Raw genomic sequence first — 56,679 nt, 5'->3', positions numbered from 1 at the left:
TCGCCACCAACCCCGACGCGACCGGTCCGTCGCGCGAGGGTTCGCTGCCCGCGACCGGTTCGGTCGCCGCACTCATCACCAAGGCGACGGGCAAGGAGCCGTACTACGTGGGCAAGCCCAACGCGTTGATGATGCGTTCGGCTCTACGCGCCATCGGCGGGCACTCCGAGAACACGCTGATGATCGGCGACCGGATGGACACCGACGTGCTGTCCGGCCTGGAAGCCGGATTGCAGACCATTCTGGTGTTGACCGGCATTTCGACCGTACAGTCCGTCGAGCAGTACCCGTACCGTCCGACGAAAGTGCTCGATTCCGTCGCAGACCTGGTGGGCCGCACACAGAACCCGTTCTGATGAAACTCCGATTCGTTCTGTCTCGGCAGGATCATCATGTCGTCGGCTTGGGAGTGCAGCAACAGTTTCCGGACGTCGCCGACGCAGTCGCGGCGGTACAGCAAGGCCGAAACGTCGTCGGGGTATTGCCTTTCGACATGTCCGACGCCACCGCGCTGATCGAGCCGGCGGAGTTCTACCGACGCGCCGGTGCGTGGGCGGTACCGGATGCTCAGCCGCCGCTGCCGTCCGTCACCGTCGTACGCCAGATCCCCGAACCGGGCGTCCACGTCGAACGGGTACGTGAGGTCGTGCGGCGTGTGAAAGCCGGTGTCGCCGAGAAGATCGTGCTCGCACGAGCGATCGAATTGGCCGCAGAGTCGCCCATCGATCCGTCAGCGGTGTTGAGCGCGTTGGTGACTCGCGATCCGATGGGAAACGGCTTTTTCGCAGACCTCTCGCCCACAGACGAGCCCGGCAGACATCTCGTCGGCGCAAGCCCCGAACTGCTGGTGCGCAAACGCGGGAACGTCGTCAGCTGCCATCCCTTCGCCGGGACGGCCGCGCGCTCCACCGACCCCGACGAGGACGCGCGTATCTCGGCGGCACTGGCGGCCAGCGCGAAGGACCAGGCCGAGCATCGCTTCGTCGTCGACGAGATCAAGGCAGCACTGGCGCCGTTCTGCGAGACACTGGACGTACCCGCGACACCTCAGCTGAGCAGCACTCCGCAGCTGTGGCACCTGTCCACGCCGATCGTCGGTACGTTGGCCGACCCGTCGACGTCGGCCCTCGACCTCGCATTGGCGCTGCATCCCACCGCTGCCGTCGCCGGTGTTCCCCGCGCCGCCGCCATGCGAGCGATCACCGAGATCGAGGGATCCCGCGGCTTCTACGCCGGTGCGCTCGGATGGACCGACGGCAGCGGGGACGGTGAATGGATGGTCGCGATCCGGTGCATCGAACTCACCGCGGACGGCCTGTCCGGTACCGCCACAGCCGGCGGCGGCATCGTCGCCGACTCGGACCCCGACGCCGAGCTGGACGAAACCACGGCAAAGTTCAGAACGGTACTCAGCGTCTTCGAGAACTGACCCAGCTACTTCAACGCCTGGTCCAGATCCCCGATCAGGTCCTCGGTGTCTTCGAGACCGATGGAGATCCGCACGACGCCATCGGTGATGCCCACTGCGGCACGACCTTCCGGCCCCATCGCGCGGTGTGTGGTGGTGGCCGGGTGGGTGATGAGCGTCTTGGAATCGCCGAGGTTGTTCGAGATGTCCACGATCTTCAGGCCGTCGAGCAACTCGAAAGCACGCTGCTTGCCTGCGCCCTCGGGGGCATCGAGCTCGAACGTGACGACCGTGCCGCCGCCCGACATCTGCGACGTCGCCAGCTCGTACTGCGGATGTGATGGCAGGAACGGGTATTTGACCCACCGCACCGCCGAATGCCCTTCGAGGAACTCGGCGATCTGCAGCGCGGAGTTCACCGAATGCCGCACACGCACCGGCATTGTCTCGAGCCCCTTGAGCAAGGTCCAGGCGTTGAACGGGCTCAGGGCAGGTCCGGTGTGCCGCATCAACGTCTGTACCGGACCGTCGATGTACTCTTTCGATCCCAGGATCGCGCCGCCGAGCACCCGGCCCTGGCCGTCGATGTGCTTGGTACCGGAATACACCACCACGTCGGCACCGAGTTCGAGACTGCGCTGCAGCAGAGGCGTCGCGAACACGTTGTCCAACACCACCGTTGCGCCGGCGGCGTGCGCCATCTCGGACACCCGCCTGACATCGACGAGCGACTGCATCGGATTGGACGGGGTCTCGAAGAACACCGCGGTCGTCGGCACCGACAGCGCCTGCTCCCACTGCTCGAGGTCCTCGCCGTCGACGAAGACGGTCTCGACGCCCCAGCGCGGCAGAATCTCGTTGCACACCACGAAGCAGGAACCGAAAAGGCTACGCGCAGCGACCAATCGATCGCCGGCCTTCAACAGTGCGCCGAGCGCGGTGAACACTGCCGACATTCCACTCGACGTGCCGAAGCACGCCTCGGCACCCTCGATCAGCCGCAACCGCTCCTCGAACATCTTGACCGTCGGGTTGCCGTAGCGCGAGTACACGAAATGATCGATGTCACCGGTGAACGCCCGCTCGGCGGCACCGGCACTCTCGTAGACGAAACCCGAGGTGAGATACAGCGCTTCGGCGTTTTCATCGAAGCCCGATCGCATCAGACCGCCGCGAACTCCCAGCGTTCCCTGACCCACACCGTCGGGTAGCGGCTTCTGAAAACCCCCGCCTCTGGGAATGTTCGTCACGACTGCCTCCAGGGCAACCCGACCGCACGCCACCCCACGGCACCGCGGTGGCCGTCAGCATCGGTGGCACCTTCGAAACCGTCGAGCACGTTGTAGGACGGGCCGATTCCCGCAGCCGTGGCGGCCTCGGCCGCACCGATGGATCGCTGACCGGAGCGGCACAGGAACACCACCGGCCGATCGCCGTCCACGCCTGCGGCTTTCAGCTCGTCGACGAAGCCGGTGTTGCGAGCGCCGTCGGGGTAGCTCACCCACTCGATCAGGTGGGTCGGGCGATCGATGCCGGAGGTGTCGGGTACGCCGACGTACTGCCACTCGGCGTGCGTGCGGACGTCGACGAGAACGGCATCGGGGTTGCTCTGCAACAACTCCCACGCCGCCTGCGGGGTTATGTCACCTGCGTAGGTCACTGGATCAGCCTTCCGTCACTTGCTGTTACGACACACATACCGAGATCAGACATTGCACACCAACCAGGTGTCGTTCACCCGCACGAACTTCCATTTGTCGTCGGTCTGCGCTCCGGATTTCTCTTCCTTCAGCGGTACCGTGACGACGCCGCGGTCGCCGTTGACCTCGTACCCCGTGGGCACTCCGTCGATCGACGTCTCGCCGTTGCGTTCCACGTCGCCTGCGCGGTCGGTGCGGTACTGGGCGTCGTCGCCGGGAATCAGGCGCTCGACCTGATCGGCGCACGTGTTCGCACGCAGCAGATCCGCGTCACCGGTGTTCTGTGCTTCGAGGAAACCGTCGACGGCGTCGGTGAGCAACTGCGCCTGTGTCACGTTGTCCTCCGCGGGGGCGAACTTGGACGCCGCGAAGATGCCGACGAGCAGCACGACGACGATGCCCGCAGCGATGATGAAAGGCCACGCGGTGGGCGGACGCTGCTCACCGGAGTCGGCAGCCGCCTGGGATGCGTTGTTGCGCGCTTCCTCACGACTGTCGACCCACTGCTGCCTACGTTCACTCCACGACGCCATGTAGGCAATCTTCCTCGATCCGACGTGCCCGGAACTACCGGGGTCCGACGGGAATGTCGCCGCGCAACGTGATGCGGTGCATCTTGCGGTGCTCGGTGCCGTAATCGCGGTTGGCGTAGTGCGAGGTGCTGCGGTTGTCCCACAGCACCAGATCTCCCAGACGCCAACGGTGGCGCACGATGTGCTCGGGCTTGGTGAGGTGCGCGTACAGCAGATCCAGGATTCCGCGGCTCTCCGCCTCCGAGACGCCCACGATGTGGGCGGTGAAACCCGGATTGACGAACAGCCCCTTGCGGCCGGTTTCCGGATGCACCCGCACGACGGGATGTTCGACGGGGACCAGCGCGGTCACTTCCTTGCCGTCCCACACGTTGCCCTTACCGCCGCGCTTCTGCGCGAGGTAGTAGCCGAACTCACGGTTACCGTCGTGAATTGCGGTGAGCCCGTCGATCATTCGGCGAACCGGCGCGGACAGGGACTCGTAGGCGAGTTGACTGTCGGCCCAGTTGGTGTCGCCGCCGTGCGGAGGCAGTACGACGGGCCGCAGGATAGACCCCATCGGTGGGCGCTCCATGAATGTCACGTCGGTGTGCCACACGTCGGCGAAACCGTTGTCCTGGCTGTCGAGGGCATAGACCTCGGGGGCGACGTGACCACTGTCGTGCACGGGGTGCCCGGCGGTGAGGTCACCGAGTCGGCGGCCGAACTCGATGTGGCCTGCGTCGTCGATCGACTGACCTCGGAGCACGAGAACCTTGTGCTCGACGAGAGCTCGGCGGACGGCGTGGATCTGCGCATCGGAGGCCGACGCGACATCGAGACCGATGACTTCGGCACCGAACGACGGGCCGAGCTTGTCGAGAGTGAGCGAAACTGTCTGTTCCAGAGTGGTCATGTGTCCTCGAATCCGAGAGACAGCGGTGCGCCTACTGGTCGCGGCACGGCCGTCGAGGGAGGGATCCCGTCCCGACGACGTCGGGGAACAGGGATTGGGCGTCGGGTCAGGTCACCGACAACACATGTTGGTGCAGGTGCGACAGAAGTCGACGGTGAACCGTCGGACCAGGTATGTCGTCTGCACGGGTCAATTCCTACCGGAACCCGGGGAATACGGCAAGTTGCCCACTGCCCCAGCTCAGGTTGTCCTTAATTTATGCTGGGGTGTCCGCACTTCCCTCGAAGAAGGTAGCTCGCTGCACATGACTGATCAGACTCGTCCACTCCGCGTCGCCATCGTCGGTGCCGGACCGGCAGGCATCTACGCCGCCGACGCGCTCATGAAGTCCGACCACAATGTCAGCGGACCGGGCGTGAGCATCGACCTCTTCGAGCGGATGCCGGCCCCGTTCGGGCTCATTCGCTACGGCGTTGCCCCTGACCACCCACGCATCAAGGGCATCATCACCGCCCTGCACAAGGTGCTCGACAAGCCTCAGGTTCGCCTGCTCGGCAACATCGACTACGGCACCGACATCAACCTCGACGACCTGCGTCGCTTCTACGACGCCGTCATCTTCTCCACCGGAGCCAACGCGGACCGCGCACTGAACATCCCCGGCATCGACCTCGACGGCAGCTACGGTGCCGCCGACTTCGTCTCCTGGTACGACGGCCACCCCGACGTCCCCCGCACCTGGCCCCTCGAGGCCGAGAAGGTCGCCGTCCTCGGCGTCGGCAACGTCGCCCTCGACGTCGCACGCGTTCTCGCCAAGACCGGCGACGAACTGCTCCCCACCGAAATCCCCGCCAACGTCTACGAAGGCCTCAAGGCCAACAAGGCACTCGAGGTGCACGTCTTCGGACGTCGCGGCCCGGCTCAGGCCAAGTTCACCCCGCTCGAACTGCGCGAGCTCGACCACTCGCCCAACATCGAGGTCATCGTCGCCCCCGAGGACATCGACTACGACGAAGGCTCCGAGCAGGCTCGCCGCAGCTCCAAGCAGATCGACATGGTCGCCAACACCCTGCAGGACTGGGCCATCCGCGACGTCGGCGCTCGCCCGCACAAGCTGTTCCTGCACTTCTTCGAGTCCCCGCACGAGGTACTCGGCGAGGACGGCAAGGTCGTCGGTCTGCGTACCGAACGCACCGAACTCGACGGCACCGGCAACGTCCGCGGCACCGGAAAGTACAACGACTGGGACGTCCAGGCCGTCTACCGCGCCGTGGGCTACCTCAGCCAGAACATCAGCCAGCTCCCGTTCGACGAGCAGGCAGGCACCATCCCCAACGAGGCCGGACGCGTCGTCGAATCGCCGCACTCCACCACGCCCGTTCCCGCCACGTACGTCACCGGCTGGATCAAGCGCGGACCCGTCGGCCTCATCGGTCACACCAAGGGCGACGCCAACGAAACAGTCGCGAACCTGCTCGAGGATGCGCCGAGCTTCGCCGGTGCGGCCGAGCCGGACCTCGAGGCCGTCACCTCGTTCCTCGAAGGCAAGCAGGTTCCGTTCACCACCTGGGACGGCTGGTACCGCCTCGACGCCCACGAACGCTCCCTCGGCGAAGAAGAAGGCCGCGAGCGCGTCAAGGTCGTCGAGCGTGAGGACATGCTGAAGGCCTCCGAGCCCGACAAGGCATAGAGCGGCTGGCGCCGCATGTGAGTGGAAACGCGTAGCAGGCTACGAGTTTCCACTCACATGCGCGAAGCGCTCTACACCCGAACCGCCAGCAACTTTCCCTCGGTTTCGATCTTGCGCTGATGCTCGTTGAAATCCGGTGCAGCACAGACGAACAGCGTGCGACCGTCGGATCCGCCGAGTCCGCACGCAAACACTCCGAGATCGAAGTCGAGCTGCTCGAGAACCTCTCCGCCCGGCGCGACGTGCAACACGCGCTGACCGAGTGCGTCGGCGATCCACATCGTGCCGTCGGTGTCGATGCAACAGCCGTCGGCGGCCACCTTCACCTCACTCATGGCCGTTGCCATGTCCGTCGACGACGGCAGTTCACCGAACGTCGCCCAGTCACGCCGCTCCCCCAGCGATCCGTCCTCGGCGATATCGAACGCACTGACCCGGTTCCCGACCGTCTCGTCGACGAGCAGTTCACCGGAATCGGTGAACGCCATTCCGTTGGGGAAGTACAGGTCCGAGGCCACGACGTGCGCGGACCCGTCGGGATCGACGCGAATCAGATCGGCCGTCTCGACGGGAGCGAAATTCATCAGGTCGAATCCGAAGTTGCCGATGTACGCGCGTCCCTGCGCATCGACGAGCATGTCGTTGAGGTTCGCCGTGACGTACGTCGACAGATCGGCATGGACGGTCAGCGACCCGTCGTGCTCGCGCAGTAGCAGTTTGTAATCGCGCATCGAGACGATCAACAGCCGCCCGTCGGGTAACCAGCCCAGGCCCGACGGCTGATTGGGCACCTCGGCCTCGACTCGCACGTCGGAACCGTCCTCGAGGGCGGATACGACGCGATGGCTGTAGAAGTCCGATACCCAGATCCTCCCGTCGTGCCAGCGTGGACATTCGAAATACGTGTATCCGTCGAGAACGACGGTGGTCTCCGGTTTCATGTTTCGCATTCAAACACCGAGCCAGGTGGCCGCGACGGCGAATCGGCGAGCTGGCATGCTGGGACCCGTGTTCGACGCCCACCTACACATCATCGACCCTCGATTTCCGCTGATCGAGAACCAGGGATACACGCCGGATCCGTACACCGTCTCGAACTATCTCTACGACGTCGACGGGCTCGGGATCACCGGCGGTGCCGTGGTCACCGCATCGTTCCAGGGCACCGATCAGAGCTATCTGCTGGCCGCACTGGAGACGCTCGGACGCGGTTGGGTGGGGGTGGCCCAGCTCGATCCGGGGTGCACCGACGAAGAAATCGTCGCCCTCGACGAGGCTGGCGTGCGGGCGATGCGATTCAACCTCAAACGCGGTGAGACCGACGTCGAGATGCTCACCACGCAGGCCCGACGAGTGCACGAACTGGTGGGCTGGCACGCCGAGCTGTACGTCGACGCGTCGTTGCTGCTCTCGCTCGAGCCGATCCTCGCGAAACTACCGGCGGTGAGCATCGACCATCTGGGACTGTCGACGCAGGGACTTCCCTATCTGTTGAACCTCGTCGACCGCGGAGTACGCGTCAAGGCAACGGGATTCGGCCGCGTGGACCTCGACATCGTCGACACCCTTCAGCAGATCCACCGTGTGAACCCGGAGGCACTGCTGTTCGGCACCGATCTGCCCGGTACGCGAGCCCCACGGCCGTTCTCCGAGACCGACATCGACATCATCTCCGGGGCCGTCGGCGGCGACCTCCCCGCTGTGCTCGACGGTAACGCGCGGGCCTGGTATCGGGTCCCCTAGATCAGTACTGCTCCCCCGAGCCACACGGCCGAGGCGAGCAACGCGCCGAACAGTTCCACCAGAATCGACAGACCAGCCGCCTTCGTGGCGTGCACGGTCGATCGCCAGGCCTCGGAATGGTTGCGGTGCCTGGGTAGTTCGGCCACGTAGACGCCTGCGATGAAACCGATGAACAGGCCCACCACGGGAATGACGAAGAAGCCGACGATGCCGAGCAGGCCGCCGACGATCAGCGACCGCATCGGCACGCCGGCCTCGCGCATCCGGCGGCCCGGCCAGGTGTATTTCACGACGCCGCTCAGAACCAGCAGCACCGTCGCGATGCCGAACACCGTCCACGCGGCGGTGCCGCCGGTAACCCACGCCCACACCGCAACAGCCGCGAAGATCAAGATGGTGCCCGGCAGGACGGGCACGACGATGCCGACGAGGCCGACCAGAATCACCAGGCCGACCAGTATTTCTCCGAGAGCGCTCATGGTGGTCAAGTGTGCACGCCGATCGCCGGTAAGTTGACGCCTGTGCCCCGAACCGCGACTTTCGAACGTCCCGTTTCCGGCGGCGACGCCCTGCTGTCCATCGGCAGCCTGCTCATCGGGGCCATCGCTGTGGTGGCCGCGGTCGTGCTTCTCGTCGGTGTGTTCGACCTGAATTGGGTACTCGGCTACGCCATTCCGCTGGCGACGGCGGTGTTCGCAGTTGCCTTGTGGCAGTCGCTGAGTCGCCGCGGCTGGACGTGGAAGGATCTGCAGCTCACGTCGGGTCCACGCTCACTGTGGCACCTGCTGTGGGAAGTGCCCGTCGCGTGGATCGCCGCCATGAGCGTCGGCATTGCACTCGCCGGCGCTGTCGACATAGCTCCCGCCTCGGATGCCGGCGGAAGCGCGTCGACTCTCGACGCACTCGACGTGGGTGTGGTCGCCGGAACCCTCACCATCGCCTGCACTGTGCTGATCGCACCGGTACTCGAGGAAGTCCTCTTCCGTCGGGTGATCTTCGGGTGGTTCGACACCCGAACACGATGGCAGATCGCGGTTCTCGGATCCGCGGTGTGTTTCGGGGCCGTCCACGTGCTGCCCGCCATCGCGCTGATCATGGTCTGCATAGGCTCTGCTGCGGCCCTGCTGGTTCGACTGCACCGATCGTTGATTCCGGGCATCGCACTGCACACGATGAACAACGCCCTTGCTACCGCGGCGGTGGTGGCCTCAATCTAGACGGTCGGTCGAACCTTGCCTGCTGCCTCGCGGGCCCGAGCGCGAGCGGTCTCGATGTCCGACGCCGTCGACACCGCAACACCCATTCGCCGCCGGACGAAGCTGGCGGGCTTGCCGAACAGTCGAAGGTCGGTTTCGGGAACCGCGAGGGCATCGGCGACGCCTTCGAACGAGATTCCGTCCGCATCGACACCGCCGTAGATGACCGCCGACGCTCCCGGCGAGAGCAGCGTCGTGTCGATCGGTAGACCGAGAACGGCGCGGGCGTGCAGCTCGAACTCCGAGAACCGTTGCGTACGAAGCGTTACCAGGCCGGTATCGTGTGGCCGGGGGCTGACCTCGGAGAAGTACACGTTGTCGCCCTGCACGAACAGCTCCACGCCGAACAGTCCCCGACCACCGAGCGCCGTCGTGATTCTCTCGGCCACTTCGCGTGCCGACGCGAGTGCCGCGTCGGACATCGGTTGCGGCTGCCAGGATTCGATGTAGTCGCCCGACTCCTGCAGATGACCGATCGGCTCGCAGAACGAAGTCCCGTTTGTCGCGCGCACGGTGAGAAGTGTTATCTCGTAATCGAAATCGACGAATCCCTCGACGATGACGCGGCCGAGGTCGACTCGACCGCCCTTCAACGCGTAGTCCCACGCCGTCTCGACGTCGGCTTCGGTTCGTACCACCGACTGCCCCTTACCGGACGAGGACATCACCGGCTTGATGACAGCGGGGAAGCCGATGTGGGACAACGCTTGTCGGACCTCGTCCAACGAATCGGCGAACGCGTACGGCGAGGTCGGCAGACCGAGCTCCTCGGCCGCGAGCCGCCTGATTCCTTCGCGATTCATCGTCAATTGTGTTGCACGCGCGGTCGGAATGACCACGGAGCGTCCTTTGGACTCCACCTCGGCGAGCGCATCGGTGGCAATGGCTTCGATCTCCGGGACGACGAAGTCCGGCTGCTGGGCGTCGATCAGGGCCAGCAGCTCTTCGGGGTTGCTCATGTCGATCGTGTACGCGTGATGCGCCACCTGGTGCCCCGGGGCGTTGTCGTAACGGTCGACGGCAATCACCTCGACACCGAGGCGCTGGAACGCGATGATGACCTCTTTGCCCAGCTCACCTGCTCCGAGGAGCATGACCCGGGTGGCACCGGGGGTCAGTGGAGTACCGATGCGGACGGGATCTGGGGCAGTCACAGCCTTATTATCCACACCCACATCACTTGGACGCCCTAGTACACGTTAGTCTCCATTCACTATCGCAGCTGACGAGTCGGAACGAGGCAACAAACGTGGCTAACACTGGTGGACCGCTCGCAGGGCTCCGCGTCGTCGAACTCGCAGGGATCGGACCCGGCCCGCACGCCGCACTGCTGCTGGCCGACCTCGGCGCAGACGTCGTCCGCGTCCAGCGCGCCGGACAGGTCTCTCCACACGACCACCAGCTGCGCAGCCGCACCATCGTCGAAGCGAACCTCAAGGATCCCGCCGACATCGAGAAGGTCCTCGGCCTGATCGAACGCGCCGACGTCCTGATCGAAGGCTTTCGCCCCGGCGTCACCGAACGACTCGGACTCGGCCCCGACGACGCCCTCGCCCGAAACCCGCGCCTGGTCTACGGCCGCATGACGGGCTGGGGGCAGGAAGGCCCCTGGGCGCAGACCGCCGGCCACGACATCAACTACATCTCCGTCACAGGCGTCCTCAACGCTATCGGCCGCGACGGCGAACGACCGGTGCCACCGATGAACATGGTCGGCGACTTCGGCGGCGGATCGATGTTCCTCGTCTTCGGCATCATGGCGGCGCTCTACGAACGACAGAATTCGGGACAGGGACAGGTCGTCGACGCAGCCATGGTCGACGGCACCGCGGCACTGTCGCACATGATCTGGGCCTGGCGAGGCGTCGGAGCATGGAGCGACGACCGCGGCGTCAACCTGCTCGACACGGGCGCGCCGTTCTACGACACGTACGAGACGTCGGACGGCAAGTACATGGCGGTCGGGTCCCTCGAACCGCAGTTCTACGCCCAGCTCGTGACCGGTCTCGGTCTGTCCGATGCAGACCTACCGTCACAGATGGACAAGTCGCGCTGGCCGGAACTGCGCGAGACGTTCACCGCGACATTCCTGACCAAGACCCGCGACGAATGGGCCGCAATCTTCGACGGCACCGACGCCTGCGTCTCCCCCGTCCTCACCTTCGCCGAGGCTCCGAACCACCCACACATGAAGGACCGAGACTCGCTCATCGACATCGGTGGCGTGACGCAGCACCGTCCGGCACCGCGGTTCTCCCGCACCGAAAACGGCGTCCCGACGCCACCGCCCGCCACGGCGACCGACATCGCATCCGTCTGGGCGTAATTCTTTGCGCCGAACTCGAAGTTATGGACGCTTTACGGCTGATTCTCGTCCATAACTTCGAGCTCGCGGTCAGAACACCAGGGCCGGCTGTTCGGATTCGACGCTCGGTGCCAAGGCTCGGTACGCCGCGGCAGTGGCCGCAACCGCAGCCCGAAGCTCCTGCGGCTCACGGGTGTACGGCAGCCGAAGGTAACGCTCGAATGCACCCTCGACTCCGAACCGTGGACCTGCGGCCAATACTGCCCCGAACGCAGGCGCAGTAGCGGCGAGCGCACTCGACACCGGAGCGGGGAGCTGAAGCCACAGCGACATCCCGCCCTCCGAGCGCCGGTATTTCCACTCCGGAACATGTTCGGCCAGAGCATCTTCGAGCACATCTCGACGCTCCCGCAGTTGGGATCGACGGACCTCCAGCGCGGGTTCGGCGTCCTGCAGCAGGAACGACGACGCCAGTTGATCGACGATCGAGGTACCGAGGTCGTGTGCTGCTCGCGAGCCGGCGAGCTGCGACACGAGCGATGGATGCGCTCTGATCCATCCGATGCGCAGACCGCCCCAGAACGACTTCGACGCCGACCCGATCGTCACGATGTCCGATCCCGACACCCGCCCGAACGACGCGACCGGTTGCGGTGGTGGCGCATCGAGCCACAGGTCCACCATGGTTTCGTCGACGATGAGCGTCATTCGGGTGTCTCGGGTGATGCGCGCGAGCTCGGCGCGCCCCTCCGCGTCGAGCACCTGCCCGGTGGGGTTGTGGAAGTCGGGAATCAAGTACGCCACCTTCGCGGCGGTTTGCCTTGCCGCACTGCGGATCCCGTCGAGATCCCAATCTCCTTCGACGGGACGGACCGGCACCGGCACCGGCCGGGCACCGACACGCCTGATGGCCTCGAGTGCATTGGGATACGTCGGGTGATCGATCAGGACGCGATCACCGGGCGCGGTCAACGTGCCCAGTAGCAACCGAACTGCTTGCTGCGCACCCGAAGTCACCATGATCTGATCGGCGGTGGTGAACAACCCACGTTCGACGAAGCGCTGCGCGATGGCCTCCCGCAACACTGCGAGTCCGATGGGCTCCATACCGTGAGTGGGCAGATACGTCGGAAGTGCTTGCAGCGCAGACTCGTACGCTGCCGTCATGGTTCCGTCGGCCGCCGACATGGCCGCATGACTCATGTCCACCACCGGACCCGACGGCGACGTCGACTGAATCAACATGCCGTTAGGGGTCGGCGCAGCAGGCAACGCCACGGTGCTGCGCGATCCCTGCTTGCTGATGAGATAGCCCTCGTCGCGCAGCACCGAATACGACGAGGTGATCGTGGTGCGACTCAGGTCGAGAGCAGCCGACAGATCGCGTTCACTCGGCAACCCGACACCCAACGGGATGCGGCCGTCGTGAATGAGCAGTCGAACCCCGTCTGCGAGAGCCCTGTACGTGGGACGGGAGGCCTTGCGCCTGCCGGATCCATCGGCCGACGCGTCGCCGCGCCAGCTTCCGAGATCTCGTGCCAGTGACGTTGCATTGAGCACTCTGGAGGCCATACAGCCCATATTCACCCACTGGCATCGAACTTTCAAGTCCATTGGGCGTTCGACTGGACTGCCTGTCGACGTCCGGTGGATACTCGATCCATGCCGAGCAGCACCCTCTTCGACACGGCCATCGGGCGATGCGGTCTTGCCTGGAGCGCGGACGGCGTGATGGCCGTGGCACTACCCGAGCCGTCGGACGAGGCGATGCTCGATTACCTGGCCGGCTTCGCCGCAACCAGAGGTCCGGTCGACGCTCTCGCCGCGGACGCGATCGACCGAATCGTCGCGCTACTCGCCGGCCGAACCGTGGACATGAGCCCGATCCCGTTGGTGCTCCAGGTGTCGGCGTTCGACGCCTCGGTCTACACCGCGTGCAGCGCGATCCCCAGGGGCGCGACGCTGACGTACGGAGACATCGCGCGTCGACTCGGGGTGCCGGGCGCGGCCCAGGCGGTGGGCGGGGCACTGGGCCGAAACCCGGTACCGATAATCGTTCCGTGTCATCGCGTGCTGGGCGCGGGCCGAGAGGTAGGCGGCTTCTCCGCTCCCGGCGGGGCGAATACGAAACAACGAATTCTCGGCATCGAAGGCGTCACCGGATTCGACGAGCCGACGCTGTTCTGAATTCATCGGTAATCGCTAAAGATACTTCTCGACCAGATAAATAGACTAAAAACAGGACTGAAGTTGGCTTTGTCAGCCAATTATGCCGACCGAAGACATCGAGGCGTCGACAACGGAAACCGTCGCGGCGTCGGGACCCGGACTGACATCAGAATCCTCTTCTCTACCGCCGATGGTGAATGCGCCCGTATCCGGAAGCCAGCCGATCGCTCCGCGCTGAAACAGGTTGTAGCGTCCGGAACCGGTGGGCGTCGGGCGCTCGTTGCTGATCGGATAGCCAAGTGCGCCATAGGGTCCGCCGTGCGAGAGGTACCACTCCAGAATGGGTCCGTGTACTTCGTGCGCACCACCCTCGGGGAGGGCGAACACCATCGCGTGGGTGAACTCCAACATGCCGCCCCCTTGCGGACCGAGCATGAATTCGCCAGTCTGCGCCCCGATCCACGAGTGTTCGTAAGCAAACCGATCGAATTGGTAGCTGAAAACTTCCAAGCCATTGTAATTTTCAGTCATCGACCGGCCCTCCGTCGCTTTACTTGGCCTCGATTATCCACCCGATTCGTAGACGCGCACTTCGATTCCGAGATATATGTGGCGTCTCCGCTATTGCAGAAGGGCGAGAATCTCGGCGGGGACGTCATCCGTCGCTGCGGGGTCGACCACCGTTCGAGACCACGCGCAGTCGACATCGACTCGCGCCTTCGGCCGGTCTACGTACACGCCGAACGAGGCGCGCCTCCTACGATCGCTCCAAATCGCGGGTAAGCAGGTCCTCCGCAATGGACCTCCGGTCATACGCGATCATCGAGACCTTGCTGTCGCGTCTGACCGACGGACCTTTCGCGCACATGCCCTCGGCATCATGAGGCGCGGACTCGGCGTAGGTACAGCGGAGCGATCAGCACCACCTGCAACCCGCCGCCGGAACCGTGGTAAGAGGCCGGCACACGAAGCCCAGCGGGATGACGTCGGTGGATCGGGGCTAAAGCAACGCGGCGATGTCCGACGGTAAGTCAGCGGTCGATTTCGTACTCGAAACAAACGTGCCATCACCTGACGGAGCCAACTGCACCGGAGCAGATTTCTCCGAGAGGATGTACAAGCTGCCGTTGGAGGACCACACTGCCCCTGTGCCGTAACGCTCACTCGACGACACTGGGTATTCGTACACGATCACCTCCGCGGGATCGGTTATTGCCAGCACACCTTGTGCGACACTCGCTGTGTACTCACCCGAGGATTTCGGCGAACCGGGTGAGACAAATGCGCTTGCTGGAGGGGCTGGCGGAAGCGCCGACGTCTCAGGGACGGCAGGTCCGGGCTCGACTGGTTCAGGGACAATCGGTGCGGGAACGACCGGTTCGGTGGGGACGGTCGGTGCCGACGTCGTCGTCATTGGTGGCACTTCCGTAGCTTTCGGAGGCGCAACCGTCGTGGTCGGTGTCGTGGTCGCTGTCGTGGTCGATGCCGCGATCTCGGGCGCGGTCGTGTTAGCCACCGAACTATCGATCGTCGGCGACGGTATCGGCACAGCTTGCCTGCTAGCCGACGCGGTGGCGCTGCCGTTGCAATTCACACCTAGAAAAGAGGTGATTGTCTGGGTCTGTTTCCCGGGCGAGACCCACTGCCCAGCAGTCGATCGAACGTCTGCATACGAAGTTCCGCCCAACAATGCCCCGAGAAGTCCGGAAGTCACCACCGCGGTGGCGCTACCGGTCTGCGGCACCGTGAAAGCCATCGGGGCCGTGGAAGTTGTACCTGCAGCATTCCGAACTACCACCTGAAACCCGGTGACCGGAGCCACGGGACGGCCGATGGTCAAAGTCACCGATCCTGCCAACGCCCCACCGCCCGAGCACACCAGTCCTGTCGGGTTGGGTAAGGTACCAGCTGCTAGCGGCCCCGGCCGAACAGTCGCAGTGTCCGATAGAGCAGCCTCAGTCACGTCAGGATGCGCATACCCCATTCCCAGAGCGGTCGCACCAGCAGCTACAAGTGCAATCCCGGTGGACAAGGAGTGCCTGCCGCTCGGCGTACGTGGCGCACTCGGCTCCGGACGCCATGCGACATACAATAAGAATGCTGCAAGTCCAGCGCCGAGCACCCAGGCGAACGGCGTGGTGGTCCACGTTGCTACATAGCCGCCAAAAGGCACATGCGCGAAAACTCGATCGGCTTCGGTAATTGCATAACTGTCGGCATCGACGTCCGCATTTGCGTCGCCTTTGAGGAGGACCGACACAGAGTTTCCGGTAGAACCCTGAATCTTGTTAACTCGGTGCGTAATACGCGATCCATCCGTACGGTTGATGCTCACGATATCGCCGACCGTCAGCGACGACGCCGGTACGGTACGCGCCAAGGCCAAAGATCCCGTATCAATCGCGGGGCTCATCGAGCCGGAACGGAATATCAGCGGTGTGATGCCGAAGAAGACAGCGCACACAGCGAAGACGAAGCAAATAACGCCTAAGAGCGCACCGATATTGAGCGCGGATTCCTTCATCATTTGTCTCGACTTGGCCATCAAGCCCCCGTCGCAGTAAAGAGAAGGCTGACGTTCCCCGTCGAGCTCTGCGCGCTAGCAGGGGCATCCGGCGACAGTCGCAGACTTACGCACAGAACTTGAACTCCGCTTGTGGCGGCCAGGGGTGCTGCCACAGGAGCAATCTGTAGATTCGCGGGCAAAGGAGCGAGTGATGGCGTGACTGCAGTGCCGTCAGTGCACGGCGCAGTCACACTTCCGTCCTTCCTGACAGTTACATCGAAAAATGCGCCGAGACCAGTCCCGGTAACAGCGACGGAGTACGAGAAATTTGTCGACCCGACGTTGCGGACAGTGAATGCCCCTGAGGTAATCGAACCGGGAAACAACCCGGTCAGCGGTGCAGACGCGTACGTCACCGGATCGTTCGAGTTGTTGATGGTTATGTCGACAGTTCCGGTTGTGAACTGACCTGACGTCGCAACCACAGTCGACGACCACGCGGCAAGAGTGCCCACGGCGCCGAGGCCCAGAACCATCCCGAGCGACAGAAGCGCACGAACGCGAGTACTGGACAGGACGTTGAACACCGGACGGAGAAAGCTCACGACTGCAGCTTTCGCCGCGACCGGTCGATCCCTGCGCTCGCAAACTGATAGAGCGCGAATGCAACCAAGCCGCCCGCAATCACGTATACGGCGGTCGTTCGGCGCTCACCGGTAATCCAATTATTCACGTACCCCAGGTACGGAATGCTGTACCAAACACTTCCGCGGATTTGCTCGGGCTTGACCGGGCTCTCATCAGGACGCGGATTATTGTCGCCCTGCGTTGTGTAAACCCGCCTGTTTTCTGCGTCGAAACCGACGGCGACGATCCTGTGCGTTATCACTTCGGGCAGTCCGGAGGCAATTTGGTATGTGACGGGTTCGCCGATGCCCATCGACTGCACGTCGCCCGGCTTGACGACGATCAAGGTTCCAGGTGGATACGTCGGTTCCATCGATGAGGTCAGAACTGTATATGCCTGCGATCCGCTGACCTTCGGCACAACCACGGCTGCAAGGAGGATCGCCACTACACAGAACAAGAGAAGCAAGGACATAACGTTGACGATCCACCAGCGGAGCCCGGTCTTCTCGCTGGTCTGCTCAGCGGTCGTCATTACTTCTGCACCTGCTCTCCAACAATGGTGAATTCATGTCGGTACGACGACGACACTGACGTCGAGGCGGACACCAACGTCGACCGCACACACAGCACCACTGCCTGATTGGCCTGAATGGTCTGCTCCAAGATCGGCGTTCCGACGGGGACGATTGCAGGCGACGACGTGCTCGCGGAAACGCTGACTACGGACGGGCCCGACGGCGCACTGGTCGTCGTGCAAGCAGCAACAGTCGTGCCGATCCGAACGTCTACGGCGACTTGCACCGGCGTGGCCGGTGCCACCGTAGCCGGCGTCAACCCAATCCTGCTCACTCTGAACCGCAGCGGGACGTTGCCACCGTTCCTCAACACCATCGCACCCTGGCCGAATTCACCGGGTGCAATCAAAGTTTTGGCGAGGTTGTCGAACTGGAAAACCTGGGAGGTCGTAGTCGAATCTCCACCCGCAAAGAGAGTCAACGTGCCCGCTTTGACCGACCCCGCGTTCATCGTCTCTTGGTCGCGCCACAGTGCGCCGGTAGTCTGCACTGACCCAAAGGCCAGGACAGCCACCGACGCAACCGCAATACCGAGCCACATTGTCTTGACTCTCGGTCTGAGTTTCGACACGAACCGAAATGACTACGGACGTGTCTGCTGAAGATTCAGCTTGAACGTCGACAAATTGATAGTGCCGTTCTGACCGACCTGATTGGCGGTTTCCCTATCGAAGGTGACCTTCGCCGACACCGTGATCGTCTGTCCGGCCTGAGCGGAGGTGATTGTGTTGGATCCGGTCGAGTTGGTAACCACGACCGGAGCATTGACAGCAGTCAATCCGGAAGTGCCGTCGTACCTCACTGCGGTCAGCGGATCAGCCGTCAACGTCGCGGTCAGATTGTTACCGGTGGCGGTGACTACGAATGTTGCGTCGTACTGCAGGATGTCGCCGGGTACCATACGGAAGCTGGCGATCGATGGGATCGGGGTGCCAGGCGCACCCGCCGAAATGTCTCTCCATCCCGTACTGGTACCGGGAGCGATGTCGAGAATACCTGCAGTCACGGTGCCACCGTCGACGGTTTCGCTATCACTCCAGAGCGCGTAGGACCCGGCACCGCCGAGCAGGAGCACGCCAGCGGCAGCGGCAGCGAGCGCGCCCTTGGTTGCCTTGTTCATTCGTTCTACTTTCTTCGGTGGCCACACGGGGCCGAGGGGGGTGATCCGATCGGATCGTCGGCCATCCGAAGAGGCCTCCGCAATTGGTGCGATGCTCATTGTTTCGCCACGTCTACGTGGCCTGTTACCCAAGTGAGAGTAAAAGTCCAGGAGTCTTTTCAGCCGCTCGTTTCGAACTCTGCGTTTACATGTCGCGATCATCTGTAAAGCAGAGCCTCATCCGGAATCGGTTGAATCGGACAACTGCCGACGGCCGATTTCGGACGATTACCCGTCCGAATGATTGTTTCCAGCCGGTCTACGAGAGCACAGTTTGTTTCATCGACACAGACGTTCCTGGGTCTACAGGTTCGTGCGGAGACAGCAAAAAGCCCCGAGGCAGTGTGCCTCGGGGCTTTTCGGTGACGGGTTCGGCTACCGCAGGATGTCTCGTCGAACGATGGTTTCGTCGCGGCCCGGTCCCACACCGATGCACGACATGTACGCGCCCGACAGTTCCTCGAGACGCAGGACGTAGTTCTGCGCGTTGATCGGCAGTTCCTCGAATGTCCGGGCACCGGAGATGTCCTCCCACCAACCGGGCATTTCTTCGTAGATCGGCTTCGCGTGGTGGAAACCGGTCTGCGTCATCGGCATTTCGTCGTGACGGACGCCGTCGACGTCGTAGGCGACGCAGATGGGCACGGTGTCCAGGCTGGAGAGCACGTCGAGCTTGGTCAGGAAGTAGTCGGTGATGCCGTTGACGCGGGTGGCGTACCGAGCGATGACCGCGTCGAACCAGCCCGTACGTCGGGCGCGACCGGTGGTGACGCCCACCTCGCCGCCCTGCTTGGCCAGGTACTCACCGTGGTTGTCGAACAGCTCGGTCGGGAACGGACCGGATCCCACACGCGTCGTATACGCCTTGAGGATGCCGAGCACCGTGGTGATCTTGTTCGGGCCGATGCCCGAGCCGACGGACGCGCCGCCTGCCGTCGGGTTCGACGACGTCACGTACGGATAGGTGCCGTGGTCGACGTCGAGCAACGTGCCCTGCGATCCCTCGAGCAGAATCGTGTCGCCACGCTCGAGCGCGAGGTTGAGCTGCAGGCGCGTATCGGTGATGCGGTGCTTGAATCCCTCGGCCTGCTCGAGCACCTCGTCGACGACCTGCTGTGGATCCAACGCCCGGCGGTTGTAGATCTTCGAGAGCACCTGGTTCTTGAATTCCAGTGCGGCCTCGACCTTTTGGGTCAGAATCTTCTCGTCGAGCACATCCGCCGCACGCACACCGACGCGGGCGAGCTTGTCCTGGTAGCACGGGCCGATGCCGCGCCCGGTGGTGCCGATCTTCTTGGCTCCGAGGAACCGCTCGGTGACCTTGTCGATGGCCACGTGGTACGGCATGATCAGGTGCGCATCGGCGCTGAGCAGCAGATTCGACGTATCGACATCGCGCTTCTCGAGGCCGTCGAGCTCGGTGAGCAGCACACCCGGATCGACGACGACACCGTTACCGATGACGTTCTTGACGCCCGGCGTGAGAATTCCCGACGGGATCAGGTGCAGTGCGAACTTGTCTCCGTTGGGAAGAACGACGGTGTGGCCGGCGTTGTTGCCGCCTTGGTAGCGAACCACCCACTGAAGTCGTTCGCCGAACAGGTCGGTGGCTTTGCCTTTGCCTTCGTCGCCCCACTGGGCGCCGATCAGGACTATCGCCGGCATGTGCTCTCCTACGTTGCTTTGTGCAAGGACGTGCTGCAGATGTACTCGAGCGAATGCAGCAGTCACCATTCGTCGCAGGCGCGACAGTGGCCGGGGGAACAGTCTAGCCGAGGCGGTGAGCTGGCCCGCATGCCGCTACGGTCGACGCCGAACGAGGGCACTATGGTCGTGACGAGGATTCATCGGAAGATCTAGGAGCGCCGTGACACCGTTCGTTCTGCAGTGCGGCAACCCGCTGCTGCCGATCACGCTGACCGACGTCCCACTGCGCAACGCCGACGCAGTACCGACCGACGACGACTGCAGCGCGATCTTCTCCGACATCGAATCCGCCCCCGAGCCACGCATCATCGTCCTGGGCGACGATGCATCCCTCGCCGCGCTGCTGACGCGCCTGATGCGCACCGAACGGTTGCACGTCGAGGTCGCGTTCGTGCCGGAGAACGCAACCGACGCCGCGCACATCTACAAGCTGGGCACCGGGTCACGTGCCGCCAAAGTCGCCCTGACGGGTACGGCCTCGAGCACACCCCTCATCCGCGACGATGCAGGCAAGGCCGTCGTCGGGAGGGCACTGCTCGGCGGTGCCGACGGAACCGACCTCGAAGGCGAGGCGTACGTCGACGACACCCGGTTGTTCTCCGGCGTCGTGCCCGGAGTCGAGGTGGCTCCCACCCCGGACATGCCCGGCCTCCGTGCACGCGTGGTCGGCCGTCGCCGATTTCTGCCGCGCCGCTGGGTGAGCGGCCGCGCCATGCAACTCGGCTCCCCCGCCGCCGAACTGACTCGCGACGGCATCGCCGGCGGCAAGGCGGTGAAGCGGTCGACCTTCTACCGCCACCATCAGGAGTGGTTGCTGGTCCGATGACCGTTCCGGTGCGGCGCGGTCCCGTCCTGCCCAGTCCGATCTTCGTCGCGGTACTCGCCATCGCCGGAATCGGCGGTGCTCTTGCCTGGACGGCGGAAGACGTCACGTCCGTCGCCGCGCGCATCGGAGTGTTCGTACTCGTTCTCGCCGGATGGATCGCGTCGGTGTGCCTGCACGAATTCGGACACGCCTACACCGCGTTTCGAGCCGGTGATCGCGAAGTCGAGCTCCGCGGCTACCTGACCCTGAACCCGCTGAAGTACACCCACCCGCTGCTGTCCATCGTTCTCCCGGTGGTGTTCATCGCGATCGGTGGGATCGGCCTGCCGGGCGGTGCCGTGTACCTGCGTACCGGGCAGTTCTCGGCGTCGACCCAGCGGCGCATCGCACTGGCCGGCCCGTTCGCCAATGCAGTTGTGGCCGTGGCACTTCTGGTGGTCATCAGACTGTTCGGCACCGACGGCACCAGCGCCGCCTTCTGGTACGGGCTCAGCTTTCTGGCGTTCCTGCAGATCATGGCCACGATCCTCAACCTGATCCCGGTGCCCGGACTCGACGGATACGCCGCCCTCGAACCCTCGCTCTCGCCCGCCACCCGGGCATCGCTGAACCAGTTCAAGGGATACGGAATTCTCGTCCTCGTTGCGCTGCTCTTCGTGCCGGCCGTCAATGCCGCCTTCTTCGGCGCGATCTACACCCTGTTCGGATTGTCGGGGGTCCCCGAGTTCTTCGCCGGCAACGGCAACTACCTGATGCGATTCTGGACCTGACAGGTCCAGCGGGAAACACTGCACGATATCGAACGCGATCGGCGGGATTCCGTCTGTTCGGGCGGATTCCGTGCATTCTTTCCCAACACTGTCGGTGCCGGATCGCATAATGTGCGCATGACGACGTGGAACGAATTCTCGGCAGCGGCCCCGACTCTCGCGTCGGCGGTGCGGGCTCGATTCGCCGCGCACAAGCACCATGTTCTCGCGACGCTACGAGCAGACGGCTCACCGCGCGTGAGCGGAACCGAGGTGGAGTTCGTGGACACCGGGGTGCTGCGACTCGGATCGATGCTCGGTGCTGCCAAAGCGCGAGATCTTCAGCGCGACGGCCGGTTCGCACTGCACAGCAATCCCGGCCATCACTCGATGGAGGGCGGCGACGCAAAGATCAGCGGAATCGCCGCAGAAATCACGGATCCTGCTGTGCTGCAACCGATATTCGACGCGGCTCCCGGCGAACTCGTGCCGTATCACGTGTTCGATCTCGACATCGGCGAAGTGGTACTGACGTCACTGGTGGACGATCACATGCAGATCGACGTCTGGCGTCCGGGAACCGAGGTACGCACCGTCACCAGGTGAGCTCTTCCTTGCAGGTTCGGCCGTGTGCGGTCGGCTCGACCTGCACGGTGGCATGGTCGAGTCCGTAGGTCGACAGCAGCGAGCGCGCGCGATCGAGCACCATCGACGACGATCCCTCGCATTCCAGGTGCACGGTGGCCACGTCCATTCCGGTGGTCAGGGTCCACACATGCAGGTCGTGCACTCCCGTCACTCCGGGAAGGGCGCTCAGATCGCCGGTCAACGCGTCCACGTCGACATCGGCAGGACTCGCCTGAGTGAGGATGCGCAGTGCCGACCCGGCGAGCTTGATCGCACGCGGAACCACCCACAGCGAGATGAGCACGCCGACGACGATGTCGACCCAGGTCCACCCGAACACCAGCATGAGCACACCGCCCACCAACACACCGACGCTGCCGACGGCGTCGGCCAGCACCTCCATGTAGGCACCGCGAACGGCGAGAGAGTCCTTCGCATCGCCGCGGATGAGCATCATGACGACGATGTTCGCGGCAAGACCGGCCGCAGCGGTGAGGATCAAAGGAAGACCGGGGATCTCGGGCGCATCGCCGATGCGAGATATCGCCTCGTACATGATGAACGCCGCAACGCCCAGCAGCAGAACAGCATTCGCGATTGCGGTGAGCACCTCGGCACGGTGCCAACCGAATGTCCTTGCCGCTGCGGCACTTCCCTTTCGCGCAAGGACGAGAGCGATCAAGCCCATCGACATTCCGAGTACGTCGGTGAGCATGTGGCCGGCATCAGCGAGCAGACCGAGCGAGCCGATGGCCAGCGCGACGGTCAGTTCGACCACCAGGAACACCACCAGAACGCCCAACGCCACGATCATCTTGCGAACCCGAGATCTGGGCGGTCCCGCGCCGTCGGGCGAATGACCACCCACGCCGTGGCTGTGTCCGTGACCCGCGCCCATGACTCCCCCTCGTGACTGCAACGACTTCAGGCAGTCACCATATGCGTACATACGCATATATGCAATGGTGTGCTCGGGTCACAACTCCGGCGGGACATGCGGATGCTTGACCGTCGGCGGCAGAGTCGCCAGCGCTGAGATGCGCTTGAGCCCGGCGACCTGCAACAGATCGACGATGATCGACCGCAACTGAGCGAGCACCACCGTCGCCGACAACCCGGCGTTCGAGATCAGTTCCGGCTTGGCTCCGGCAGCAACCGACCGCAACACCCGCGCGGCCTCCGCCGCATCCGGTTTCTGCCCCGGATCGGCGAGAATCATTTGACGTAGGACTTCCACCGCATGCGCCAGCTTCTCCACCTCGTCGACCACCCGCGGGTCGAGAATTTCGTCGTCGCGCACCAAGGTCAACGACCGCCGTGCCAGCACCCGAATATTGCGAACAGCGTTGTCGATGGGGTCGGCTGTCGCCGCCAGGGCCGCCAACCGAGTGCGATGATTCCAGTACATCGGAGAAATGCGCGCGATCTCCCGGCCGCCCTTGAGATCGGTCCGCAGAGCATCGATTCCGGACTGCGTCGCCCGAGCCTTGCGCAACGCATCCTCGATGGGCTTCGGGTCGTTGGCCACCAACCCGTCGGCCACTTTCTGCAACACACTCGCCGCGGTGGCCAACACGTTCGCTGCATCCTTACGCGCCCGCCACACCGGATGCGTCGGAATCAACGCCACGATCGCGATGCCCACCAGACCACCGACCAACGCGTCGACCATGCGGTTGGGGCCACCCATGTTGCCAGGAGGAATGAGGGTCGCCACCAGCACCGCGGACGATCCGGCCTGCATCGCGATGATGGGGCCGCCGTCGAGGAACACCGCGGCCGACATCGCCAACACGACCACCAGCGCGATCTGCCACGGCCCACTGCCGATCAGGGAGATCAACAGATCGCCGACGCCGATGCCCACCGTCACGCCGGCCACCAGCTCGGCCGATCGGCGCAACCGCGCGCCGAGGGACACACCGAGCGAGACGACGGCCGCAATGGGCGCGAAGAACGGACGTTCGTGACCGACGAGGTCCGTGGCGACGAACCACGCGACTCCGGCCGCCAACGCGCACTGCACGATGGGCAACAACGACAACCGCAGCCGCTCGGTGCCCGCTTTCATCCGGGTTCGGCCACGCGCCCGGCTCGCGCGGGCCCGATCAGCCCAGGCCGAGCGCTTCCGCTGCTTTGGGATCACTGTCTTCGAGGAGGTCGAGGCAGCGGGCGTACTCGTCGTGCTCGCCGATGTCGCGGGCGGCTTTGGCGAGGACTGCGACGCATCGGAGGAATCCGCGGTTGGGCTCATGGCTGTACGGGACCGGCCCGAATCCCTTCCATCCGTTACGACGCAACTGGTCCAGACCTCGGTGATAACCGGTACGCGCATAGGCGTACGCGGTGATGGTGGCACCCGATTCGAGAGCGGCCTCGGCGAGATAGGCCCACGCGATCGACGCCGTCGGATGGGCCGCAGCAACCGTCTCGGGAGCCTCGTGATTCAGCAGTGCGGATTCGGCCTCGTCGTCGCCGGGCAACAGCGTTGGTTGAGGTCCGAGCAGATCACCGAAAGAAGTCATGGCGCTCATTGTGCCCCTACGTCACCCAATCGTGTCCGAACACCCCCGGCGGCGCTCACGCTGCGCTGCACACGCGGTCGATAGGCTGCCAGCTGACGAAATTTCGGACTTACAGCTTTCGAGGAATTCGGTGAACGAGGGAGAACGCATGCCGGACGAGAAGAACAATGCGACCCCCGAGGCCGACACGACCAAGATCGACCTGAACAAGAAGAAGCCGGCCGACGAATCGACGGACGCCCCCACCGAGAAGATCGCTGCACCTGAAGCCGATTCGCCGGTAGCTGCGCCTCGAAAAGCCGAGCCCCAGAAGATTGCGCCCCAGAAGATCGCGCCCAGAAAGATCGAACCGCAGAAAGCTCGGCCGCAGCAGGTCGGACCACGCCGCGTCGGACCGCCGGCTGCGGAACCGAACAAACCGAGTCACAAGAAGTGGTGGGCGGCTCTGATTGCCGCGGTGGTGGTGATCGCGGCAGTGGCCGCCGGTGCGTACCTGCTGATCGACCGCACGGGCGTCGAGGACTCACCGGAAGCGCAGATTCGCACGACGGTCGAGTCGTTCACCAGGGCGCTGGCCGCCGGAGATCTGGCCACGCTGCGCAGCACGTCCTGCGGAGACCTGGCGACGTTCTACCGCGACATCCCGGACGCGGAGTTCGCCGACGTGCATCGGGTGTCCGTGGAGCAGGGCAACATCCCCACCGTCGACAGCATCGACGCCATCCAGGTCACCGACGACACCACGGCGATCGCTCAGGTCATAGCCCACACGGACGCCAACCCGAACGACCGCTCACCGCGCACCTTCGACCTGAGCCTCGACGGCGATCAGTGGAAGGTATGCAGCTGAGTACCCATGTGAGTGGAACTTCGTAGCCCACTACGAAGTTCCACTCACATGCGGCGCAGCCGCTTATCCGGCGCTGACGCTGCGTCCGGCCGACTTCAGGTCGTTGCAGGCCTCGATCACACGGGCCGTCATTCCCGCTTCTGCCTTCTTGAGGTAGCTGCGCGGGTCGTAGGCCTTCTTGTTGCCCACCTCGCCGTCGATCTTGAGCACACCGTCGTAGTTGGAGAAGAAGTGTCCGGCGATCGGGCGGCTGAATGCGTACTGGGTATCGGTGTCGACGTTCATCTTCACCGTTCCGTACTCGAGCGCCTCTTCGATTTCGCTCTTCGCCGAGCCCGATCCGCCGTGGAAGACGAAATCGAACGGCTTCGAGCCCGATGCCAAGCCGAGCTTCTCGCTGGCCACACGCTGACCGTCGGCGAGAACGGACGGCTTGAGCTTGACGTTGCCCGGCTTGTAGACGCCGTGCACGTTGCCGAAGGTGGCCGCCAGCAGGTAGCGCGAGCCGGCGTCTCCGGCACCGAGTGCCTCGACGGTCTTGAGGAAGTCCTCGTTCGACGTGTACAGCTTGTCGTTGATCTCGGCCTCGACGCCGTCTTCCTCGCCGCCGACGACACCGATTTCGATCTCCAGGATGATCTTCGCAGCCGCAGCGCGGGCCAACAGATCCTTCGCGATCTCCAGGTTCTCGTCGATCGGCACGGCCGATCCGTCCCACATGTGCGACTGGAACAGCGGGTTCTTGCCGGCGTCGACGCGCTCCTGCGAGATCGCGAGCAGCGGACGCACGTAGGTGTCCAGCTTGTCCTTGGGGCAGTGGTCGGTGTGCAGCGCGATCGTGACGTCGTATTCGGCAGCCACGACGTGGGCGAACTCGGCGAGCGCGACAGCGCCGGTGACCATGCTCTTCACACCCAGGCCGGAGCCGAATTCTGCGCCGCCGGTCGAGAACTGGATGATGCCGTCGCTACCCGCGTCGGCGAAGCCTTTGATGGCGGCGTTGATGGACTCGGAACCCACACAGTTGATTGCCGGGAAGGCGAACTTGTGTTCCTTCGCCCGGCCCAGCATCTCGGCGTAGACCTCGGGAGTTGCGATAGGCACGGCGTCATTCCTCCATTGAAAGTTCGATTGTGTCCTGTGCAGTATGGCAACCTCCGGGCTCGGTGTCGTGCGTACCCGCTCACGTCCCTCCCGGGTGGTTGTCCGTCGAGGGGTGCCGAACAGGCCATCGAGTTCACGGTCGGCCGACACCGACTGTTCAGGAGTTGCCGGTTTCGGCCGGTAGTGTGGGCGCGGTGAGTCTTCTTGCTGCTTCGGAATCGGTGACGACGAATCTGGCCCTGTTGCCCGGTTTCCTCGATCCGGTGAACCTGCTCAATTCCTTCGGTCACTGGGTCCTGATCGGTCTGCTGCTGGTGGTGTTCATCGAGTCGGGCCTGCTGTTCCCGCTGCTGCCCGGCGACTCGTTGCTCTTCACAGCCGGCCTGATCGCGGCGTCGAAGTCCACCGAGATCGAGCCGTTCGCGTCCATCTGGACGCTGGTCATCCTGATTCCCATCGCGGCGATCCTCGGCGACCAGGTCGGTTTCCTCATCGGCACCAAGGGCGGTGCCGCCCTCTTCAAGAGCAACGACGCCCGATTCTTCAAGAAGAAGTACATCGACGAGTCGCACGTCTTCTTCGAGAAGCACGGCCCGATCACGATCATCCTGGCGAGGTTCGTACCCATCGTGCGGACGTTCGCGCCGGTCGTCGCCGGTGCGTCGCACATGAAGTACTCGCTGTTCCTGACGTACAACGTCGTCGGCGGCATCCTGTGGGGCGCGGGTGTCACGGTTCTGGGGTACCTGCTCGGACAGATCGCGTTCATCCGCGACCACGTCGACATCATCTTCCTGCTGATCGTCGCCGTGTCCGTACTGCCCATCGTGATCGAGGTCGGCAAGCGCATGATCAAGGCCCGCAAGACTCCACTCGGGGAAGCAGCCGACGCGATCGAAGCCGACGCCCCGGACTCCAAGTCCTGATCGAGAAATTCCGAAAGCGATCGAGCCCGTGTCACTGAGCGCCACCGCATTGACCGCCACCGCACTGCAGACCGTGTCCACCGAGGCCGTCGGCAGTTTCGGACCGCTGCAGTCTGCGGGTCCGCTGGTCGTGTGGGTGATCGTGATGGCATTCGTGTTCATCGAATGCGCGGTGATCATCGGCCTGTTCCTACCCGGTGACTCGATGCTGATCACTGCGGGCATCGTCATGGCGACGCACGCGTCGGGCACCGGCCACATCTGGGCTCTCTCGGTCGGTGCGATGGTCGCGGCGATAGCCGGCAACCAGGTGGGATACATGATCGGCCACCGAACCGGTTCGACGCTGGTGGCCCGCAAGAACGGCAAGTACCTCAACACCAAGAACCTGCACAAGGTAAATCTGCTGCTGGAAAAGCACGGATTCTGGGCGGTTCTCGTCGCGCGTTGGATCCCGTGGGTGCGCACGCTGTGCCCGATGGTCGCCGGGGCCGCGAAGATGGATCACCGTCGCTACACCATCGCCAGCACTCTGGGCGCGATCATCTGGGCACCGGTGCTGCTGCTCGTCGGGTTCTACTTCGGCTCGTTCATCCAACGCATCCCGTGGCTGATGCCCGCGGTGCTGATCAGCATGATCGTGCTGCTGGTCGTCGGAACGGGTCTGGGCATTTGGCAATACCGCAAGGAAATGGCGCGTCCCGAAGAGACGATCGTCGTCGACGAGGTTGTCGAGTAGTAGCCCGGAACGATTTAAAAACCGGCGGGAGTGCAGCCTGCGGAACGACCTAGAATCCGCGGGAGTGCAGCCTGCGGAACGACCTAGAATCCCCGGGAGTGCAGCCTGCGGAACGACCTAGAATCCAGCAGCGCAAACGCGGTAGGCCGCTTCCATGAGCATCCAGCCACCGAGTTGCACGGACAGGTCGCGTTCGGGCACCTCGGACGGTCGGACCGTTCCCTCGGCGAAGGTGGCGATGTGCAGGCCTTGCCCCGGGAATCGTGCTTCGCGGGTCCAGTCGGCACCGAACAGTGGGTTGTCCTCCACTTCGAGTCTGTTCTCCCATGCGGCCTCGGCCGAGGCGAGGACGATTGCAGCGGCGACCTCTCGTGCACGGTCGTCGGCGTCGGTGTCGCCGGGTAGTTCGGTGGCCACCAACGCGAGGTAGCGCGCGAGAATCGGGTTGAACAGGCCCCCGTCTCCCCCGCCGCCGCCGGTGATGACGAGGTTGCGGGTGAGGTGGTTCTCGACGGCGTCGACCAGCGCGTGGACGCGCTGCGCGTGCCTCGGCTCGCCGAGACGGAGTGCGAGTTCGGTTTCCACGCCGAGTGCGACGCCCTGGCAGTAGCTGTAGATCGCGCGTTCGACCTCGCCCGACTTGCCCGCGTCGACGACGGCGCGGGTGGAATGCATGCCGTCGAGGATCAATCCGGTGCGTGAGTCACGCAGGGTGCGGTCCATCCAGTCCGACATCTCCTGGGCGCGCCAGAGCCGACCGGTGCGGGCGAGCATGATGGCGGCTGGGCCGTTGGCAGGCGCGTTGTAGAAGTCGGATTTCTTGCGCCACGGGATGCCGCCGCCTTCGGCCGGAGCCCAGGCGTCGAACAGTTCCATCTCGATCTGCTGGATGCCGCTGCGATTTCCGACGAAGTGCTGACGCTGCGCACGTTCGAGGGCCAACCCGAGCCAGGCCATGTCGTCGTAGTAGTTGTTGGTCCAGCCGGTGAGGTTTCGGGTGCGGTGCGCGCGGGTGATCTTCGTCAGGCGTCGTCGACGTTTTGTGGTGAGTTCGCGGTCGGCGGCATCCACTGCGCAGTCGAGCAGGTGTGCCTGCCACCAGTAGTGCCAGCGCAGGAAGGCACGCTCATGCTTGACGGGCGGCCACGCGACGACTCCGAGCGCCGTACCGGGCAGCCCCCACAGCCGACGCATGTGCCGTGCGACGACGGCCCCCTCCGCAGCGTCGGCACGCTGCGACCACAACTCCTGCATGCCCGCAATCCTGCCACTACCGTTGCCGAACCGTTACATCCCGTCCTGGTAAGGCCCTTTCCTCACCATGCGGTATCGAGATCGGCGTGGCGACGAATCCACGAGTGCATCGCAATCCCGGCCGCAACACCGGCATTGATGCTGCGTGTCGACCCGAACTGCGCGATCGAGACCGTCATGGACGCGGACTCCCGCGCACTCTCGGAGACGCCGGGACCCTCCTGGCCGAACAGCAGCAGGCAGTTGCGCGGCAATTCTGCCGTTTCGATCGGCACCGAGCCCGGGGTGTTGTCGACGGCGACGACGACGAGTCCCTGGTCCTCGGCGAACGCCATCAGCACCTCCACCGAATCGTGGTGGTGAATGTGTTGGTACCGGTCGGTGACCATCGCGCCGCGACGGTTCCATCGACGCCTCCCGACGATGTGCACCGCCTGTGCAGCGAAGGCGTTGGCCGTGCGCACCACGGTGCCGATGTTCGCGTCGTTCGCGAAGTTCTCGATGGCGACGTGCAGTGAATGACGGCGAGTGTCGATGTCGGCGACTATGGCCTCGCGTCGCCAGTATCGATATGCGTCGACGACATTGCGTCGATCACCGGCGGCGAGTAGTTCGGGGTCCAGTCGCGGGTCGGCGGGCGGCGGCTCGTCGTGGGTGTCCGACCACGGGCCGACGCCGTTCGGGTTCTCACCCCATTCGGTGGGACCGGCTTCGGCCGGTTGGCCGTCGATCTCGTTCTCGCTCAATAGATTTCGTTACTGTCGGGCGCGATCCGGAATCCGTGACCGGTGGCGTCGTTCGCGCACGAGATTCCGTTCTCGGCCGAGGTACAGGTGTAGCCACCCTCGGCGATGGTCGCACCGACAGCCAGCGGCGGATCCATCGACTCGCCACCCGAGGTGTACACCACTCCCCCGGAACACATGAATGCCGCGGGACCGTCGTTGGTCACGCGAATACCGTTGCCCCAGTTGATCATGCAGTCGTCGGGCCGCGGCGGAACCGGGGTGGTCGTGCCTTGACAGCCGGCCTCGGTGCGACTCGACAGCGGCACGATGCCGCATTGAAACAGCCCGTCGGGCGAAGTGAAGTAATAGGCCCCGCCGATCGCGGCATACGTCGTCTGCGGCTCCGCGACCGTTGGGGGTGGTTCGACCGGCGGGGGCGGCGGCGCTTCCGACGTGGTCGTCACCGGCGGCGGAGTCGTGGTCGGTGCGGTCGTCGTGGTGGTCGGCACGGGGGTGGTGGTCGACGACGTAGGCGGCGCTTGCGCAGCCGACTCGCTACTGCAGCCGGTGAGTACGAGCGCCGACCCGACCCCGACAGCGACCACCCACGCCCGCACCGTTCCGAATCGCACTGTCCCGAATTGTCTTGTCCTGCTCGACCGCACCGTGCTCAGCATGAAGAAAACCCGACCCACCTTTCGACACCTACTGCTCGAAAGACAGACGATACCGGCGCAGCGCCGGCATCGTCCGGTGCGGCGTTCTAGGTGTGGCTCAGACGGCGGTTGACTTCACGGGTGAGCCACGCAGGCGAGAACCGTGAACCGAGCGAGAGCGCCTTGGAGGGCAGCCCGACCGGGAAGTGCACCTTGTGCAACCGGCGCTTCACCGGACGGGTGGCGTCGAAGATCGCGTCGGACACATCTTTGACGGTGAGCTTGATGCCCAACGAGCTCGTGGTGCCCGTCGAGATCTTCTCGGTCATCGCCGTCTGGACGAACAGCGGCCACATGGCCTTGACCGCGATGTCGTACTTGCTCCATTCGAGATCCAACGCCTCGGTGATGCCGCGCACCGCGAACTTGGATGCGCCGTACGTCACCAACTCGGGCTGACCGTAGATGGCCGAGGCCGAGCACAGGTTGACGACCTGCGCGCCCGGGGTGTCCCTGAGGTAGGGGAATGCAGCGTGGGTGCCGTAGACGACGCCGTTGACGTTGATGTCGATCTGGCGGCGATGCACCGAGAGCGGCATGTCTTCGAAGGCCCCTGCAGCGAGGATCCCGGCATTGTTGATCAAGATGTCGAGTCGACCGTCACCCTCGGCAACGAACTCCTTCAACCGGGTTTCCCACTGGTCGGAGTTGGTTACATCCAAAGTACCGGTGAACACCCGACCGCTGAGCGAAGCAGCTTCCTTGCCGAGTGACGCCAAACCGGTCTCGTCGATGTCGTACGCACCGACAAGGTAACCGTTGGCAGCGAACTTGAGTGCCGTTGCACGGCCGATGCCGGCCGCGGCACCTGAGATGAAGACAGTTGGTCGAGTCACATCGATCACCGTACATGTAACCCTACTTACGAGTAACCCCCAATCTCCGATCGATCGAACGCCGTCTCCCGACGGCACAGGAGTACCGAAGTGAACGACTCGAGGATCGTGCGAGCCGTCGTCGTCGTGGCGATCGGCTATTCGATAGTGCTGGCAGTCTGGATCGGCTGGCTCGTGGACAAGACCCCGCCCGGCACATTGCCGTACCAGTTGGCAGCCCTGGTGGCCGGATTCGGCGCAGCCCTCGGCCTGGCCATGATGATCGCCGGACGCCCCACGCGCGAGCAGAAGGATCTGATCGAACACGGCGTCGAGGGGTGGGCGACGGTGGACGCGATCCGGCGCATCGACGACGACACCGCCGAGCTGGACCTGGAGTTCACCGTGCCGGGCTCGAGCAGCTACTTCGGCAAGATCGTCTACGGCATTCCCCGAGCCGACACCGCACACTTCGAGCCGGGCACGGTCATCGCCGTTCGAGTGGACCCGGCCCATCGAGAGCGGGTTCTGCTGCTTCCCCGTCACGGCGTCGACGAGTAGTGGCCAGGGCGTCGACGAGCAACATCTGAGCGGCCACGTACGTGGACAGGATCACCGCCTCCGCCGTGCGGCGGTGCCGTTCGTCGGTGAGGAACAGTCGTCGGTGGACGATCAACGCGTCGGACACCGTGAACAGGATGCCGCCAACGACGAGCCGGCGGTCACCCCCACGCGAGACCGACCGTGCAGACAACGTCGACGTCGTCGCGAGCACGCCGCCGTAGGCCGACAGGGTCGGGGCGACCGCCGGTTGGCGTCGAGCCAGCAGGATCGACGCGGCCAGCCAGCCCGCGTATCGCGGAACGGCGTCCAGCAGAACCGGTCGCGCACCACGACGCCACAGCAGAAACGTGTAGCAACTCTGCATGACTCCGAATGCAGTGGCACCGAGTTCGAGCGCCGAGTCGTCGTCCGGGTCGATCAACAGCACGTCGCCGATGGTGGCTGCGACCAGACCCGTCGCCAGCACCCGGTCGTGTGCTGGATCGAGGGCGGTGGCCAATGCAGGAACGATCAGCGGCTTGGCAATCTTCTGCAGCCGTGCCGAGCCCGTCCACGCCCCGAGCACTGTCACCGCACCTGCTACCGACGCGGCAACGCGGGCACATCCCACCCGATCGATGTTCACTTCCGACCTTTCCGGGGCGAATCCGTCATAACGACCGTCACATGTGACCCTGACCCCTATCGCTTGATACTCGCAGTGAGCGTGGGCATCGTGGACAGGTCGGTCGGATCATTTTCGAAAGCACTGGGGACCATCATGCGCCGCAAACTCACCGGGCACACTCGCATCGCAGGTGACGAGGTCGCCGGCTACCCCAATCCGCTTCTCCGCGACTGCGACCTCCGCCAGGCACAGATCAAGCGCTGGGTCGGCACCCTGTTGATCGTCATGGTGCCGTTCTCACTGTGGATCGGCACCGGTGCCTACTCCGAGCAGCAGCAACGACTCGACGAGCAGCGCACGTCGATCCACCAGGTGACGGCCACCACGACCGATGTCGCAACCGTGGCACCGACTGCCGCGACCAGCTTCGACTCCACCAACGGTGCCGCCGTGACGGCCGTTCCCTCGCAGTGGGTCTACCGAGGCGTCGAGCACACCGGCCGCGTCAGCGTCGACACCGGGTCGCCGGTAGGTACGACCGCTCAGATCTGGGTGAACGACGCCGGCGAGCTGAGCCTGCGGCCACTGACCTCGTCGGATGTCGTCGCTGCCGCGATCTTCAGTGCTGTCGGAAGTTGGATCCTGGCGGCCACTGCGCTGATCGGCTTCTACTACGTCATGCGCTTCCGTTACGACGGGCGCCGAAACGCCGAGTGGGATCGCGAGATCGCCGATCTACTGAGTCGACACTGACCGTTCTCTTCCCCCGAGCTCACCTCACCCGATTTCAACGGCAGGTGAGCCTCGCGTTGCGATAGATAGTTAGTGTATGTAACAATAAACCCGTGAGCCATTCCCACGACGACCTCAAAGATCTGGTCTCGGAGCTGGTCACCAGTTCGTCACGCTTCGTTCGATTGGCCGCCCGGTTCGGCAGCGACGAATGGCCCAGAGCGTGGATGCGCGCACTGTCGCTGCTCGAGGAGTACCAGCCCCTGCGCATCAGCACATTCGCCGAGTTGGACCGATGCTCTCAGCCCTCGGCCACGGCACTGCTCGCGAAGCTGGGCAAGAACGGTCTGGTGACCAAGACGTCCGACCCGGACGACTCACGAGCCGTGCTCGTCGAGATGACCGAGGCCGGCCGTCGGTGGCTCGCCGCGAGTCGCCGTCACATCGTCGACGGACTCGTCCCGTACCTGTCCGACCGAGACCCGGAACAAATCCAGAAATTGACCGACGGCCTGAGCGAGCTTCGCAGCATCCTCGAACCCGTCGATCGCGAAAAGAGAGGAACTCTTTCGTGACCACCAGCACCTCCCCCGACAGCCTGCTGAAGCAACCGCGCGCAGTGTGGGCCGTCGCGTTCGCCAGCGTCATCGCCTTCATGGGCATCGGTCTCGTCGACCCGATCCTCAAGCCGATCGGCGAACAACTGCACGCCTCGCCGTCTCAGGTGTCGCTGCTGTTCACCAGCTACATGCTCGTCACCGGCGTCGCGATGCTCATCACCGGCGTCGTGTCCAGCCGATTCGGACCCAAACGCACGCTACTGGCCGGCCTGGCCGTCATCGTGGTCTTCGCCGCCCTCGCCGGCATGTCCGGTTCCGTCGGCGAGATCATCGGATTCCGCGCCGGCTGGGGACTGGGCAATGCCCTGTTCATCGCCACGGCACTCTCGACCATCGTCGGCGCAGCATCCGGCGGCGTCGCCCGCGCGATCATCCTCTACGAGGCCGCACTGGGCATCGGAATCGCAACCGGCCCGCTGGTCGGCGGCCTACTCGGCGGATTCAGCTGGCGCGGACCGTTCTTCGGCGTCGCGGCACTGATGGCCATCGCATTCATCCTGCTGATCGTCATGCTCCCGGACACCCCCAAGCCCGCGCACACCACGTCGATCCTCGATCCGTTCCGGGCACTGCGACACCGCGGACTGCTGACCGTCGGCATCACCGCACTGCTCTACAACTACGGATTCTTCACCCTGCTGGCGTACACCCCGTTCCCCCTGGACATGGGCACCTACTCGATCGGTTTCATCTTCTTCGGTTGGGGCCTCTGCCTGGCCGTGGCATCGGTGTTCATCGCACCGAGACTGCAGCGGGCCTACGGAACGCTCAACATGATGATGCTCTCGCTCCTGCTCTTCGCCGTCGACCTCGGCGTCATGGCGATGTTCACCGAGAACAAGACCGTCCTGATCGTCGGAACCGTCGTGGCCGGCCTCTTCCTGGGCGTCAACAACACTCTGATCACCGAGACCGTCATGATCTCGGCGCCGGTGGAGCGCTCGACCGCGTCGGCGGCCTACAGCTTCGTCCGCTTCACCGGCGGTGCCGCCGCTCCCTACCTGGCCGGCAAGCTCGGTGAATCCAACATGCACGTCCCGTTCTGGGTCGGCGCGGCCTGCACGGCCCTGGCCATCGTCGTCCTTGCGAGCGGCCGGAAAGTCCTCGCTCACGTGGACGAACACGAGCCGGCACCGCACAGCATCGATGAGGCCCGCGCGGTGACAGTAGGCGACTGAGCCTTTCGATCAACCGCTGAATCCGACGGCCGAGAGCATCGCTCTCGGCCGTCGACGTGTATCAATGGCCTCATTCGTCACATCCGTCTCATCAGTAACACTTTGGTAACCAATACCTCAGTAAAGGACTTTTCGGTTCGATGTACCGTCCGGTTGGTTTACGGTCACGTCATCACGGTTGTTCGTGTGACTCACCAACAACACTCGTTCCGCGTGGGAGGACGGGTGCGCGCAGCTCACTGCTGCCACTGACCGAAGGGCCACAATCTCCATGTCGCAGAAGTCGATCGCCAGGTCCAAGAAGGCGCGCCTCGCCGCAGCCGGGGCCGCCATGGCACTGTCACTGTCCATCGCCGCACCGGGAATCGCCAGTGCTCAGGAGCCCAGCACGCCGGAAAGCTCCGAGGTTCAAGCACCGGCGGGCGAAGAATCCGAGGGCGTCGAACCCGCCGCTCCCACAGGCGAACAGGGTGCCGCAGTAGAAGGATCGGGCACCGCAACAGCAGAAGGACAGATCGACGCACCTGTCCCGGCCGTCACGTCCGAGGACGCAGCCGCGGCCGCCGCAGCCGCAGTCCCGACACCCGAAGCCCCCTCCGCCGTTCGTCCACTGCCGCAGATCACCGGCGGCGTCGTGTTCAACGAAGACGGCACGGCCACAGTCAATCTCGACGTCATTCCGCAGTTGTCCGACGCCGAGAAGAAGGCGATCGCCGACGCCGAGGCCGCCAGCAAGGAAGCCGCAGCCGCATCGGCTGCCGCCCAGGTACGACTCGAGACGGCCAAGGCAGCCGAGGCCACCGCGAGCACCGACGCCACCAAGGCAGAGGTTGCTGCTGCCGAGGCAGACGTCAAGGCCAAGGCCGCCGTCACGGCCGCCTCGAACGCCAAGGTCGAGAGCGCAGCAGCGAGCGCAGCGGTCACCGCAGCGAAGAACACCGCTGCCGAACTGAAGACCAAGGCCGACGAAACCAAGGCCGCCGCCGACAGCGCTGCAACAGTCGCAGCCGAGGCAGAGGCGAAGGCAAAGGAGCTCGAAGCCGCAGCCGTCTCGGGCGACCCCGAGGCCACCGCCGCAGCCGAGGCTGCTCGCGTAGATGCCGACGCGAAGGCCGAACTCGCCGCCACCGCCAAGGTCGAAGCCGACGCATCGAACAAGGCGCTCGCGGATTCCGTTACCGCTGTTCAGGATTCGTTCAAGAACTTCAATCTCGCCAAGGTGACCGCTGCAGTTCGCGCTGCCGCTGCCACTGCCGCGAAGTCGCTGGCACTGAACATCGAGGCTCAGACCGCTGCAGCAGTGGCCGCAGTGGCCGAGCAGAACGCGAAGAACCTCGAAGCCGCAGCCGAGGCCGCTGCAGGTGAAGACACTGCATCCGAGAAAGCCGCAGCCGACGCCCGCACTGCAGCCGACGCAGCAAAGGCCGATGCCGACGCCAAGGCCGAGGCGGCAACCGCTGCCCAGGCTGCACTCGATTCCGCGCCGTCGGACGCCGATGTCGCCGAGTTGCAGGCCAAGGCCGACGCAGCCGCAGCGGCACTGGTGACGGCGAATACGGCCGTCGAGACGGCGAACGCCGACCTGCAGGCCAAGACCGACGCAGCCGCGACCGCCAAGACCAAGGCCACGGAGGCAGCAGCCACGCTGAAGACGGCTCAGGACGCCGCAACGGCCGCCAAGACCGAAGCCGACGCCAAGGCGAAGGCCGAGGCCGATCTCAAGGCCGAGGCAGCCGAATTGGCAGCCAGCGGACCGAAGTTCGAGTGGACCATCAACCTCGGCAACACCGTGAAGGAAGACGTACCCGTCACCGAGGTCGACGAGAACACCGTCGTCGTCGACAAGACCGGAGTCTCGCTCGTCGGCGTCAAGAACGAGGACGGATCCTTCACCGTCGCGGACTACTTCACCACCGACGACAACGGCGTCGTCAGCGTGGCCGGAGAGCTCCCGCCGGTCGATCTGGCACTCGGCGATTCCTCGAACGAGGCGTCGGGCGCTTCGGACAGCTCGTCGAACACCCCGGTGATCCTGGCCGGTGTCGGCGTGGTCGTCGTCGCAGCTGCCGGTGGCGCGTTCTACCTGCGTCGCCGCAGCTCCACCGATGCCACCTCGTAACACCCGCTGGCTGTGGACGGCGATCCTGACGTTCGTTCTTCTCGTATCAGGTTGTGCGAGTGACGAAGTCGGGATCGCCGCACCCGATCGTTCGCCGGTGCAGTCACAGATCTCGGGGGCTGCACCGACGGGCGATGTCGCCCCCTCTCGACCGGAGTACATCGAGCTGCGCTCGGCGGACGGGTCGACCTATCTGAGCAGTCCCATTCATCCGGACCCCCTCTATCGCGGCGGGGAAAGCGGGCAGGTGCTGAACCCGGTGGACGAACTACCGGCCTGGTGGGCCGAGAGTGGCATGCCGGGCACCTCGACCGAGCAGACGGTAGTTGTTGCCGGACACAACTATTCGAAGCGGGACGCCCCGTTCAAGGCATTGCGGGTGGTAACCCCTGGCGACACCGTTGTGCTGCGTACCTCGAGCGGCACCTTGGAATACGCAGTCGAAACCGTAGGACCCCTGCCGAAGGGATCACTGTTGGCAGACAACGAACTGCGCAAATCGGTACCCGGTCGATTGATCCTGGCCAACTGCGACGTCCAAGGCGGCGAGCCTACCGACGACAACTTCGTCGTCGTCGCGCAGTTGATTCGCTGAAACAGGCTTGTAGACAATCACTGTCGCGGCCGGGCCCCCGGTCCGGCCGCGACAGTGGCTACAGACCGAGGTCTGCCAAGCCCAGCAGTGATCGGTATTCCAGCCCTTCGGCGGCGATGACCTCGTCCGCACCCGTCGCCCGATCCACGACAGTGGCGACCCCGACCACCGTCGCGCCCGCGTCGCGCAGGGCTCGAACTGCGGTCAGGGGCGAATTGCCGGTCGTCGTCGTATCTTCCACCACCAGAACACGTTTGCCGACGATGTCCGGTCCCTCGATCTGACGCTGCATGCCATGCGCCTTCGCCGCCTTGCGCACCACGAACGCGTCGATCGGACGACCCTCGGCATGCATGATGGACATCGCCACCGGGTCTGCGCCCATGGTCAAACCGCCGACCGACGCGAAATCCCAGTCGGCGACGAGTTCGCGCATCAGCGAACCGATCAATGCACCTGCGCGATGATGGAGGGTCGCCCGACGCAGATCCACGTAGTAGTCGGCTTCCTTGCCCGAGGACAACGTCACCTTCCCGTGCACGACGGCGAGCTCTTTCACCAGATCGGCCAGTTCCTGCCTGTCCGAATTCGCAGCGCTGTCAGCCATGTTCGGGTTCCTCTCGTCGTGCCATGAGGCGGTCGGGTCGGTACGAACTTACCCACCGAGATTCTCGACCACCCGCACCCGGGTACTGGGCGCAGCGCTCCCCTACGCGGCGACCTCGGCGGCGCGGTGCTCGTTCAGGGACTCCTTGGTTTCGACGAACGGTTCGGGCGCGGTCACCGATCGAGCCTTCGCGACCAGCGACGAGGGGAACGATCCGACGGCCTCGGACAGCTGATACGCCGTGTCGTTGTACACCCGCACCGCGCCGGCAATCCGCTTCTCGGTGACCGTCAGGTCGCCGGCCGGCCCCTGGAACGCCCAGTTGCCGACGACACTGCGGCGCGCTTCGGCGTCGTCGAGAACCGCATGGAAGGCGGCGGACAGAGCGTTCTCGGCTGCAGCCTGCGCCTGCAGGCCCAGTCCGCGATCACGGACTGCCTTGGACCACGAACGCGCTCCGGCGAGCTGACGCAGCAGGTCGCTCGACAGGTCCGCCGACTCGGCCGCAGTCAGAAACGGTTGCAGTTGCTCGTATCGACGCTCGAGCTCGATGTCGACGAGCCGTGCGCTCTGCTCGGCCAGACCGCGGTACCGCGCGAGGCGGCGCACCACACTCAGGACGTAACCGAGAACGACGAGTACCAGCACGAGGACCACAACGCCCGAGAAAACCGTCACGAGGTACGAATTTAACGGTGCCCAGCCGCCGAGGCCGGTAGGCACGCCCGAGAATGATCAGGGTTGGTTGCGTCGCCGATCCGCATCGAACGGAATCGGACGGGACACGGGCGGACGCGGCACCGGTCGCACCGGATTCACGGATCGCGTGGCCTGCGGTCCGCTCTGATCCGGCCTCGGTGGACTCGGCCGTCGAGTCGCCTCCTGCGGACGAGAATCGGCAGCAGGACTTCTCGTCTCCACACCGCGAGGCTCGACACTGCGCGGCTCCACACCGCGCGGCGGGACGTTCCCGGACTGCTGGTTGCGGGGCGGCCCGACGCGCGGTTCCTGCACCAACGGTCGACCCGGATCGCTTCGATCACGAACGGACTCGCCGCCGCCCGGACGCGAGCCGTACACCGCGCTACCGCGGACCGGCGGCAGAACGTGCAGCATCCCCGACAGTCGCGCCACCGCATCGATCGCGGCATCCCAATCGCGCCCCGAGCTGGTCAGGGGCATCGATCCGAGAGTCCAGTCCTGTTCACTCCACAACAGTTGCAGATTCTCGGGAATCGACTCGGTGAACGCAGCCATCCGCTGGTCACAGACACGACGAGCGATGTCGACGTCGGTGGCGAACACCACTCGCGGTCCGATGGACCCGAGAAGTTGCATGTCCTCGTCGCGCGGAGGTGGCGTCGCGCGGGGCCTCAGGTCGATATCGACATCGGAGCCGACGGAACGCTGGACGGCCACGATGGTGCCCGTCTCCTCGACGTCGAAGAGTACGAACTCCTCACCACGCCGAACTCCGGTGACGACGCCGAGAGCCACATCGAACTCGGGCTTGGACAGCGCGGCGCGCGAGAACTGGGTGACCAGCTCTCGGTCGTGGGGTCGGTACTCGTACCCCTGGGCCTTGGCCCACATCTGCCGTACCCGACCGGATCGATCTCGCTTGGATCGGTCGATGTAGAGCAGCGCTGCTGCGCCCACGAGTGTAATTACCGCCAGGCCGAACCACATTGCCGTCATCGCGAACCACCTTAATCGACTTCCACCTCGGGCCCGTCCACGGCCGCCGACTCCTGTGAACGGTCATAGGAGCCGCACGGAGAGCTGCGGGTCATTCCGCAGGCTCCACTCCCGCCTCACCTCAGGGTCATTCCGCAGGCTCCACTCCCGCCGTCACCCTCCGAGTTTGGGAGTCTCGATGATGACGTTCGCACGGATGATTCCGTTCTCGACGGCCTCGCCCTGCACCACGACGAAAGCACCGACGGCCAACGACGCGAGATCGCGACCGGACAACGAGATTATCTGGGTCTGCGGTGTGGTCTGCACTGTGACCGGAGCGCCGTCGAGGCCGTCGAGCGTCAGAGTCGAACCGTCGTTGGCGTTGATCGTTCCCACCGACGAGCCGAGCTGGCCGAGGATCTCGGGAATGCCGCCCGGGATGAGCTCGGGTGTGGTTGTCGCACCCGATTCCGTGGGCCGCGGCGTGGTCGTGGGCGCGCTGGACGGCGAGGGCCGGATGGAGGTGGACGGTGCCGCGGCGGTGGTGCCCGGTTCGTCGCGCCCTCCGCTCAGAAACGCAATCCCGAACGAGACGACGATGACGAGCACAACGAGCCCGATCAGCGCCAGAACCCACGGACGGGGCCCCTTACTGCCGGAATCGACGCTGTTCGGCTCCTGCGGCGGCGGCGCACCCTCGAACTGCTGGGTGCCCCCGAACTGCTGTGGTTGTCCGAACTGCTGGGTGTGACCGAACTGCTGGGTGTCGTATCCCGGGGCCTGTCCGTAGGCCTGGTTCGCGGCCGCCTGCTGCGCCGGGTCGAAGGGCGGGAACGCCTGCGTCGGCTGGTAGCCCGGTGGGTACGCCTGCGGGTCGGGGTTGCCGTAGGCCTGGGTCGGATACGCCTCCGTCGGCTGAGCGCCCGGATACTGCTGGGCGCCCGGATACTGCTGGGCATCCGGATACTGCTGGGCATCCGGATACTGCTGGGCGTCCGGGTACTGCTGGGCACCTGGGTGCCCGTAGTCCTGGGTCGGCTTGGATGACTCCGGCTGCTGCGCCGCGTCCTGATCGCGATCTCTAGGTGCTCGCGGGTCGTCCGGATTTGTCATTCCACGAGGGTACCCACGCCGAGAACGTCAACAGTGGCAACCGACAGCAGGCCCGCACGAGGTCTCGTGCGGGCCTGCTCTGGCTGGTTGCCGGCTCGGGCGTTAGCCCAGGATGAGCCGTTCGCCGTCGGGGCTGACGTTGACGGGCACCACGTCGCCGTCGTGCACGTCACCGGCGAGGAGGAGCTTCGCCAGCTGGTCACCGATTGCCTGCTGAATCAGTCGGCGAAGCGGTCGAGCACCGTACAGCGGGTCGTAACCGCGTACGGCCAGCCACATCTTGGCCGGCGACGACACGTCGAGAGTCAGTCGACGAGCTGCCAGACGGTTCGCGAGGAAGCCGAGCTGGATGTCGACGATCGACTCGAGCTGGTCCTCCGACAGCGCGTCGAACACGACGACGTCGTCGAGCCGGTTGACGAACTCGGGCTTGAACGAGCGCCGCACCGCGTCCATCACTTCGTCCTTGGTGCCGCCGGCACCGAGGTTCGAGGTGAGGATCAGGATCGTGTTGCGGAAGTCGACCGTGCGGCCCTGGCCGTCGGTGAGCCTGCCCTCGTCGAGCACGGCTAGCAGGATGTCGAACACATCCGGGTGTGCCTTCTCCACCTCGTCGAAGAGCACCACCGTGTACGGACGCCTGCGTACGGCCTCAGTCAGCTGCCCGCCGGCCTCGTAGCCGACGTAGCCCGGAGGGGCACCGACGAGCCTCGCGACGGCGTGCTTCTCGCTGTACTCACTCATGTCGATGCGCACCATCGCGCGTTCGTCGTCGAAGAGGAACTCCGCCAACGCTTTCGCGAGCTCGGTCTTACCGACGCCGGTGGGTCCGAGGAACAGGAACGAGCCCGTCGGACGGTTCGGGTCGGCCACCCCGGCGCGGGCCCGTCGGACGGCGTCGGACACCGCTTGCACTGCATCTTTCTGTCCGACGACTCGCTTGCCGAGTTCGTCTTCCATCCGCAGCAGCTTGGCGGTCTCGCCTTCCAGCATTCGGCCGGCCGGAATTCCGGTCCACGCCGCCACCACGTCGGCGACGTCGTCCGGGCCTACCTCCTCCTTGAGCATCACGTCGCCCTGGGCAGGTGAGTCCTCGGTCTTGGCCGCGAGTTCCTTCTCCAGGGTCGGGATCCGGCCGTACCTCAGTTCGGCGGCCTTGCCGAGATCACCGTCGCGTTCGGCACGATCGGATTCTCCGCGCAGGTTCTCGAGTTCTTCCTTGAGCGCCCGCACCGAGTCGATGGCGTTCTTCTCGTTCTGCCACCGCGTGCTGAGCTCGGCCAGCTTCTCCCGCAGGTCGGCGAGTTCCTGACGCAGTTTGTCCAGCCGGGCCTTCGACGCGTCGTCGGTCTCCTTGGCCAGGGCCATCTCCTCGATCTCGAGGCGGCGGACGGCTCGTTCCACCTCGTCGATCTCGACGGGGCGCGAGTCGATCTCCATGCGCAGACGTGACGCGGCCTCGTCGACGAGGTCGATGGCCTTGTCCGGCAGGAACCGGGCCGTGATGTACCGGTCGCTGAGGGTCGCGGCGGCCACCAGGGCGGAGTCCGTGATGCGGACGCCGTGGTGCACCTCGTAGCGTTCCTTGAGTCCGCGCAGGATGCCGACGGTGTCTTCGACCGACGGCTCCCCGACGTAGACCTGCTGGAAGCGGCGTTCGAGGGCGGCGTCCTTCTCGATGTACTTGCGGTACTCCTCGAGGGTGGTCGCGCCGACGAGTCGGAGCTCGCCGCGAGCAAGCATCGGCTTGATCATGTTGCCCGCGTCCATCGCCGAGTCGCCGGTGGCTCCTGCGCCCACGATGGTGTGCAACTCGTCGATGAACGTGATGACCTGACCGGCGGAGTTCTTGATGTCGTCGAGCACGGCCTTGAGCCGTTCCTCGAACTCACCGCGGAACTTCGCGCCGGCGACCATCGAACCGAGATCGAGGGATACGACGGTCTTGCCTCGCAGGCTTTCGGGTACGTCGCCGGCGATGACGCGTTGTGCGAGTCCTTCGACGATGGCGGTCTTGCCGACACCGGGTTCACCGATCAGAACGGGGTTGTTCTTGGTTCGCCGGGACAGCACCTGGACGACACGCCTGATTTCGGTGTCGCGGCCGATGACGGGATCGAGCTTGCCTTCTCGGGCGAGCGCCGTCAGGTCGGTGCTGTACTTCTCCAGCGCCTGGTAGGTGTTCTCCGGATCCGCGCTGGTGACGCGGGCACTGCCGCGGACCGCCTGGAACGCGTCGCGCAGCTCGTTGGCTCCGGCACCATGGCCGGAGAGGAGCTTGGCGACGTCGTCGTTTCCGGTCGCGAGACCCACCATGAGGTGTTCGGTGGAGACGAACTCGTCGTCCAGTTCGGTGGCCAGGTGCTGCGCTGCGGTGATCGCGGCGAGAGTTTCACGGCCGAGTTGCGGAGTGGTGGTCGAACCGGATGCCGAGGGCAGGCGGTCGACGAGGTTCTGCGCTTCTCGACGCACCGTTGCGGGGTCGACGCCGACGGCCTTCAGCAATGGTGTGGCGATGCCGTCGGTCTGATCGAGCAACGCCACCAACAAATGTGCCGGACGAATATCCGGGTTACCAGCCGCGGATGCGGCCTGCAGGGCAGCGGAAAGTGCTGCCTGCGACTTCGTGGTGGGAGTGAAACTGTCCACCGGTCACCTTCTTTCCAGTGTGGGGTTCGAGCGTGTCGCTGGGTACAACCATAGACAAGTTGAGTCTGTTCCGCTCAACCTTGATTTTTCTCGTGCGCGTTTTGCGTACCTGGAGGGGCGCAAGACGCGCACGAGGGCGAAGCCCTGATGCGCGAAAGTCTCGATCGGTCTACTTTGGTGACGGTCGAAGGTGTCAATCGGTGGGGGTGGAGGTTGCTCGACGCACGCACGGTCTCCCTGGTCCGCACCGGATTCAAGTCGGTAGCGGCTGCACCGAACGGTCCCGAACAGCTGTCCCGGTCGTTCTACGCTCACCTTTTTGCCGAGTATCCCGACTTCCGTTCCCTGTTCCCGGCGTCGATGGACGCATTGCGCGAGCATTTCGTTCTGGCACTGGGGTACATCTTCGACAATCTGGACGACGCCGACCGCGTCGAGCCGTTCCTCGAACAGCTGGGCCGGGACCACCGCAAGCACGGAATTTCCGGGGCACATTTCCGGGCGGGGAGTTCGGCGCTGATCAGCGCCTTCCGGAGCTTCGCCGGCACCGAGATGTGGACCGACGAGGTCGAGACCGCCTGGCGAGACGCCCTCACCGTGGTGAGCAACGCGATGGCCGCCGCCGCCGACAACGACGAGCTGCCCCCGTATTGGGGCGCGACGGTCGTCGAACATCACCGCCTGCTCGACGACCTGGCCGTGGTGCGGCTGAAGACCGACGGGGAGATTCCCTACTTCCCCGGCCAGTACGTCAGTGTGCAGATACCGCAGCGACCCAAACTGTGGCGCTACCTGTCCCCTGCCATTCCCAGCAACCCCTACGGCGAGATCGAGTTCCATGTTCGACGCGTATCCGGGGGCTGGGTATCACCGGCGATGGTCACCGAAACGACTGTCGGGGACCGTTGGCTGATCAGCCCGCCGCTAGGCGGCATGCACGTCGATCGCACGATCGGCGAGGACGTGCTGATGATCGCCGGGGGCACCGGTTTGGCACCGTTACGCGCGCAGGTGATGGAGATGGCCCAGCGCAGCACCAATCCGCGGGTGCATCTGTTCGTCAGTGGGACGTATCCGTGCGACCTCTACGACCTCGACACACTGTGGCAGCTGTCGTTGTCGAATCCGTGGCTGACGGTGGTACCGGTGACCGAGGAGCTCGAGGATCCGTGGTGGCACTCGGGTCCGACGCGCGAACTCCCGTGGGGCATGCATCATCGGCTGCACGGCCCGGTGGGCAAGGTGGTGACCCGGTTCGGCTCGTGGGCCGATCGGCAGATTCAGATCTGTGGATCGCCGTCGATGGTGCGCACCACGCTGTACGCACTGCGCAAGGTCGGTACGCCGATGAAGCACATTCAGCACGATCCGTTCTGACTGCGCTGCAACACTTTTCAGCCGGAGATCGACCGCGGCGGGAGGTCCTCGACGATGCCTCCGACGACCAGCCGCGGTGTCCAGCTCTCAGTGACGAGCCTGCCGTCTCCGGTGATGATCGCCTCGGGATCGGGGTCGACGAGAATGGGGTATCCGGTGTCGGACGTAGCTCCGACATTCTGCACCAACAGGCCGTTCTCGATGGTGTAGTACACGTGCACCGGGTGCAGGTCGGAGTCGAAAGCCCAAGGGCGGCCGATGAATATCACCGCGTCGCCCGTGTCGTCGAGCACCGATACGGAGCCGTCTCGCTCGAGCCGCAACTCCCAGCACGCAGGCATGGATGCGGTGAACTGGAATCGATGCGGAGCCTGGGCTTCGAGCAGGTGAATCATCAACAACGCACCCTCGCGTGGGTCTCGTTGCGGCACAACTACTTCGAACGATCCACATTCGTAGAATCTGGATCCGAACGGTCCCGGTACGCCTACCCCGAGCTCGTCGGCGATGGCCAATTCCAGGCGGATCGAACCGGATCCGTTCTCGGCCCGCAAGGTGATGCCCTCGGAAGGATGGGGCATCGGGGACTCGTCGCGGGGCGCGTAGGACAACACCGCTCGCAGCAGCGGCTCGGCGACCTCGGCGTCACCGTCTCGGGAATCGAACGTGCGTCGTCGTCGTCGTCGATCGGTCATCGTCACCCCCTTCGCCTGACTCGACCAGTTTGCCACCCTCGACCCCGATCGCGCGTCCGATTCTGCGGAAAACCATCCATTCGATGCAGTGGTCTGCTAGCGCGCATCAGGCCCCGGCAGCCGCCTTGGCGACAATCCGCGCCTGCACTTCCGGACGCCTGAGCGGAGGCACCGTCGGAGGTGGCTGCCGCCGGTCCGGCAGGGCGTCGAGCAGCCGATGCGTCGTGGCCGTCACCTCGGCGACTGCCGTCTCGAACGCGTCACGGGTGGCGTCGGACGTCTTCTGCACACCGCTGATCTTGCGGACGTACTGACGCGCCGCAGCCTCGATCTCGTCGTCGGTGGCGTGTGGTTCCAATCCCCGCAGGGTGGTGATGTTTCGGCACATTCCCCGACGATAGACCCGCAGGTCACACCTCGAGAAGACCTGCGATCGCCTTCAGACACAGCTCGCGAACCTGTTCCCTCTTCAGAGTCCTGCGCTCCACCCAGTCGTGACAGACCGCGCGGACGAATGCCACCCACCCGCGGAGCGCGGCCCGGATCATCTCGTCGTCGTGGAACTCGTCCGGCAGCGCGTCGAGAATGCGTTGCTGCTGGATGTCGAACTCGCGCGTGAGAATGTCGTTGATGCGGTCGTCTCCGAGCAGAGCGCCTCGATTGACCGCTCGGACGCCGTGCGCATGCTCGTCGGTGTAGGCGATGTAGGCGTCGAGTCCGGCGGCGATCTGCTCGAGGACCGGCAACGACGGGTCCGGGGCGGTGACGGCGAGGTTGCGCTCGGATTCGATGCGCACGATCTCGACGAAGAACTCCCGTTTGGACGGGAAGTAGTGGTACATCAGACCCCGTGAGACCCCGGCCAGGTCTGCCACTTCCTCGATCCACACGTCCTCGTAGGGACGTTCGGCGAACAGGGTCGAACCGATCTCGATCAGTTGCGCACGCCGCTGCTCCGGTGTCATGCGTTTTCGAGGTGTGGTCATGGGGTTTCGAACCTTACTTGACACGAGTTCAACGGTGAGTACGGTCACTATTTGACACCGGTTCAACGAGTCGGTTCGGGGACTGAGGAGCGGCCATGTCGACGGAATTCGCACTACGAGACGGCGTACTACCGCATCCGCCGTATCGATTGCCGATACTGGGCGACGTCATCGGTGTCGACCCGCGCTCGCCGATCCAGGATTCGACAGCTCTGGCCGCCCGGCTCGGACCGATGTTCGAGCGCCACATCCTCGGCAAGCGCTTCGTCTTCGCCTCGGGTGCCGACGTGGTCGGCGATCTCTGCGACGAACGCCGCTTCGAGAAGTTCCTGCCGCCGGGCGTCGAGCGCCTCCGCGACATCGGTGCCGACGGCCTGTTCACCGCCTACAACGACGAGCCCAATTGGCAACGGGCCCACGATCTGCTGCGGCCGGCGTTCACCGCCGGAGCCATGCGCGGCTACCACGACATCATGGTGAACGTCGCGGACGATCTGATCGAGCACTGGACCGAGCGTTCGCGCGACGCGTCGGCGACCGACGTGTCCTCGGACATGACGAAGCTGACGCTCGAGACCATCGGACGCACCGGATTCAGCTACAGCTTCGGCTCGTTCACCCGCGCCGAACCACACCCGTTCGTGTACGCGATGGTCGGCGCACTGACGTACAACCAACGGCGGGCGTTGGTATCGATCCCGGCGTTCGCCGCGCCGCTGTTCGCCCGATCGGACCGGCGATACGAGCAGAACAAGAAGTACCTGGCCGAGGTACTCACCGACGTCGTCCGCACTCGTCGACAGTCCGACGGCGACTTCACCGACCTACTGCAGATCATGATGGACGCGGCGCGCGAGGCCGACAACCCGAACGCCTTGAGCGAAGCCAACATCGGCCACCAGATTCTGACGTTCTTGATCGCTGGGCACGAGACCACCTCTGGTGCGTTGTCTTTCGCACTGTACTTCCTGGCCACCCACCCCGAGGTCTTCGATCGTGCCAGGGCCGAGGTGGACGAGATCTGGGGGACGGACAAGCCGGAGTTCGGCCAAGTACCCAAACTCCGGTACGTCCGCCGAGTCCTGGACGAATCACTGCGTCTGTGGCCGACGGTTCCCGCGTTCGGACGCGGCGCACGAGCCGACACCGTCATCGGCGACGGCTACCCCATGGCGGCAGGAGACTGGGCGATCGTGCTCGCGACGGCCCTGCATCGAGATCCGGTGTGGGGCGATCGGCCGGAGAAATTCGACCCCGACAACTTTCTGCCCGCCCGCATCAAAGCTCGGCCGGCGCACGTGTACAAGCCCTTCGGGACGGGCGAAAGAGCGTGCATCGGAAGGCAATTTGCCATCCATGAGGCCGTACTGGTACTCGGCACCGTGCTGCAACGCTTCGATCTGCAGGCCGACCCGTCGTATCGACTGAAGGTCACGGAGCGGCTGACCATGATGCCCGAGGGCTTTCGGGTGCAGCCGACGGTGCGCACGTAGTCAGTCCGGCAGCAGCGGTACCGATACCCCCGGGTCTCGTCCGAGCAGTACCCCGCGCGTCAGCGACGTCGACCCGAACTTCTTGTGCACCCCGTCCAACGCACGGTCGAGTGCCGACGCCTCGGGTGGTCTGCGTACCGAGGGGGCGTCGAACTGCAGTTCCAGTTGCTCGGCTCCGCCCCTGTCGATGCTCGAGACCGTCACCCCGACCAGAGTGATGCCCTTCTCCGCGATCAGCGGAGCCGCCTCGTGCAGCAGCTCGAGTGCGGCATCGAGGATGTCCCGGGTGTCGGCGGTGGCGCGATCGAGGGTGTGCGATCGGGTGGCCCGGGTGAAATCGGCAAACCGCAAGCGCAACATCACGGTTCGGCCGGTCCGCTGCGCGCCCCGCATTCGGTGCGTGACGCGATCGACGAGGCCGATCAACGACGCCTCCACCTCGGCCGCGTCGTGCCGCCCGCGGCCCAGGGCCCGTTGGGCACCGATGGAACTACGCGACTTTCCGGGCTGCACGCGGCGCGGATCTCGGCCCATGGCCAGTGCGTACAGGTGCGCTCCTGCGCCCTTTCCCAACACCGAGGCCAGCGATCTCTCGCCGTAGGCAGCGATGTCTCCCACGGTTCTGATGTCGAGTACGTGCAGTTTTTCGGCGGTGACCTTGCCGACGCCCCACAGCCGTTCGATGTTCAGCGGGTGCAGGAACTCGAGTTCACCACCGGGTGGCACCAACAGCAGCCCGTCGGGTTTGGCGAACGCACTGGCCACCTTCGCCAGGAACTTGGTGGTGGCAATCCCGACGGTGATCGGGAGCCCGACCTGTTCGGCGACGTCGCGGCGCAGTTGCTGCCCGATGTCGAGGGCGCTGCCCGCTATCTTGCGCAGGCCTCCGACGTCGAGAAAGGCCTCGTCGATGGAAATTCCCTCGACGAGCGGCGTCGTGTCGTGAAAGACGTCGAACACGTCCTTGCTCGCCTGGGAGTACGCCTCCATGCGCGGCGGCACCACGATCGCCTGCGGACAGACCGCCCGCGCCTGCCCACCGCTCATCGCAGTGCGTACCCCGAAGGCCTTGGCCTCGTAGCTGGCCGCGAGTACCACTCCCCCGCCGACGATCACCGGTTTTCCCCGCAGCCGCGGGTCGTCTCGCTGCTCCACCGAGGCATAGAAGGAGTCGAGATCGGCGTGCATGATGCTCGCTTCCCCGCTCTTCGCCGTTTCGGCGCTCGACTCCACGTTTTCATGCTCCCACGAGGCACCGACATCCCCGTTACCTGCATCGAGCCCGAAAAACACCCCGAGAAAGTGACCCAGGTCACCTGATGTGCCATTGTTGAGTCGTCGGATCACGCGAACGGCTGGAGACAACTGTGACGGCCTGGTGGCGGTGGTACGGAGCACTCGGCGTACTCGGCTGCATCGCCTACTTCGCGGTGCCCGACTCCGTCTGGTCGCAATCGATCTTCGTTGTGGTCGGGGCGTCCGCCGTCGCCGCCACGATCGTGGGAACGAGACTGAACCGTCCGCGCAACCGAACCGCCTGGTGGAGCATCGCCGCGGGCACCGCGGTGTGGGTGCTCGGCGACATCGTCTACGAGTGGCTTCACGCCGGCGGGGGCGTCGTGCCCTATCCGTCGCTCGCCGACGCGCTCTACCTCGTCGGCTACCCGATCTACGGTTTCGGACTGTTTCTACTGGTCCGGCACAAGTGGCGGGCCAGCGAACGCGGCCACATCGCCAACAGCGCGATCGTGATGGTTGCATTCGCACTGCTCACCTGGGTGTTCGCGGTCCAACCGTCGCTGGGCGGGGACGGTATCTCCGGCGTCGCCGGGCTGGTCGACGTCGCCTATCCCGCGATGGACATCTTCCTGCTCGGGTTGCTCGCCCACTTCGTCGGCTCGCGTCAATGGCGAGCACTGTCCTACCGACTGCTCACCGCTGCGGTGGTCCTGCTGGTCGTCACCGATACTGTCAACAATTTCTCCATCGTGTCCGACTCCTCGTCCGACCGCTCGTTGCTCGACGCGGGGTGGACGCTGTCCTACGTCCTCATCGGCGTCGCCGCGCTCCATCCCTCGATGCGGAGAATCGCCAGCCCCACCATCGAATCCGACGCCCACCTGATGGCGTCGTTCACCACGCCGTCCGTCGTCGTCCTGACCGCCGCCACGCTCACCGCCCCCGCCGTGATGGTCGTCGAAGTCATACGCGACGAACCGATCGCGCAGTGGGGATGGGCGGTCATGCTGTGCGCAGGCATTCTGGTGGTTCTGGTGATCCTGCGCATCACCGACCTGCTGCGGTTGCTGCACACCCAGACCGTTCAGCTGCGTGCCGTCGCCGACACCGACCACCTCACCGGGCTGGCCAATCTGCGCGCGCTCGAACACCGGATCTACGGCAACGCCGGGGAATCGACATTGCTGACGGTCGACATCGACCGCTTCACCGAAATCAACGACACGTTCGGACGGGGCCTCGGAGACCAAGTGCTGGCCGCCGTCGCCACCCGACTGCGCACGGTAGGCGACGACGCGATCCTGTTGGCACGCTTGGCCGGTGACGAATTCGCGCTGTGCGGTGAGTCGGATTCGATGGATCCCGCAGCCCTCGCCCGCGACATACTGGAACAATTCTCGACGCCGTTCGAGGTGGGCAACATGTCGTTGCTCATCGAAGCATCCGTGGGGGTGGCGACGAACGCCCCGGCGGGCGTCGCCGAGGACGACGCCACACCCGACCGTCTGGTGCAGCGCGCCGACCTCGCCGTGCAGGCCGCGAAGACCGTGCAATCGCGCGTCGCGTACTACGACCGGTCCATGGACCGGGACAAGAGCGAGCAGTTGATAATGCTGGGCGAGCTCACCGCCGCCCTCGCGTCGGATCAACTGAGACTGCGCTATCAGCCCCAGGTCGACCTGGACTCCATGACCGTGGTGGGGGTCGAAGCCCTGCTGCGTTGGTACCACCCGAGCGGAGACATTCTCTCTCCCAGCGCATTTCTGCCCACGGCCGAGCACACCGGACTGATCCGCCCACTGACCCGCTACGTCCTCGAGCAAGCCCTGGCGGAACGACAGCGATGGGCAGCATCGGGCCTGAACCTGCGCATGGCCGTCAACATCTCCACCCGAAACCTGTTCGACGACAGTCTGATTTTCCACGTGTCCCGAGCCCTGTCCGAGTTCGATTGCCCTGCAGAGCAGTTGACCTTGGAGGTGACCGAGAGCTCCGCGATGACCGACCCCGCCGGTGCCACCGAGGTGCTGGCCGGTCTGCACGCCATGGGAGTGCAGGTCGCCATCGACGATTACGGCACGGGCTACAGTTCCCTGGCCTACATCGAGCGCCTCCCGGTCCAGGAACTCAAGATAGATCGAACGTTCGTCAGCGGAATGTCGCACAATGCCACTCACGCCGCCATCGTTCGCTCGACCATCGAACTGGCGCGCACACTGGGGCTGTCGGTGACCGCAGAGGGCGTGGAGGACGAAAGGACGGTATCGGTGTTGCGTGAGCTGCGATGCGGACGGGCGCAGGGCTTCCATCTGGGCCGCCCCACCCCCGGCGAGCACCTGCCCGCCCTCGTCGACGAACTGAACGAGAACCTGAAAACTGTTATCGGAGAACGGATATCATGACCGAAGCCACACTGTCGGTATACGCGGCCATTCGATCTCGCCGCGACGTGCGAGACGAGTTCGACGGAACCGTCGTCGACGACGACACCTTGCGCCGCATCCTCGGCGCAGCGCATCAGGCACCGAGCGTCGGTAACACCCAGCCCTGGGATTTCATAGTGGTCCGCAAACCCGACACGTTGAGCGCCTTCGCCGCACACGTCGCCGACTGCCGACAGGACTTCGCGGACAAGCTCGACTCCGAGCGCCGACAGACGTTCGACCCCATCCGTATCGAAGGGATCGAGACCAGCGGCACCGGAGTGGTGGTCACGTACGACCCGAACCGGGGAGGCCCGCACGTCCTCGGCCGCGACACCGTCGACGACACCGGATTGTTCTCGGCAGTACTGGCCATCGAAAACCTCTGGCTCGCAGCGATAGCCGAGAACGTCGGGGTCGGCTGGGTGTCGTTCTACGACGAGGCGTACCTCACCGAACTGCTCGACATCCCCGCCCCGGTGCGTCCGATCGCATGGTTGTGTGTGGGCCCGGTCGAGTCGTTCCAGGAGGTACCGGATCTCGAGCGATTCGGCTGGCGCACGGGGCGTCCACTGGACGATGCCCTGCACTTCGAGCAGTACCGCCGATCGTGAAAACCGCTCTCGCCGCGGCGACGGTCATGTGCCTCCTGCTCGTGGGGTGCTCTTCTGCCCCTGACGAATCCCTCTCGCCGGCAACCACTCCGGCAACAACTCCGGCAGCCGAACCCGCCCAGGCGCCCGATTCTGCCGATCCCGTCGGAACTGTCGTTCCGCTCCCCGGGGCTCCCGAGGGCATCGTCGTGGGGACGTCGGGCATCGCCGCCGCCGGAGTACGCGAGCCCGACGGCGTGGTGCTGTTCGACGCGGCGACGGGTGCCGTCCGGCAGATGGTCCAGACGACGGGCGCACCCCGGCATCTTTCGCTGGCAGGTCCCGACGGCCCGGTCCTGGTCCCGCTCGAAGGCAGTGACGAACTACTCGAAGTGGCGCTGAACGACGGCGCGATCCTGTCCACGGCCACCGGTGTCGGACGGCAGCCGCACGACGCGGTGCTCACCTCAGGCGGCACGATCGTGGCCACCAACGAGATGGGCGGCGGGGTGATCTTCCTGCGCTCCGGTTCGGTCTTGTCGGAACTACCGCCGGGCCCGGTCCAGCCCGGTGGCGCTGCCGCTCTCGGCCCGTACGCCGCCGTCGCAGACGTGCAGGGCAACGGCGTGTGGGTCTACGACGGCGCGACCCAGCGGGAGGTGGCGCAGGCCCCGATCGGCGTCAAGCTGACCCACGCCGTGACAGTGAACGAGACAACGGCCGGGTTCGCCGATACCGACGGCGGAACCGTTCTTCTCGCCTCGGTCGACGCTGCGGGGAGTATTCGCCAGACCGCGTCGGTCGAGGCCCCGGGAAATCCGTACGGACTTGCCGTCGACCGCGACCGGGCACTGCTGTTCGTGACGTTGACCGCGTCGAACCTGCTGCGCGTGGTCGATGTTTCGGACGTCTCCGCACCGCGAATCCTGGGCGACGTTCCGACCGTGACACAGGCCAACTCCGTTGCCGTGGACCCGCGCACCGGGGACGTGCTGGTGACCGGCAGCGACCCCGGCGCAACGAGTTCGATTCAGATCATCCCCCGCGCCGAGCTACCCGCGGGGTGAGTGATCACCAGCCGTAGGAGCCTGGAATGCCCTTGAACGGGCCGACCACGTCGTCGGTGATCCAGCCCTCGTAGAAACCGCCTTCTTGCGGCCGGACCGCCTCGCCGTTGATTTCGCAGTCGAGTCGGCTGGGTGAGAACGCGAGGTAGCCGGCGATCTCGGCGAACCGCGGTGTCGGGTTCTCGTAGCTCCACCCCGCGGCCGGTGCCACGGCGTCGCCGCCGTGCACGTCCCAGTACGTCGCCGCGCCCTTCCATTCGCAGTGCGTCGACCGGGCCTCGGACGGCGTCAACGCACCCGGAACCACGTCTGCGGGAGAGATGTACCAGGTGGGCGGATGGCTGGTTTCGAGCACTCGGTACGCGGCGGTGGTGCGCGCGACCACCTCGCCGCCGAGCCGGACGACCAGCGAACGGTTGGAGGACTCGAGCTTCGGTGGACGGGGGTAATCCCACACCGACTCCTGACCAGGCTTCGGCTTCTCGGGAACTACGGATCTCGGCAGATTCTGGCTCATCACTCGATGGTGCCACCGGATGTCACGGAGCGTCGACGGGATAGAGATCGTCCACCCGTTCTTCGTCGAGAATCCAGCGATCGACGTCGTCGAGAGGTTCGACCGTACGCACGGAGGTGACCGGAATATCGCTCGCCGGCGAATCGCCACGAACATGCTCGACGGGTGCGGCCGGTACCGGGGTGGATGACACAGCAGACGCGGGCTCAGCCGGTTCCGGTCTCGGTTCGATCCCGGTCTGCAGCGGCACCACGTCGGCGGCCACGGTGTCGTCGTCTGCCTGCGTGAGGCTTCGGGCGTCGTCCGGGATCTCTGGATTGTTCGGCAGTTCGGCCGGTACTCGGACGAGGATGCCGAGTCCGTGTGTCGCGGCCAACAGACTGACCGGGGCGACCGTCGCAATGGCCGCCGACAGCGCCGGATGCAGTGTTCCGGCGTCGGAAATGAAGGCGTGCATGGCATTTGCGCCGATACTGACCAGAGCTGCCGTGATCAACACGCCCCAGAAAAAGCGTCGACCACTGCGTTGTTCCTCGAATTGAGCGAGTGCGATGACGGAGATCGTGGCCTGCAGAATTGTGCCGTCGACGATCACGGGCCACAGCCAGGACAGCGATCGCGGGACGCCCGCCATCGTGGCGAGATCCCACAGTGCGGCGAAACTCAGCACGAACGACGCGATTCCGATGACGGTGGTGATGACGACCGCGCTGACGAGCGTCGCACGCAGGACCTTGTTCATGGGTCGTCATGGAACACGAGACCACCGACAGGTTTTCCGACAAGCACGCTGGTTGCCTCTAATCCAGTGCGCAGACCACGTCCAGCACCGTGCGCTGCATCCCACCCCGATTCTTCCGATCACGGCTCGGACGAGTGAACGCTCGATGATACCGAGGCAATCCACTTCCAGTCTGCGCCTCCGTCGCCCCACCTTTTCCACACGCGGACCATATATCCAGCTGGAAGCAAAACCGTTATGGCCACCAAGGAGCACAACGCCCGGGATGGACCCCTGCGACTGAGCGTGCGAGAGCGTCGAGCAACGCAATGGAGATACTGCCCTAGTGCGCGATCCGCCACCGATATTGTGAGATCAGTAGCTCGGAGTACCGCGGAATCGGAAGTCATACAACTTTGAGAAGCTCGTTGATCTCCGCGACGCGTTCATTCAGCGCATCACCCTCACTCCGCACACGGAGTACCACGGCAATCGTGTCTCTCAGTGTCACTGAAACTGAGGGCTTTTGGTCCCTGACATCGATCGAGACGGCAATCGGCAAGTTTCGCCGCCCGCGCGCTAGCGATGTTCCCAACATTCGGTAAATGGCTATGTTGCCGGCGTCGATCCGGGCTGAAATCTCGCTCACACGCGTCACTCTGCCCCCTAGCGGCTCCAAAGCAGCAATGATGCGATCGATCGAGGTGCCCCGGGGTATCCGCGACCCGACCTTGATCGGGGCAGGAATTTGCGATGAATTGATCAGTGGTGCTGCCATCTCGCATCCTCTCGCTTGTATACCCCGCCGCCAACACATCCGCCGTTGTCATTGCCCACCACACAACCGGTTTCGTGGAATGGAAGGCGAATGCAACTGCGCGGGTTCACAGAAACTCGCGGACGATAGCGGCGCAACTCGCGCGTGGGTGGAGCATCAACCCCTGAGGGACAACCGCATTCGCAGACTGG

At 64.8% G+C, this 56,679-nt stretch carries 59 protein-coding genes (1 of these 59 only partly in view); 25 read left to right on the top strand and 34 right to left on the bottom strand.

Annotated elements, in window-relative coordinates; all coding sequences use genetic code 11:
* Together CH285_RS17345 and CH285_RS17340 are read left to right on the top strand one after the other, a co-directional pair.
* On the top strand, positions 1-356 hold the 3' portion of the coding sequence (locus CH285_RS17345; protein ID WP_068053998.1) for an HAD-IIA family hydrolase. Its footprint begins 403 nt before the window's first position; 356 of the gene's 759 nt are visible here — the last part of the coding sequence; its start codon lies beyond the left edge, outside the window; it ends in the stop codon at positions 354-356.
* Entirely contained in the window at positions 356-1,429 is a 1,074-nt protein-coding gene (locus CH285_RS17340; protein WP_032371474.1) for an isochorismate synthase, read from the top strand. The genes CH285_RS17345 and CH285_RS17340 overlap by 1 nt, the downstream gene beginning before the upstream one ends.
* 5 nt (positions 1,430-1,434) lie before the next feature.
* Here the strand turns inward: CH285_RS17340 and CH285_RS17335 are convergent, their stop codons facing one another.
* Genes CH285_RS17335 through CH285_RS17320 form a run of 4 tightly spaced genes read right to left on the bottom strand, consistent with a single transcriptional unit; the run spans position 1,435 to position 4,536 of the window.
* Positions 1,435-2,658, bottom strand: coding sequence for an O-succinylhomoserine sulfhydrylase (locus CH285_RS17335; RefSeq protein WP_032364984.1), 1,224 nt, complete (start codon positions 2,656-2,658; stop codon positions 1,435-1,437).
* The gene (locus CH285_RS17330; protein ID WP_032371475.1) at positions 2,655-3,068 is read right to left on the bottom strand and encodes a rhodanese-like domain-containing protein; all 414 of its coding nucleotides are present in this window, start codon (positions 3,066-3,068) and stop codon (positions 2,655-2,657) included. The genes CH285_RS17335 and CH285_RS17330 overlap by 4 nt, the downstream gene beginning before the upstream one ends.
* Before the next feature lie 45 nt (positions 3,069-3,113).
* Positions 3,114-3,641, bottom strand: coding sequence for an Rv0361 family membrane protein (locus CH285_RS17325; RefSeq protein ID WP_032382213.1), 528 nt, complete (start codon positions 3,639-3,641; stop codon positions 3,114-3,116).
* Positions 3,642-3,675: 34 nt separating this feature from the next.
* Positions 3,676-4,536: a TauD/TfdA dioxygenase family protein gene (locus tag CH285_RS17320; protein WP_032388982.1), complete on the bottom strand. Its 861-nt coding sequence runs from the start codon at positions 4,534-4,536 to the stop codon at positions 3,676-3,678.
* A 304-nt stretch (positions 4,537-4,840) separates the two neighbouring features.
* Here CH285_RS17320 and CH285_RS17315 point away from each other — a divergent pair, with 304 nt between their 5' ends.
* Positions 4,841-6,226, top strand: coding sequence for an FAD-dependent oxidoreductase (locus tag CH285_RS17315; RefSeq protein WP_032371478.1), 1,386 nt, complete (start codon positions 4,841-4,843; stop codon positions 6,224-6,226).
* A gap of 71 nt (positions 6,227-6,297) precedes the next feature.
* Here the strand turns inward: CH285_RS17315 and CH285_RS17310 are convergent, their stop codons facing one another.
* The gene (locus tag CH285_RS17310) at positions 6,298-7,167 is read right to left on the bottom strand and encodes an SMP-30/gluconolactonase/LRE family protein (RefSeq protein WP_230073381.1); all 870 of its coding nucleotides are present in this window, start codon (positions 7,165-7,167) and stop codon (positions 6,298-6,300) included.
* Positions 7,168-7,222: 55 nt separating this feature from the next.
* Here CH285_RS17310 and CH285_RS17305 point away from each other — a divergent pair, with 55 nt between their 5' ends.
* Positions 7,223-7,969, top strand: a complete 747-nt coding sequence (locus tag CH285_RS17305; RefSeq protein WP_057472913.1) for an amidohydrolase family protein — start codon at positions 7,223-7,225, stop codon at positions 7,967-7,969.
* Here CH285_RS17305 and CH285_RS17300 read toward each other — a convergent pair.
* Positions 7,966-8,448 carry a DUF456 domain-containing protein gene (locus CH285_RS17300; RefSeq protein ID WP_032371480.1) on the bottom strand — a complete coding sequence of 161 codons (483 nt, stop codon included), beginning with the start codon at positions 8,446-8,448 and terminating at the stop codon, positions 7,966-7,968. The two genes, CH285_RS17305 and CH285_RS17300, sit on opposite strands and share 4 nt — an antisense overlap.
* A 42-nt stretch (positions 8,449-8,490) precedes the next feature.
* Here CH285_RS17300 and CH285_RS17295 point away from each other — a divergent pair, with 42 nt between their 5' ends.
* A complete protein-coding gene (locus tag CH285_RS17295; protein ID WP_141214978.1) occupies positions 8,491-9,186 on the top strand; it encodes a CPBP family intramembrane glutamic endopeptidase in 696 nt (231 codons plus the stop codon).
* Here the strand turns inward: CH285_RS17295 and purT are convergent.
* A complete protein-coding gene (purT, locus tag CH285_RS17290; RefSeq protein ID WP_094643864.1) occupies positions 9,183-10,379 on the bottom strand; it encodes a formate-dependent phosphoribosylglycinamide formyltransferase in 1,197 nt (398 codons plus the stop codon). The genes CH285_RS17295 and purT overlap by 4 nt on opposite strands.
* A gap of 95 nt (positions 10,380-10,474) precedes the next feature.
* Between purT and CH285_RS17285 the strand changes: the two genes are divergently transcribed.
* A complete protein-coding gene (locus CH285_RS17285) occupies positions 10,475-11,551 on the top strand; it encodes a CaiB/BaiF CoA transferase family protein (protein ID WP_094643863.1) in 1,077 nt (358 codons plus the stop codon).
* Positions 11,552-11,620: 69 nt separating this feature from the next.
* Here CH285_RS17285 and yczR read toward each other — a convergent pair whose 3' ends face one another.
* On the bottom strand, positions 11,621-13,102 hold the full coding sequence (gene yczR, locus CH285_RS17280; protein ID WP_094643862.1) for a MocR-like transcription factor YczR: 1,482 nt from the start codon (positions 13,100-13,102) through the stop codon (positions 11,621-11,623).
* 90 nt (positions 13,103-13,192) lie between these two features.
* Between yczR and CH285_RS17275 the strand changes: the two genes are divergently transcribed.
* Positions 13,193-13,717, top strand: a complete 525-nt coding sequence (locus CH285_RS17275) for a methylated-DNA--[protein]-cysteine S-methyltransferase (RefSeq protein ID WP_094643861.1) — start codon at positions 13,193-13,195, stop codon at positions 13,715-13,717.
* A gap of 72 nt (positions 13,718-13,789) precedes the next feature.
* Here the strand turns inward: CH285_RS17275 and CH285_RS17270 are convergent, their stop codons facing one another.
* Complete coding sequence (locus CH285_RS17270) at positions 13,790-14,134, bottom strand: LGFP repeat-containing protein (RefSeq protein WP_255032283.1); 345 nt, start codon at positions 14,132-14,134, stop codon at positions 13,790-13,792.
* A 565-nt stretch (positions 14,135-14,699) separates the two neighbouring features.
* Complete coding sequence (locus tag CH285_RS28445) at positions 14,700-16,244, bottom strand: signal peptidase I (RefSeq protein ID WP_230593049.1); 1,545 nt, start codon at positions 16,242-16,244, stop codon at positions 14,700-14,702.
* A gap of 177 nt (positions 16,245-16,421) precedes the next feature.
* On the opposite strand from CH285_RS28445, the gene CH285_RS28440 reads away from it, so the two are divergent.
* Positions 16,422-16,673 (top strand): hypothetical protein, encoded by a 252-nt coding sequence (locus CH285_RS28440; protein ID WP_230593050.1) that lies wholly within the window; start codon positions 16,422-16,424, stop codon positions 16,671-16,673.
* A gap of 133 nt (positions 16,674-16,806) precedes the next feature.
* Here the strand turns inward: CH285_RS28440 and CH285_RS17255 are convergent, their stop codons facing one another.
* From CH285_RS17255 to CH285_RS17240, 3 genes are all read right to left on the bottom strand, one after another.
* Positions 16,807-17,367 carry a signal peptidase I gene (locus CH285_RS17255; RefSeq protein WP_032371489.1) on the bottom strand — a complete coding sequence of 187 codons (561 nt, stop codon included), beginning with the start codon at positions 17,365-17,367 and terminating at the stop codon, positions 16,807-16,809.
* Between the two features lie 626 nt (positions 17,368-17,993).
* Complete coding sequence (locus tag CH285_RS17245; RefSeq protein WP_032371491.1) at positions 17,994-18,530, bottom strand: alternate-type signal peptide domain-containing protein; 537 nt, start codon at positions 18,528-18,530, stop codon at positions 17,994-17,996.
* A 414-nt stretch (positions 18,531-18,944) separates the two neighbouring features.
* Positions 18,945-20,234, bottom strand: coding sequence for an adenylosuccinate synthase (locus CH285_RS17240; RefSeq protein ID WP_027494295.1), 1,290 nt, complete (start codon positions 20,232-20,234; stop codon positions 18,945-18,947).
* 202 nt (positions 20,235-20,436) lie between these two features.
* Between CH285_RS17240 and CH285_RS17230 the strand changes: the two genes are divergently transcribed.
* From CH285_RS17230 to CH285_RS17220, 3 genes are all read left to right on the top strand, one after another.
* A complete protein-coding gene (locus CH285_RS17230) occupies positions 20,437-21,102 on the top strand; it encodes a hypothetical protein (protein ID WP_052053266.1) in 666 nt (221 codons plus the stop codon).
* A complete protein-coding gene (locus CH285_RS17225; RefSeq protein WP_032388974.1) occupies positions 21,099-21,872 on the top strand; it encodes a site-2 protease family protein in 774 nt (257 codons plus the stop codon). The genes CH285_RS17230 and CH285_RS17225 overlap by 4 nt, the downstream gene beginning before the upstream one ends.
* Positions 21,873-21,989: 117 nt before the next feature.
* The gene (locus tag CH285_RS17220) at positions 21,990-22,457 is read left to right on the top strand and encodes a pyridoxamine 5'-phosphate oxidase family protein (protein ID WP_032371493.1); all 468 of its coding nucleotides are present in this window, start codon (positions 21,990-21,992) and stop codon (positions 22,455-22,457) included.
* Here CH285_RS17220 and CH285_RS17215 read toward each other — a convergent pair.
* The 3 genes from CH285_RS17215 to CH285_RS17205 form a co-directional block, all read right to left on the bottom strand.
* Positions 22,447-23,376, bottom strand: a complete 930-nt coding sequence (locus CH285_RS17215; RefSeq protein ID WP_032371494.1) for a cation diffusion facilitator family transporter — start codon at positions 23,374-23,376, stop codon at positions 22,447-22,449. The two genes, CH285_RS17220 and CH285_RS17215, sit on opposite strands and share 11 nt — an antisense overlap.
* A gap of 78 nt (positions 23,377-23,454) precedes the next feature.
* A complete protein-coding gene (locus CH285_RS17210) occupies positions 23,455-24,549 on the bottom strand; it encodes an FUSC family protein (RefSeq protein ID WP_032371495.1) in 1,095 nt (364 codons plus the stop codon).
* Positions 24,550-24,586: 37 nt separating this feature from the next.
* The gene (locus CH285_RS17205; protein WP_032371624.1) at positions 24,587-25,003 is read right to left on the bottom strand and encodes a DUF3151 domain-containing protein; all 417 of its coding nucleotides are present in this window, start codon (positions 25,001-25,003) and stop codon (positions 24,587-24,589) included.
* 148 nt (positions 25,004-25,151) lie between these two features.
* On the opposite strand from CH285_RS17205, the gene CH285_RS17200 reads away from it, so the two are divergent.
* Positions 25,152-25,853, top strand: coding sequence for an Rv0361 family membrane protein (locus CH285_RS17200; RefSeq protein ID WP_052066491.1), 702 nt, complete (start codon positions 25,152-25,154; stop codon positions 25,851-25,853).
* 63 nt (positions 25,854-25,916) lie between these two features.
* On the opposite strand, the gene fbaA is transcribed toward CH285_RS17200, so the two are convergent.
* The gene (fbaA, locus tag CH285_RS17195; protein WP_027494302.1) at positions 25,917-26,957 is read right to left on the bottom strand and encodes a class II fructose-bisphosphate aldolase; all 1,041 of its coding nucleotides are present in this window, start codon (positions 26,955-26,957) and stop codon (positions 25,917-25,919) included.
* 185 nt (positions 26,958-27,142) lie between these two features.
* On the opposite strand from fbaA, the gene CH285_RS17190 reads away from it, so the two are divergent.
* Positions 27,143-27,883, top strand: coding sequence for a VTT domain-containing protein (locus CH285_RS17190; RefSeq protein ID WP_371828753.1), 741 nt, complete (start codon positions 27,143-27,145; stop codon positions 27,881-27,883).
* A gap of 73 nt (positions 27,884-27,956) precedes the next feature.
* Positions 27,957-28,622, top strand: a complete 666-nt coding sequence (locus tag CH285_RS17185) for a DedA family protein (protein ID WP_027494304.1) — start codon at positions 27,957-27,959, stop codon at positions 28,620-28,622.
* Positions 28,623-28,739: 117 nt separating this feature from the next.
* On the opposite strand, the gene CH285_RS17180 is transcribed toward CH285_RS17185, so the two are convergent.
* The 4 genes from CH285_RS17180 to CH285_RS17165 all read right to left on the bottom strand — a co-directional run bounded on the left by CH285_RS17180 (position 28,740) and on the right by CH285_RS17165 (position 32,156).
* Positions 28,740-29,876: a glycoside hydrolase family 76 protein gene (locus tag CH285_RS17180; protein ID WP_094643858.1), complete on the bottom strand. Its 1,137-nt coding sequence runs from the start codon at positions 29,874-29,876 to the stop codon at positions 28,740-28,742.
* A gap of 62 nt (positions 29,877-29,938) precedes the next feature.
* Positions 29,939-30,622, bottom strand: a complete 684-nt coding sequence (locus tag CH285_RS17175) for a TrmH family RNA methyltransferase (protein WP_094643857.1) — start codon at positions 30,620-30,622, stop codon at positions 29,939-29,941.
* On the bottom strand, positions 30,619-31,236 hold the full coding sequence (locus CH285_RS17170) for a DUF6636 domain-containing protein (protein WP_255032282.1): 618 nt from the start codon (positions 31,234-31,236) through the stop codon (positions 30,619-30,621). Before CH285_RS17170 ends, CH285_RS17175 begins: the two co-directional genes overlap by 4 nt.
* A gap of 131 nt (positions 31,237-31,367) precedes the next feature.
* Complete coding sequence (locus CH285_RS17165; protein WP_027494308.1) at positions 31,368-32,156, bottom strand: SDR family oxidoreductase; 789 nt, start codon at positions 32,154-32,156, stop codon at positions 31,368-31,370.
* Positions 32,157-32,246: 90 nt separating this feature from the next.
* Here CH285_RS17165 and CH285_RS17160 point away from each other — a divergent pair, with 90 nt between their 5' ends.
* Positions 32,247-32,696 carry a hypothetical protein gene (locus CH285_RS17160; protein ID WP_027494309.1) on the top strand — a complete coding sequence of 150 codons (450 nt, stop codon included), beginning with the start codon at positions 32,247-32,249 and terminating at the stop codon, positions 32,694-32,696.
* Here CH285_RS17160 and CH285_RS17155 read toward each other — a convergent pair.
* The gene (locus CH285_RS17155) at positions 32,623-33,318 is read right to left on the bottom strand and encodes a lysoplasmalogenase (protein ID WP_051365285.1); all 696 of its coding nucleotides are present in this window, start codon (positions 33,316-33,318) and stop codon (positions 32,623-32,625) included. The genes CH285_RS17160 and CH285_RS17155 overlap by 74 nt on opposite strands.
* Positions 33,319-33,459: 141 nt before the next feature.
* Between CH285_RS17155 and CH285_RS17150 the strand changes: the two genes are divergently transcribed.
* From CH285_RS17150 to CH285_RS17130, 5 genes are all read left to right on the top strand, one after another.
* Positions 33,460-34,059: an Rv1733c family protein gene (locus tag CH285_RS17150; protein WP_094643856.1), complete on the top strand. Its 600-nt coding sequence runs from the start codon at positions 33,460-33,462 to the stop codon at positions 34,057-34,059.
* A gap of 92 nt (positions 34,060-34,151) precedes the next feature.
* Positions 34,152-34,613, top strand: a complete 462-nt coding sequence (locus CH285_RS17145; RefSeq protein WP_094643855.1) for a MarR family winged helix-turn-helix transcriptional regulator — start codon at positions 34,152-34,154, stop codon at positions 34,611-34,613.
* Positions 34,610-35,836 (top strand): MFS transporter, encoded by a 1,227-nt coding sequence (locus CH285_RS17140; RefSeq protein ID WP_094643854.1) that lies wholly within the window; start codon positions 34,610-34,612, stop codon positions 35,834-35,836. Before CH285_RS17145 ends, CH285_RS17140 begins: the two co-directional genes overlap by 4 nt.
* A gap of 271 nt (positions 35,837-36,107) precedes the next feature.
* A complete protein-coding gene (locus tag CH285_RS17135; RefSeq protein WP_094643853.1) occupies positions 36,108-37,955 on the top strand; it encodes a hypothetical protein in 1,848 nt (615 codons plus the stop codon).
* The gene (locus tag CH285_RS17130) at positions 37,942-38,550 is read left to right on the top strand and encodes a class F sortase (RefSeq protein WP_057472911.1); all 609 of its coding nucleotides are present in this window, start codon (positions 37,942-37,944) and stop codon (positions 38,548-38,550) included. The genes CH285_RS17135 and CH285_RS17130 overlap by 14 nt, the downstream gene beginning before the upstream one ends.
* A gap of 58 nt (positions 38,551-38,608) precedes the next feature.
* Here CH285_RS17130 and pyrE read toward each other — a convergent pair whose 3' ends face one another.
* From pyrE to clpB, 5 genes are all read right to left on the bottom strand, one after another.
* On the bottom strand, positions 38,609-39,157 hold the full coding sequence (pyrE, locus tag CH285_RS17125) for an orotate phosphoribosyltransferase (protein ID WP_032388970.1): 549 nt from the start codon (positions 39,155-39,157) through the stop codon (positions 38,609-38,611).
* Between the two features lie 102 nt (positions 39,158-39,259).
* Entirely contained in the window at positions 39,260-39,835 is a 576-nt protein-coding gene (locus tag CH285_RS17120) for a LemA family protein (RefSeq protein ID WP_094643852.1), read from the bottom strand.
* Between the two features lie 57 nt (positions 39,836-39,892).
* A complete protein-coding gene (locus CH285_RS17115; protein WP_373454744.1) occupies positions 39,893-40,846 on the bottom strand; it encodes a hypothetical protein in 954 nt (317 codons plus the stop codon).
* A 162-nt stretch (positions 40,847-41,008) separates the two neighbouring features.
* A complete protein-coding gene (locus CH285_RS17110; protein ID WP_094643850.1) occupies positions 41,009-41,950 on the bottom strand; it encodes a DUF5666 domain-containing protein in 942 nt (313 codons plus the stop codon).
* 102 nt (positions 41,951-42,052) lie between these two features.
* Complete coding sequence (clpB, locus tag CH285_RS17105; RefSeq protein ID WP_032364931.1) at positions 42,053-44,599, bottom strand: ATP-dependent chaperone ClpB; 2,547 nt, start codon at positions 44,597-44,599, stop codon at positions 42,053-42,055.
* 213 nt (positions 44,600-44,812) lie between these two features.
* On the opposite strand from clpB, the gene CH285_RS17100 reads away from it, so the two are divergent.
* Positions 44,813-45,976: a globin domain-containing protein gene (locus tag CH285_RS17100; RefSeq protein WP_032389050.1), complete on the top strand. Its 1,164-nt coding sequence runs from the start codon at positions 44,813-44,815 to the stop codon at positions 45,974-45,976.
* A gap of 17 nt (positions 45,977-45,993) precedes the next feature.
* On the opposite strand, the gene CH285_RS17095 is transcribed toward CH285_RS17100, so the two are convergent.
* The 3 genes from CH285_RS17095 to CH285_RS17085 all read right to left on the bottom strand — a co-directional run bounded on the left by CH285_RS17095 (position 45,994) and on the right by CH285_RS17085 (position 47,657).
* Positions 45,994-46,671: a hypothetical protein gene (locus CH285_RS17095; RefSeq protein WP_094660312.1), complete on the bottom strand. Its 678-nt coding sequence runs from the start codon at positions 46,669-46,671 to the stop codon at positions 45,994-45,996.
* 106 nt (positions 46,672-46,777) lie between these two features.
* Positions 46,778-47,059, bottom strand: coding sequence for a DUF2277 domain-containing protein (locus tag CH285_RS17090; protein ID WP_032388967.1), 282 nt, complete (start codon positions 47,057-47,059; stop codon positions 46,778-46,780).
* Positions 47,060-47,081: 22 nt separating this feature from the next.
* Complete coding sequence (locus tag CH285_RS17085) at positions 47,082-47,657, bottom strand: TetR/AcrR family transcriptional regulator (RefSeq protein ID WP_032388966.1); 576 nt, start codon at positions 47,655-47,657, stop codon at positions 47,082-47,084.
* Positions 47,658-47,752: 95 nt separating this feature from the next.
* Between CH285_RS17085 and CH285_RS17080 the strand changes: the two genes are divergently transcribed.
* Positions 47,753-49,150, top strand: coding sequence for a cytochrome P450 (locus tag CH285_RS17080; RefSeq protein ID WP_094643849.1), 1,398 nt, complete (start codon positions 47,753-47,755; stop codon positions 49,148-49,150).
* Here the strand turns inward: CH285_RS17080 and dinB are convergent, their stop codons facing one another.
* Positions 49,151-50,383 (bottom strand): DNA polymerase IV, encoded by a 1,233-nt coding sequence (dinB, locus tag CH285_RS17075; protein WP_255032281.1) that lies wholly within the window; start codon positions 50,381-50,383, stop codon positions 49,151-49,153.
* 134 nt (positions 50,384-50,517) lie between these two features.
* On the opposite strand from dinB, the gene CH285_RS17070 reads away from it, so the two are divergent.
* From CH285_RS17070 to CH285_RS17060, 3 genes are read left to right on the top strand one after another with little or no spacing between them, the layout of a single operon-like run.
* Entirely contained in the window at positions 50,518-52,791 is a 2,274-nt protein-coding gene (locus tag CH285_RS17070) for a putative bifunctional diguanylate cyclase/phosphodiesterase (RefSeq protein WP_094643848.1), read from the top strand.
* Between the two features lie 11 nt (positions 52,792-52,802).
* The gene (bluB, locus tag CH285_RS17065; RefSeq protein WP_176458546.1) at positions 52,803-53,426 is read left to right on the top strand and encodes a 5,6-dimethylbenzimidazole synthase; all 624 of its coding nucleotides are present in this window, start codon (positions 52,803-52,805) and stop codon (positions 53,424-53,426) included.
* The gene (locus CH285_RS17060; RefSeq protein WP_255032280.1) at positions 53,423-54,472 is read left to right on the top strand and encodes a YncE family protein; all 1,050 of its coding nucleotides are present in this window, start codon (positions 53,423-53,425) and stop codon (positions 54,470-54,472) included. Before bluB ends, CH285_RS17060 begins: the two co-directional genes overlap by 4 nt.
* Before the next feature lie 4 nt (positions 54,473-54,476).
* Here the strand turns inward: CH285_RS17060 and CH285_RS17055 are convergent, their stop codons facing one another.
* The 3 genes from CH285_RS17055 to CH285_RS17045 form a co-directional block, all read right to left on the bottom strand.
* The gene (locus CH285_RS17055) at positions 54,477-54,989 is read right to left on the bottom strand and encodes a DUF427 domain-containing protein (RefSeq protein ID WP_032388963.1); all 513 of its coding nucleotides are present in this window, start codon (positions 54,987-54,989) and stop codon (positions 54,477-54,479) included.
* Positions 54,990-55,011: 22 nt separating this feature from the next.
* Positions 55,012-55,731 (bottom strand): DUF2637 domain-containing protein, encoded by a 720-nt coding sequence (locus CH285_RS17050; protein ID WP_032388962.1) that lies wholly within the window; start codon positions 55,729-55,731, stop codon positions 55,012-55,014.
* Between the two features lie 385 nt (positions 55,732-56,116).
* Positions 56,117-56,488, bottom strand: coding sequence for a hypothetical protein (locus CH285_RS17045; protein WP_141214980.1), 372 nt, complete (start codon positions 56,486-56,488; stop codon positions 56,117-56,119).
* Positions 56,489-56,679 lie beyond the last annotated feature (191 nt).

This window comes from Rhodococcus sp. 05-2256-B1 (assembly GCF_002258465.1).
Classification (GTDB): Bacteria; Actinomycetota; Actinomycetes; order Mycobacteriales; family Mycobacteriaceae; genus Rhodococcoides; species Rhodococcoides fascians.
The sequence above is the reverse complement of the archived record's forward strand: the minus strand, read 5'-3'. Positions and strand labels throughout refer to the sequence as shown.

Excerpts from the sequence above, each read along its gene's own strand:
- CH285_RS17340 (WP_032371474.1), top strand. The coding sequence starts at position 356 with ATGAAACTCCGATTCGTTCTGTCTCGGCAGGATCATCATGTCGTCGGC.
- CH285_RS17325 (WP_032382213.1), bottom strand. The coding sequence starts at position 3,641 with ATGGCGTCGTGGAGTGAACGTAGGCAGCAGTGGGTCGACAGTCGTGAG.
- CH285_RS17320 (WP_032388982.1), bottom strand. The coding sequence starts at position 4,536 with ATGACCACTCTGGAACAGACAGTTTCGCTCACTCTCGACAAGCTCGGC.
- CH285_RS17315 (WP_032371478.1), top strand. The coding sequence starts at position 4,841 with ATGACTGATCAGACTCGTCCACTCCGCGTCGCCATCGTCGGTGCCGGA.
- CH285_RS17310 (WP_230073381.1), bottom strand. The coding sequence starts at position 7,167 with ATGAAACCGGAGACCACCGTCGTTCTCGACGGATACACGTATTTCGAA.
- CH285_RS17305 (WP_057472913.1), top strand. The coding sequence starts at position 7,223 with ATGCTGGGACCCGTGTTCGACGCCCACCTACACATCATCGACCCTCGA.
- CH285_RS17300 (WP_032371480.1), bottom strand. The coding sequence starts at position 8,448 with ATGAGCGCTCTCGGAGAAATACTGGTCGGCCTGGTGATTCTGGTCGGC.
- yczR (WP_094643862.1), bottom strand. The coding sequence starts at position 13,102 with ATGGCCTCCAGAGTGCTCAATGCAACGTCACTGGCACGAGATCTCGGA.
- CH285_RS17275 (WP_094643861.1), top strand. The coding sequence starts at position 13,193 with ATGCCGAGCAGCACCCTCTTCGACACGGCCATCGGGCGATGCGGTCTT.
- CH285_RS17270 (WP_255032283.1), bottom strand. The coding sequence starts at position 14,134 with ATGCTCGGTCCGCAAGGGGGCGGCATGTTGGAGTTCACCCACGCGATG.
- CH285_RS28445 (WP_230593049.1), bottom strand. The coding sequence starts at position 16,244 with ATGGCCAAGTCGAGACAAATGATGAAGGAATCCGCGCTCAATATCGGT.
- CH285_RS17255 (WP_032371489.1), bottom strand. The coding sequence starts at position 17,367 with ATGACGACCGCTGAGCAGACCAGCGAGAAGACCGGGCTCCGCTGGTGG.
- CH285_RS17245 (WP_032371491.1), bottom strand. The coding sequence starts at position 18,530 with ATGAACAAGGCAACCAAGGGCGCGCTCGCTGCCGCTGCCGCTGGCGTG.
- CH285_RS17240 (WP_027494295.1), bottom strand. The coding sequence starts at position 20,234 with ATGCCGGCGATAGTCCTGATCGGCGCCCAGTGGGGCGACGAAGGCAAA.
- CH285_RS17225 (WP_032388974.1), top strand. The coding sequence starts at position 21,099 with ATGACCGTTCCGGTGCGGCGCGGTCCCGTCCTGCCCAGTCCGATCTTC.
- CH285_RS17220 (WP_032371493.1), top strand. The coding sequence starts at position 21,990 with ATGACGACGTGGAACGAATTCTCGGCAGCGGCCCCGACTCTCGCGTCG.
- CH285_RS17215 (WP_032371494.1), bottom strand. The coding sequence starts at position 23,376 with ATGGGCGCGGGTCACGGACACAGCCACGGCGTGGGTGGTCATTCGCCC.
- CH285_RS17210 (WP_032371495.1), bottom strand. The coding sequence starts at position 24,549 with ATGAAAGCGGGCACCGAGCGGCTGCGGTTGTCGTTGTTGCCCATCGTG.
- CH285_RS17205 (WP_032371624.1), bottom strand. The coding sequence starts at position 25,003 with ATGACTTCTTTCGGTGATCTGCTCGGACCTCAACCAACGCTGTTGCCC.
- CH285_RS17200 (WP_052066491.1), top strand. The coding sequence starts at position 25,152 with ATGCCGGACGAGAAGAACAATGCGACCCCCGAGGCCGACACGACCAAG.
- CH285_RS17180 (WP_094643858.1), bottom strand. The coding sequence starts at position 29,876 with ATGCAGGAGTTGTGGTCGCAGCGTGCCGACGCTGCGGAGGGGGCCGTC.
- CH285_RS17150 (WP_094643856.1), top strand. The coding sequence starts at position 33,460 with ATGCGCCGCAAACTCACCGGGCACACTCGCATCGCAGGTGACGAGGTC.
- CH285_RS17135 (WP_094643853.1), top strand. The coding sequence starts at position 36,108 with ATGTCGCAGAAGTCGATCGCCAGGTCCAAGAAGGCGCGCCTCGCCGCA.
- CH285_RS17130 (WP_057472911.1), top strand. The coding sequence starts at position 37,942 with ATGCCACCTCGTAACACCCGCTGGCTGTGGACGGCGATCCTGACGTTC.
- pyrE (WP_032388970.1), bottom strand. The coding sequence starts at position 39,157 with ATGGCTGACAGCGCTGCGAATTCGGACAGGCAGGAACTGGCCGATCTG.
- CH285_RS17115 (WP_373454744.1), bottom strand. The coding sequence starts at position 40,846 with ATGTGGTTCGGCCTGGCGGTAATTACACTCGTGGGCGCAGCAGCGCTG.
- CH285_RS17110 (WP_094643850.1), bottom strand. The coding sequence starts at position 41,950 with ATGACAAATCCGGACGACCCGCGAGCACCTAGAGATCGCGATCAGGAC.
- CH285_RS17095 (WP_094660312.1), bottom strand. The coding sequence starts at position 46,671 with ATGACCGATCGACGACGACGACGACGCACGTTCGATTCCCGAGACGGT.
- CH285_RS17090 (WP_032388967.1), bottom strand. The coding sequence starts at position 47,059 with ATGTGCCGAAACATCACCACCCTGCGGGGATTGGAACCACACGCCACC.
- CH285_RS17085 (WP_032388966.1), bottom strand. The coding sequence starts at position 47,657 with ATGACCACACCTCGAAAACGCATGACACCGGAGCAGCGGCGTGCGCAA.
- CH285_RS17080 (WP_094643849.1), top strand. The coding sequence starts at position 47,753 with ATGTCGACGGAATTCGCACTACGAGACGGCGTACTACCGCATCCGCCG.
- CH285_RS17055 (WP_032388963.1), bottom strand. The coding sequence starts at position 54,989 with ATGAGCCAGAATCTGCCGAGATCCGTAGTTCCCGAGAAGCCGAAGCCT.
- CH285_RS17050 (WP_032388962.1), bottom strand. The coding sequence starts at position 55,731 with ATGAACAAGGTCCTGCGTGCGACGCTCGTCAGCGCGGTCGTCATCACC.
- CH285_RS17045 (WP_141214980.1), bottom strand. The coding sequence starts at position 56,488 with ATGGCAGCACCACTGATCAATTCATCGCAAATTCCTGCCCCGATCAAG.